Annotated in this window: 39 protein-coding genes, 10 tRNA genes, 4 rRNA genes and 8 pseudogenes (2 of these 61 cut by a window edge); 41 read left to right on the top strand and 20 right to left on the bottom strand. The window is 41.1% G+C overall.

Features of this window, described 5'->3' with window-relative positions:
• On the top strand, window positions 1-512 hold the 3' portion of the coding sequence (locus NYR89_RS09350; protein ID WP_279445596.1) for a hypothetical protein. 220 nt of this gene lie to the left of the window's left edge; only the last 512 of its 732 coding nucleotides appear in the window; its start codon lies off the left edge, out of view; its stop codon occupies window positions 510-512.
• A gap of 64 nt (window positions 513-576) precedes the next feature.
• On the opposite strand, the gene NYR89_RS09355 is transcribed toward NYR89_RS09350, so the two are convergent.
• Complete coding sequence (locus tag NYR89_RS09355; protein WP_279445597.1) at window positions 577-1188, bottom strand: ComEA family DNA-binding protein; 612 nt, start codon at window positions 1186-1188, stop codon at window positions 577-579.
• Window positions 1189-1400: 212 nt separating this feature from the next.
• Between NYR89_RS09355 and NYR89_RS09360 the strand changes: the two genes are divergently transcribed.
• The 3 genes from NYR89_RS09360 (at window position 1401) to NYR89_RS09370 (ending at window position 4333) form a co-directional block, all read left to right on the top strand.
• Window positions 1401-2696, top strand: coding sequence for an L-cysteine desulfidase family protein (locus NYR89_RS09360; protein ID WP_279445598.1), 1296 nt, complete (start codon window positions 1401-1403; stop codon window positions 2694-2696).
• A gap of 149 nt (window positions 2697-2845) precedes the next feature.
• Window positions 2846-3562, top strand: a complete 717-nt coding sequence (locus NYR89_RS09365; protein ID WP_279445599.1) for an amino acid ABC transporter permease — start codon at window positions 2846-2848, stop codon at window positions 3560-3562.
• A gap of 21 nt (window positions 3563-3583) precedes the next feature.
• Window positions 3584-4333, top strand: coding sequence for an amino acid ABC transporter ATP-binding protein (locus tag NYR89_RS09370; RefSeq protein WP_279445600.1), 750 nt, complete (start codon window positions 3584-3586; stop codon window positions 4331-4333).
• A gap of 395 nt (window positions 4334-4728) precedes the next feature.
• Here the strand turns inward: NYR89_RS09370 and hslU are convergent.
• The 4 genes and pseudogenes from hslU to gloA2 all read right to left on the bottom strand — a co-directional run bounded on the left by hslU (window position 4729) and on the right by gloA2 (window position 8211).
• Window positions 4729-6050 (bottom strand): annotated as a pseudogene (gene hslU / locus NYR89_RS09375) (HslU--HslV peptidase ATPase subunit).
• A gap of 151 nt (window positions 6051-6201) precedes the next feature.
• Window positions 6202-6720 (bottom strand): ATP-dependent protease subunit HslV, encoded by a 519-nt coding sequence (hslV, locus tag NYR89_RS09380; RefSeq protein WP_279445601.1) that lies wholly within the window; start codon window positions 6718-6720, stop codon window positions 6202-6204.
• Between the two features lie 78 nt (window positions 6721-6798).
• Window positions 6799-7512, bottom strand: coding sequence for a DNA/RNA nuclease SfsA (gene sfsA, locus NYR89_RS09385; RefSeq protein ID WP_279445602.1), 714 nt, complete (start codon window positions 7510-7512; stop codon window positions 6799-6801).
• A gap of 306 nt (window positions 7513-7818) precedes the next feature.
• Window positions 7819-8211, bottom strand: a complete 393-nt coding sequence (gloA2, locus tag NYR89_RS09390; protein WP_279445603.1) for an SMU1112c/YaeR family gloxylase I-like metalloprotein — start codon at window positions 8209-8211, stop codon at window positions 7819-7821.
• Window positions 8212-8308: 97 nt separating this feature from the next.
• Here gloA2 and mutY point away from each other — a divergent pair, with 97 nt between their 5' ends.
• From mutY to ffh, 8 genes and pseudogenes are all read left to right on the top strand, one after another.
• Window positions 8309-9454, top strand: a complete 1146-nt coding sequence (mutY, locus tag NYR89_RS09395; RefSeq protein WP_279445604.1) for an A/G-specific adenine glycosylase — start codon at window positions 8309-8311, stop codon at window positions 9452-9454.
• A gap of 3 nt (window positions 9455-9457) precedes the next feature.
• Entirely contained in the window at window positions 9458-9727 is a 270-nt protein-coding gene (locus tag NYR89_RS09400; protein ID WP_279445605.1) for an oxidative damage protection protein, read from the top strand.
• Window positions 9728-9750: 23 nt separating this feature from the next.
• The gene (gene mltC / locus NYR89_RS09405) at window positions 9751-10851 is read left to right on the top strand and encodes a membrane-bound lytic murein transglycosylase MltC (RefSeq protein WP_279445606.1); all 1101 of its coding nucleotides are present in this window, start codon (window positions 9751-9753) and stop codon (window positions 10849-10851) included.
• A 124-nt stretch (window positions 10852-10975) separates the two neighbouring features.
• A tRNA-Phe gene (locus NYR89_RS09410) sits at window positions 10976-11051 on the top strand.
• 5 nt (window positions 11052-11056) lie between these two features.
• Window positions 11057-11132 (top strand) — tRNA-Asn (locus NYR89_RS09415).
• A gap of 105 nt (window positions 11133-11237) precedes the next feature.
• Window positions 11238-11313 (top strand) — tRNA-Phe (locus NYR89_RS09420).
• A gap of 5 nt (window positions 11314-11318) precedes the next feature.
• Window positions 11319-11394: transfer RNA gene (locus NYR89_RS09425), tRNA-Asn, on the top strand.
• A gap of 412 nt (window positions 11395-11806) precedes the next feature.
• Window positions 11807-13197, top strand: a pseudogene (gene ffh / locus NYR89_RS09430) (signal recognition particle protein).
• A 73-nt stretch (window positions 13198-13270) separates the two neighbouring features.
• Here ffh and hemL read toward each other — a convergent pair.
• Window positions 13271-14552, bottom strand: a pseudogene (hemL, locus tag NYR89_RS09435) (glutamate-1-semialdehyde 2,1-aminomutase).
• Between the two features lie 429 nt (window positions 14553-14981).
• On the opposite strand from hemL, the gene wecA reads away from it, so the two are divergent.
• Genes wecA through wzxE form a run of 7 tightly spaced genes read left to right on the top strand, consistent with a single transcriptional unit; the run spans window position 14982 to window position 22421 of the window.
• Entirely contained in the window at window positions 14982-16061 is a 1080-nt protein-coding gene (wecA, locus tag NYR89_RS09440; RefSeq protein WP_279445607.1) for a UDP-N-acetylglucosamine--undecaprenyl-phosphate N-acetylglucosaminephosphotransferase, read from the top strand.
• 23 nt (window positions 16062-16084) lie between these two features.
• The gene (locus NYR89_RS09445; RefSeq protein WP_279445608.1) at window positions 16085-16960 is read left to right on the top strand and encodes a transporter; all 876 of its coding nucleotides are present in this window, start codon (window positions 16085-16087) and stop codon (window positions 16958-16960) included.
• Entirely contained in the window at window positions 16944-18083 is a 1140-nt protein-coding gene (gene wecB / locus NYR89_RS09450) for a non-hydrolyzing UDP-N-acetylglucosamine 2-epimerase (protein ID WP_279445609.1), read from the top strand. Before NYR89_RS09445 ends, wecB begins: the two co-directional genes overlap by 17 nt.
• 59 nt (window positions 18084-18142) lie before the next feature.
• The gene (wecC, locus tag NYR89_RS09455; protein ID WP_279445610.1) at window positions 18143-19411 is read left to right on the top strand and encodes a UDP-N-acetyl-D-mannosamine dehydrogenase; all 1269 of its coding nucleotides are present in this window, start codon (window positions 18143-18145) and stop codon (window positions 19409-19411) included.
• Window positions 19408-20034: a dTDP-4-amino-4,6-dideoxy-D-galactose acyltransferase gene (gene rffC / locus NYR89_RS09460; RefSeq protein ID WP_341536374.1), complete on the top strand. Its 627-nt coding sequence runs from the start codon at window positions 19408-19410 to the stop codon at window positions 20032-20034. Before wecC ends, rffC begins: the two co-directional genes overlap by 4 nt.
• Window positions 20035-20037: 3 nt before the next feature.
• Complete coding sequence (rffA, locus tag NYR89_RS09465) at window positions 20038-21174, top strand: dTDP-4-amino-4,6-dideoxygalactose transaminase (protein ID WP_279445612.1); 1137 nt, start codon at window positions 20038-20040, stop codon at window positions 21172-21174.
• Window positions 21171-22421 carry a lipid III flippase WzxE gene (wzxE, locus tag NYR89_RS09470; protein ID WP_279445613.1) on the top strand — a complete coding sequence of 417 codons (1251 nt, stop codon included), beginning with the start codon at window positions 21171-21173 and terminating at the stop codon, window positions 22419-22421. The genes rffA and wzxE overlap by 4 nt, the downstream gene beginning before the upstream one ends.
• Window positions 22422-22461: 40 nt before the next feature.
• Here wzxE and hcr read toward each other — a convergent pair whose 3' ends face one another.
• Together hcr and hcp are read right to left on the bottom strand one after the other, a co-directional pair.
• Entirely contained in the window at window positions 22462-23481 is a 1020-nt protein-coding gene (hcr, locus tag NYR89_RS09475; protein WP_279445614.1) for an NADH oxidoreductase, read from the bottom strand.
• A gap of 110 nt (window positions 23482-23591) precedes the next feature.
• A pseudogene (gene hcp / locus NYR89_RS09480) lies at window positions 23592-25258 on the bottom strand (hydroxylamine reductase).
• A 278-nt stretch (window positions 25259-25536) separates the two neighbouring features.
• On the opposite strand from hcp, the gene NYR89_RS09485 reads away from it, so the two are divergent.
• The 15 genes from NYR89_RS09485 to NYR89_RS09555 all read left to right on the top strand — a co-directional run bounded on the left by NYR89_RS09485 (window position 25537) and on the right by NYR89_RS09555 (window position 36052).
• The gene (locus tag NYR89_RS09485; RefSeq protein ID WP_279445615.1) at window positions 25537-26607 is read left to right on the top strand and encodes a TDP-N-acetylfucosamine:lipid II N-acetylfucosaminyltransferase; all 1071 of its coding nucleotides are present in this window, start codon (window positions 25537-25539) and stop codon (window positions 26605-26607) included.
• Window positions 26600-27934 (top strand): ECA oligosaccharide polymerase, encoded by a 1335-nt coding sequence (gene wzyE / locus NYR89_RS09490; protein WP_279445616.1) that lies wholly within the window; start codon window positions 26600-26602, stop codon window positions 27932-27934. The genes NYR89_RS09485 and wzyE overlap by 8 nt, the downstream gene beginning before the upstream one ends.
• Window positions 27918-28643, top strand: coding sequence for a lipopolysaccharide N-acetylmannosaminouronosyltransferase (wecG, locus tag NYR89_RS09495; RefSeq protein WP_279445617.1), 726 nt, complete (start codon window positions 27918-27920; stop codon window positions 28641-28643). Before wzyE ends, wecG begins: the two co-directional genes overlap by 17 nt.
• Before the next feature lie 159 nt (window positions 28644-28802).
• Window positions 28803-28879, top strand: a tRNA-Arg gene (locus NYR89_RS09500).
• A 30-nt stretch (window positions 28880-28909) separates the two neighbouring features.
• Window positions 28910-28985, top strand: a tRNA-His gene (locus NYR89_RS09505).
• A 28-nt stretch (window positions 28986-29013) separates the two neighbouring features.
• A tRNA-Pro gene (locus NYR89_RS09510) sits at window positions 29014-29090 on the top strand.
• 198 nt (window positions 29091-29288) lie between these two features.
• Window positions 29289-30831: ribosomal RNA gene (locus NYR89_RS09515) — 16S ribosomal RNA — on the top strand.
• A gap of 152 nt (window positions 30832-30983) precedes the next feature.
• A tRNA-Glu gene (locus NYR89_RS09520) sits at window positions 30984-31059 on the top strand.
• A 220-nt stretch (window positions 31060-31279) separates the two neighbouring features.
• A 23S ribosomal RNA gene (locus tag NYR89_RS09525) occupies window positions 31280-34180 on the top strand.
• 65 nt (window positions 34181-34245) lie between these two features.
• Window positions 34246-34361, top strand: a 5S ribosomal RNA gene (gene rrf / locus NYR89_RS09530).
• Window positions 34362-34418: 57 nt separating this feature from the next.
• A 5S ribosomal RNA gene (rrf, locus tag NYR89_RS09535) occupies window positions 34419-34534 on the top strand.
• Together the 16S, 23S and 5S rRNA genes with 6 tRNA genes alongside form the textbook arrangement of a ribosomal RNA operon.
• Before the next feature lie 12 nt (window positions 34535-34546).
• Window positions 34547-34623, top strand: a tRNA-Asp gene (locus NYR89_RS09540).
• A 50-nt stretch (window positions 34624-34673) separates the two neighbouring features.
• Window positions 34674-34749 (top strand) — tRNA-Trp (locus tag NYR89_RS09545).
• Window positions 34750-34866: 117 nt separating this feature from the next.
• The gene (gene xerD / locus NYR89_RS09550) at window positions 34867-35760 is read left to right on the top strand and encodes a site-specific tyrosine recombinase XerD (protein ID WP_279445618.1); all 894 of its coding nucleotides are present in this window, start codon (window positions 34867-34869) and stop codon (window positions 35758-35760) included.
• 1 nt (window position 35761) lies between these two features.
• Window positions 35762-36052, top strand: coding sequence for a DUF5389 family protein (locus NYR89_RS09555; protein WP_279445619.1), 291 nt, complete (start codon window positions 35762-35764; stop codon window positions 36050-36052).
• 27 nt (window positions 36053-36079) lie between these two features.
• Here NYR89_RS09555 and tilS read toward each other — a convergent pair whose 3' ends face one another.
• The 5 genes from tilS to xylF form a co-directional block, all read right to left on the bottom strand.
• A complete protein-coding gene (gene tilS, locus NYR89_RS09560) occupies window positions 36080-37354 on the bottom strand; it encodes a tRNA lysidine(34) synthetase TilS (protein ID WP_279445620.1) in 1275 nt (424 codons plus the stop codon).
• 142 nt (window positions 37355-37496) lie between these two features.
• Window positions 37497-38939, bottom strand: a complete 1443-nt coding sequence (xylE, locus tag NYR89_RS09565) for a D-xylose transporter XylE (RefSeq protein ID WP_279445621.1) — start codon at window positions 38937-38939, stop codon at window positions 37497-37499.
• Between the two features lie 264 nt (window positions 38940-39203).
• Window positions 39204-40331 carry a sugar ABC transporter permease gene (locus tag NYR89_RS09570; RefSeq protein WP_279445622.1) on the bottom strand — a complete coding sequence of 376 codons (1128 nt, stop codon included), beginning with the start codon at window positions 40329-40331 and terminating at the stop codon, window positions 39204-39206.
• 3 nt (window positions 40332-40334) lie between these two features.
• Window positions 40335-41849 carry a D-xylose ABC transporter ATP-binding protein gene (gene xylG / locus NYR89_RS09575; RefSeq protein ID WP_279445623.1) on the bottom strand — a complete coding sequence of 505 codons (1515 nt, stop codon included), beginning with the start codon at window positions 41847-41849 and terminating at the stop codon, window positions 40335-40337.
• Window positions 41850-41909: 60 nt separating this feature from the next.
• Complete coding sequence (gene xylF, locus NYR89_RS09580) at window positions 41910-42914, bottom strand: D-xylose ABC transporter substrate-binding protein (protein WP_279445624.1); 1005 nt, start codon at window positions 42912-42914, stop codon at window positions 41910-41912.
• Window positions 42915-43160: 246 nt separating this feature from the next.
• Here xylF and xylA point away from each other — a divergent pair.
• The 4 genes and pseudogenes from xylA to dnaJ all read left to right on the top strand — a co-directional run bounded on the left by xylA (window position 43161) and on the right by dnaJ (window position 49669).
• Window positions 43161-44478, top strand: a pseudogene (gene xylA, locus NYR89_RS09585) (xylose isomerase).
• A gap of 200 nt (window positions 44479-44678) precedes the next feature.
• Window positions 44679-46124: a xylulokinase gene (xylB, locus tag NYR89_RS09590; RefSeq protein ID WP_279445625.1), complete on the top strand. Its 1446-nt coding sequence runs from the start codon at window positions 44679-44681 to the stop codon at window positions 46122-46124.
• A gap of 274 nt (window positions 46125-46398) precedes the next feature.
• Entirely contained in the window at window positions 46399-48297 is a 1899-nt protein-coding gene (gene dnaK / locus NYR89_RS09595; RefSeq protein ID WP_279445626.1) for a molecular chaperone DnaK, read from the top strand.
• A gap of 230 nt (window positions 48298-48527) precedes the next feature.
• Window positions 48528-49669 (top strand): annotated as a pseudogene (gene dnaJ / locus NYR89_RS09600) (molecular chaperone DnaJ).
• A 42-nt stretch (window positions 49670-49711) separates the two neighbouring features.
• Here dnaJ and prmA read toward each other — a convergent pair.
• The 5 genes and pseudogenes from prmA to tldD form a co-directional block, all read right to left on the bottom strand.
• Window positions 49712-50593, bottom strand: coding sequence for a 50S ribosomal protein L11 methyltransferase (prmA, locus tag NYR89_RS09605; protein WP_279445627.1), 882 nt, complete (start codon window positions 50591-50593; stop codon window positions 49712-49714).
• 82 nt (window positions 50594-50675) lie between these two features.
• Complete coding sequence (locus NYR89_RS09610; RefSeq protein ID WP_279445628.1) at window positions 50676-51143, bottom strand: GNAT family N-acetyltransferase; 468 nt, start codon at window positions 51141-51143, stop codon at window positions 50676-50678.
• Window positions 51144-51145: 2 nt separating this feature from the next.
• Window positions 51146-51277 carry a type II toxin-antitoxin system TacA family antitoxin gene (locus tag NYR89_RS10980; protein ID WP_279445629.1) on the bottom strand — a complete coding sequence of 44 codons (132 nt, stop codon included), beginning with the start codon at window positions 51275-51277 and terminating at the stop codon, window positions 51146-51148.
• Window positions 51243-51407, bottom strand: a complete 165-nt coding sequence (locus NYR89_RS10985; RefSeq protein ID WP_279445630.1) for a type II toxin-antitoxin system TacA family antitoxin — start codon at window positions 51405-51407, stop codon at window positions 51243-51245. Before NYR89_RS10985 ends, NYR89_RS10980 begins: the two co-directional genes overlap by 35 nt.
• Window positions 51408-51527: 120 nt before the next feature.
• A pseudogene (gene tldD / locus NYR89_RS09625) lies at window positions 51528-52987 on the bottom strand (metalloprotease TldD).
• Between the two features lie 171 nt (window positions 52988-53158).
• On the opposite strand from tldD, the gene NYR89_RS09630 reads away from it, so the two are divergent.
• Entirely contained in the window at window positions 53159-54331 is a 1173-nt protein-coding gene (locus NYR89_RS09630; protein ID WP_279445631.1) for a XylR family transcriptional regulator, read from the top strand.
• 92 nt (window positions 54332-54423) lie between these two features.
• Here the strand turns inward: NYR89_RS09630 and murQ are convergent, their stop codons facing one another.
• The gene (gene murQ / locus NYR89_RS09635; RefSeq protein WP_279445632.1) at window positions 54424-55338 is read right to left on the bottom strand and encodes an N-acetylmuramic acid 6-phosphate etherase; all 915 of its coding nucleotides are present in this window, start codon (window positions 55336-55338) and stop codon (window positions 54424-54426) included.
• Between the two features lie 53 nt (window positions 55339-55391).
• Window positions 55392-56500: pseudogene (locus tag NYR89_RS09640) on the bottom strand (anhydro-N-acetylmuramic acid kinase).
• Window positions 56501-56594: 94 nt separating this feature from the next.
• On the opposite strand from NYR89_RS09640, the gene NYR89_RS09645 reads away from it, so the two are divergent.
• Complete coding sequence (locus NYR89_RS09645) at window positions 56595-57659, top strand: MFS transporter (protein ID WP_279445633.1); 1065 nt, start codon at window positions 56595-56597, stop codon at window positions 57657-57659.
• Window positions 57660-57661: 2 nt separating this feature from the next.
• Window positions 57662-57671, top strand: partial view of a fluoride efflux transporter FluC gene (locus NYR89_RS09650; protein ID WP_279445634.1) — the start only. The gene runs 362 nt beyond the window's last position; 10 of the gene's 372 nt are visible here — the first part of the coding sequence; its start codon is at window positions 57662-57664; its stop codon lies off the right edge, out of view.

Genomic DNA, 57671 nt, shown 5'->3' on the forward strand with positions numbered 1-57671 from the left:
TTTTATTAATTAAGGCGAAACCGTTTCTCAGTGTTTCTTGTGTAAAATTAGTTCGGGCAGGGATTTTATGTGCGATTGCTTCATTGCCGATTTTGATTATCAGCACGTTACTTACCGGTAAAATCCATCAAAACAGTATTATTGCCTATTGCTGTGTTGTGGTACTGTTTATTTTAATTTTCCGTCATTCGATTACTCGACATATCAGCAATATTAATATTCATACCGCCATTAATTTCTTCCAAAGTCATAAGAGTTACGTCTTGATGTTTACCTATGCTTATTTTGTCTTATTTGCCTTTATGGTCGGTTATTTACGACCGCACTTTAAGACACGTTTCGATATGATCGAAGTTAATAACACGATGTATTATATTTTAGCTAAATACAATAAGACTTTCATTTTATCGAAAGAACTCAAACTAGATAATGATGAATTTTATCTGTATGAGTTAAATCCGAATCAGCTTGGTCATATTCATATGATCGATATTAATCATTCACTTAATTAAATAAAAAAGCGGTCTGATCTTGCAATTTTTTTGCGAAATCAGACCGCTAATCATCTCTAAAGGATTAGAATGTTAAAAATGGTGATACTTTCTCAATCGTTGCAGCACCAATGCCGGAAATATTGGATAATTCAGCCGCATTTTTAATTTTGCCGACAGTATTGCGATAGTCGATAATTGCTTTAGCTTTCGCTTCACCGATACCGCTTAAGGTTTGTAAGGTTTTTGCGTCAGCGGTATTAATATTTACTTTTGCAGAAGCCGGTACTTTTGCCATTGATGCTTTAGCCGCAGTTACTTTTTCTGCCGTTTGTGCTTTAACGCCATTCATTTTCTCTGCCGCTTGTGCTTTTACAGCTGTCACCTTTTCTTTCGATGCGTTTTTCATATCAGTCGCTTTATCTTTTGCAGATGTTTTGACTGAATTTAAAGCATCTTTTGCCGTCATCACTTTATTCGTGGTTTGATCTTTTGCGACATTTAAGGTTTCTTTTGCCGTTTTTACTTGCGTATTTAATGCCTTTGTCGCACTTTCTTTTGTCATAGATACTTGATTTTTAGCTGTATTTTTTACTGCATCGCTCATTGTTGAAAGCGGATTATTCGTTTCTGCAAATGAAGTAGCGGATACAGCCATTGCAACAGCTAGAGTTAAAAGTGTTTTTAATGATTTCATTGTGAGATTTCCTCAGTTAATAGAAAAAATAAGATTAAAACGTGTTTCAATCAAAAGTTGCCTACTCAGACTGACAAATAAATGGTTAGTTCAAAGAATCTCATTGAATGATGAAACATTGTACAGCTTTTTAGTAGGAAATTTGTTCTAATAATTACTTAAAATCTATAACAACAAGAATCTATTCAAAATTAATAATTAAGGATTGAAAAATGCGTATAAGTCCAGAAGTCGAACAGGCAATTTTATTAACTGTACAGCAAGAAGTTGTGCCAGCATTAGGTTGTACCGAACCGGTTTCTTTAGCCTTGGCATCTGCGGTAGCTTGCCAATATTTAGGCTTATTACCGGATCGAATCGAAGCTAAGGTTTCGCCGAATTTAATGAAAAACGGTATGGGAGTTACCGTACCCGGGACAGGTACGGTCGGTTTAACAATGGCGGCAATCGGGGCGATTGGCGGCGATCCAAATGGTGGTTTAGAAGTCTTAAAACATATTACTGCCGAGCAAGTAGAACTTGCCAAACAAATGATTAACGAGCAGAAAATTGAAGTCAGTATTTCTGACACCGAGCATATTCTCTATTCCGAGGCAACACTATTTAATGCTGATCAGCAAGTCAAAGTGCGTATTGTCGCTCATCATACCAATGTGATTTATATTGAGAAGAACGGTGAATTACTGTTTTCCAAACCTTGTGTTGTGGAAAGTGAAAATGCGGAAAATGTCTTTGCAAATCTTACGGCGAAAGATATTTATGATTTTTCCTTAAATGTGGAATTAGAGAAGATTAGCTTTATTCAACAAGCGGCAATTTTAAATAGTGCGTTATCGCAAGAAGGCTTAAATCAGGATTACGGTTTACATATCGGGCGTACCTTGCAAAAACAAATTGGTAAAGGATTAATTAGCGATGATTTGCTTAATCGTATCGTGATTGAAACCACCGCGCCGAGTGACGCACGTATGGGCGGAGCAAATTTGCCAGCAATGAGTAATTCGGGCTCAGGTAATCAAGGGATTACCGCAACCATGCCGGTAGTCGTTGTTGCCCGTCATTTAGCCGCGAGTGAAGCACAACTGATTCGAGCGTTATTTCTTTCGCATTTAATGGCGATTTATATTCATAGCAAATTACCGAAACTCTCTGCGTTATGTGCGGTCACTACGGCGGCAATGGGCAGTTGTGCCGGTGTGGCGTGGTTATTAACCGGTAAATTTGAGGCGATTAGTATGGCAATCAGCAGTATGATCGGAGATATCAGCGGTATTATTTGTGACGGTGCGGCAAATAGCTGTGCGATGAAAGTTTCAACCAGTGTGAGTTCTAGTTATAAATCAATCTTAATGGCATTGGATAACACCCAAGTGACGGGTAATGAAGGGATTGTCGAACACCAAATTGACCGTTCGATCAACAATCTTTGTGCGATCGCTTCTCGCAGTATGCAATATACGGATCGCCAAGTGATTGAAATTATGGTTAGCAAACCAAAAAATCTATAATTTCTAGCCACTAAAAATAACAAGCGGTAAAATTTGCATAAATTTTAGCAAATTTTACCGCTTCTTTTCTTATTTAGCCGTCTAGACGTATACATTTCCATCTATATCACTTAGAATTTAACACTCAATAGATTAATTTAGGAAAGCCTGTGTTAGAAAATTTTTTACTGCAAATTCCATTTATGGATGAAGCACGTGTAAAGCTAGTAATAGATGCCTTCTTCCCAATGGTTGAAGCGGCAGTCTTGGTTTCTATTCCGCTAGCGATCGCTTCTTTTATTATTGGTATGGCGATTGCGGTCGGTGTCGCCTTGATCCGAGTTACACCGGTAAACGGTATATTGCACCGCATTGCACTTGCGATTGTGAAAGTGTATATCTCAATTATTCGAGGCACGCCGATGTTGGTGCAAATCTCGGTGGTGTTTTACGGTTTGCCGGCAATCGGTGTGTATATTGATCCGATTCCTGCGGCGATTATCGGTTTCTCGTTGAATATTGGTGCATACGGTTCGGAAACCGTGCGTGCGGCGATTTCTTCCGTGCCGAAAGGGCAATGGGAAGCCGGTTATACAATCGGTATGACCTATATGCAAACCTTTCGCCGTATTATTGCCCCGCAAGCGATTCGCGTGGCTGTGCCACCGTTAAGTAATACTTTTATCGGTTTGTTTAAAGATACTTCATTAGCTTCTGTGGTGACCGTAACGGAAATGTTCCGTGTCGCACAACAAATGGCGAATATGTCTTACGACTTCTTGCCGGTATATATTGAGGCGGGTTTAATTTACTGGTGTTTCTGCTGGGTGCTTTTCTTGATTCAAGCAAAACTCGAACGCCGCTTTAACCGCTTTGTGGCGAAATAATGGTTAACCACGGAAAATAAGATGATCAAAATTAGCAATATTCATAAAACTTTTGGTGATAACACGATTTTACGTGGTATTGATCTGGAAATTAAAAAAGGTCAGGTGGTGGTAATTCTTGGACCTTCTGGTTCCGGTAAAACCACATTTTTACGTTGTTTAAATGCGTTGGAAATGCCGGAGCAAGGCACTATCACGTTTGACGGTTCAGAGCCGTTAAGCGTAGATTTTTCCGCGAAAAATATCAAAAAACAGATTCTTGTCCTACGCCGTAAATCGGGTATGGTGTTCCAAAATTACAACTTATTTCCACACAAAACCGCATTGGAAAATGTGATGGAAGGTCCGGTATTTGTGCAAGGTAAAAAGCCGGAACAAGCTAAAGAGGAAGCCGAGAAATTATTGGCAAAAGTCGGTTTATCCGATAAAGCACAGCTTTACCCGTTCCAATTATCCGGCGGTCAGCAACAGCGTGTCGGCATTGCTCGTGCATTAGCGATTCAGCCGGAACTGATGTTATTTGATGAACCGACTTCGGCACTTGATCCGGAATTAGTGCAAGATGTGTTGAATACCATGAAAGAGTTGGCACTAGAAGGCTGGACAATGGTGGTGGTTACGCACGAAATCAAGTTTGCATTAGATGTGGCGGATGTAGTGGTCGTGATGGACGGTGGAGAAATTGTCGAACAAGGTTCGCCGGCACAGCTTTTCCAAAATCCACAACACGAACGTACTAAACGTTTTTTACATCAAATTCGTGTGGATTAGATTTTCTGATATGATGGATTTGATTAATCTATGGAACGAGCATTAAATGCCCGTTCCATCTCTGATATATTATCTTCCTAATTGTCTCACCGTTTTGACTAAACATTTTCATTTTCTTAGATTTATTTGTTACTTTGTGAATATGAGTCATTCATTAAATGTGTTAATTTTAACTTAATGTTGTTTATTAAATTTTGTACTTCTATTGCGGAATTATAAGTATTTTGGTGCTAATATTTCTGTTTGTCGTAAGATTTCCCCAATCTAGTGATTCTCAATAGATTATTGAAATGTCTTCAAAAGGTGTTCAACTCTAGATTCCAGAAAATTCATTAAGTATATTTTCCATATTGATACCTAATAAGAAGGGCAGGTATGTTACCTGCCCTTAAACTTTAAAGAATAAAACGACTTAAATCTTCATTCTCTACTACGTCATTTAACGCATCTTGTACGTATTTCTCATCAATTACGATTTTCTCGCCTGAGCGTTCGCTTGCGTCGAATGAGATGCCATCCATAAGGCGTTCTAATACGGTGTGTAAGCGACGAGCACCGATGTTTTCGGTTTTTTCGTTTACACGGAATGCCGATTCGGCGATTTTGCTGATACCGTCTTTAGTAAACTCGATTTCCACACCTTCGGTTTTCATTAACTCACGATATTGTAGCGTTAATGAAGCGTTCGGTTCGGTGAGGATACGTTCAAAATCTTCTTTAGTCAGTGATTTTAATTCGACGCGAATTGGTAAACGACCTTGTAATTCCGGTAATAAATCTGACGGGCGAGCCACTTGGAATGCACCTGAACAGATAAATAAAATATGATCGGTTTTTACCATACCGTGTTTGGTGTTGACCGTAGAACCTTCGATAATCGGCAGTAAATCACGTTGTACACCTTCACGAGAAACGTCGCCGCCTGAATGTTCGCCTTTTTTACAGATTTTGTCGATCTCATCAATAAATACGATACCGTGCTGTTCAACCGCTTCAATCGCTTGTTGTTTCAACTCTTCCGGATTTACCAGTTTTGCCGCTTCTTCGTCTACCATCACTTTTAACGCATCTTTGATTTTCATTTTGCGTTTTTTAGTTTTGTTCGGCGACATACCTTCAAATAACGATTGAAGCTGTGAAGTCATTTCTTCCATACCCGGTGGCGTCATAATTTCTACGCTCACTTGTGCCGCTACATCAATTTCGATCTCTTTATCATCAAGCTGACCTTCACGCAATTTTTTGCGGAACACTTGGCGAGTTGAGCTATTATCGCTTTCTTGTACGTTACCCCATTGATCTTTTGCCGGCGGTAATAACACATCTAAAATACGATCTTCCGCGCATCTTGTGCACGCATACGGTTTTTTTCGACCGCTTGTGACTTGACTAATTTCACTGCAACATCGGTTAGATCTTTGATAATCGAATCGACTTCTTTACCAACATAACCTACTTCTGTGAATTTAGTCGCTTCCACTTTAATAAAAGGTGCGTTAGCTAATTTTGCTAAACGGCGTGCGATTTCGGTTTTACCCACACCGGTCGGGCCGATCATCAGAATGTTTTTCGGAGTAACTTCTTGGCGAAGTTCTTCTGGTAATTGCATTCTTCTCCAACGGTTACGTAGTGCGATGGCCACCGCACGTTTTGCTTCGTTCTGTCCGATAATATGTGCGTCTAATTCCGACACAATTTCACGAGGGGTCATTGACATATTTTTTGTTCCTTCTAAATAACTCCCCTCCTTAGCAAGGAGGGGCAGGGGGAGATTTGGCAGAATAGCATTACGCTCATACGAAAATTTGATCCTGTTATCAAATCTCCCCTACCCCCTCTTTTCTAAAGAGGGGGACATTTTTTTAATTTTAAACTTCTTCGATTACGTGATTATGGTTGCTGTAAATATCAATATCACCGGCGATTTTTAATGCTTCCGCCACGATTTCTTTTGCAGATAAATTATTTTGCGTGCGAAGTAGTGCAAGTGCCGCTTTGGCATAGTTACCGCCGGAGCCAATGGCTAACACGTCTTGTTCCGGCTCAATTACATCGCCCGAGCCTGAAACTAATAAAAATTCGCTTTCGTTTGCCACAATCATCATCGCTTCTAATTTACGAAGTGAACGTTCGGTACGCCATTCTTTTGCCAGTTCCACCGCAGATTTGATTAAGTGACCTTGGTGTAATTCTAATTTTTTCTCGAATAAATCACGTAAGATAAACGCATCGGCAGTTGAACCTGCAAAACCGGTTACCACTTTATCTTTATACATACGGCGTACTTTGCGTACCGTGCCTTTTTCTACACAATTACCTAGCGTTGCTTGTCCGTCACCACCGATAGCGACTTTGCCATCTTTACGAACACATACGATCGTTGTCATATTAAATCCTTGTCCTTTATTTTAGGGAAAACTGCGGTATTAAATGGGGAGAAATTTGCCTTTTTCAAGGAGAAGCGGTCAGATTTCACAAGAAAATTGCAAATTCATCGCAACCGGCTTGTTGTTCGCTGATTCGATTTGAGCTTTATACGCTAACACTTTTACTCCAGCATTTTTCGCTTGTTCAAATAAGGCGGCATATTGCGGATCAATCTGTTTTGCCACGGAAAAACGTTGGATACCGGTGTGTAAAATTGCGAAAAATATGACCGCTTGTTGCCCTGATTCAGCAATCGCGACCAGTTCTCGCAAGTGTTTTTGTCCTCGTTCTGTTTTGGCATCAGGGAACATCCCCAAGCCGTTTTCGGTGAGTAAGGTGGTGGATTTTACTTCTACAAAACAGTCGGGCTGATTGTCCGCTTTTAACAGAAAATCAATCCGACTATTTTCCGCCCCGTATTTTTGTTCGGGCAAGATGGTTTGGTACTCGGCAAATTCATCTATCCAGCGATTTTCTAATGCCTCTTGCACCAGCTGATTAGCTCGTTGGGTATTTACACAAATAAAATCGCCTGCTTGAGTTTGGGTTAGTTCCCAAGTGTGAGCATATTTGCGTTTAGGATTATCAGAGGTGGAAAACCAAACGATATCGCCGGCAGTGGCACAGCCGGTCATTGCACCGGTGTTGGGACAATGTAGGGTAATTTGCTCGCCGTTAGGCGACAGAATATCGGCTAAAAAACGTTTATAACGTTTGATTAATATGCCGCAAGAAAGAGAAGGAAATTGCATAATAACCTTTGATTTATAAAGAAAAAAACCGCTTTTTGCAAAGCGGTTTTTGTGTCAAACTGAGTAACGGTTGGTCAGGTTGTTATTACCTGACTGGCGGGTCAGGTAATAACTTAATCTCGATCAGCTTGGTTTAACAATCTGATATAAGGAGAACGAGAAATGAAAGCATTTTGGCTTATCATTATCTTTTTAGTGTTATTACTTGTTTGCTCACCAGCGCAGTAATAACCTAAAACCAACTACACGGCAGGTATTCGCTTGCCGTGTTCTTACTATAAGTCGAGTTGCTTAAATTTTCAACCCTTAAATTTCATAAAACTCTAGCGGTAAACCGTCCGGATCTTTAAAGAAAGTGAAGCGTTTACCGGTCAAATCATCAATTCGAATCGGTTCACATTTCACTGCATTTTTTGCTAAAAATTCGACCGCTTGTTGCACATCTTTTACACGAAACGCTAAATGGCGCAAGCCACAGGCCTCCGGACTATTTGGGCGTTGTGGCGGATTCGGAAAACTAAATAATTCAATTTGCGAACCGTCGGCAAAACGAAGATCGAGCTTATAGCTTTCACGTGCCGCACGGTAAGTTTCTTCAATAATTTCCGCACCGAGAATTTGCGTATAAAAATGTTTGGATTTGGCATAATCACCGGCAATAATTGCGACGTGATGGAAGCCGAGAATGGGTGTTGACATAAATTTCCTTGTAAAAGTTTTGCAAAAAAACTGTTAAATATGATCGCTTAGGTTATGATGCACGGCTTGGTATTATTTCGATATGAAAAGGCTTCAAGTGAAAACAAAATTGCAGTTCCCTTTAGCACAATCTGATCCGAATCAGCCGTTTGCCAAAGCAGTGTTAACTTGGTTCGCACAGTATGGGCGTAAACATTTACCTTGGCAACAAAATAAAACCTTATATGGTGTTTGGTTGTCGGAAGTGATGTTACAACAAACGCAGGTTGTAACAGTTATTCCGTATTTCGAACGTTTTATTGAACGTTTTCCAACGGTAACGGACTTAGCGGATGCACATATTGATGAAGTTTTGCATTTATGGACCGGGTTAGGCTATTACGCACGAGCCAGAAATTTGCATAAAGCGGCACAGCAAATTCGAGATCAATTCGGTGGTGAATTTCCGACCGATTTTACTGATGTTTTGGCGCTTTCAGGTGTTGGGTGCAGTACGGCGGGTGCGATTTTATCGTCCGTGTTAAATGCACCATATCCAATTTTAGACGGTAATGTAAAACGGGTGCTTTCTCGTGCATTTGCGGTGGAAGGCTGGAGTGGCGAAAAAAGCGTAGAAAATAAATTGTGGCACTTAACTGCAAGTATCACGCCGAATCGTCAAGTTGCCGATTTTAATCAGGCGATGATGGATCTCGGTGCTATGGTCTGTATTCGTAGCAAACCGAAATGTTCGTTATGTCCGTTAGCGAATTTATGCGAAGCGAATCGGCTTGAAGCATGGGATAAATTTCCGGCAAAAAAACCGAAGAAAACTTTACCGGAACGTCAGGCGTATTTTTTGATTATCAAATCGGGCGACAAGATTTTATTGGAACAGCGTGAAGCAAAAGGGCTTTGGGGCGGATTATACGTATTTCCGCAATTTGAAGATATGGATGAGCTTAAGCAGTCGCTTGCCGAACAGAATTTGCAAATTTCTCAGCAATTAATCGCATTTCGCCACACATTCAGCCATTTTCATTTAGATATTACCCCGATTTTGGTAGATCTGGATTTGCAAAAAAATGCTAAAAATCAACCGCTTGTCGTACAAGAAAATTGCGGAAATTATCGCCTTTCAGTATCTTCAACCGCTAATTATTGGTATGATTTACAATTACCGAGCGAAATAGGTTTGGCAACGCCCGTAAAACGTATTTTGGACGAACTCAGTTTAACGCTAACTAGCACTAATAAGGAATAAAAAATGGCTCGTATTGTATTTTGTGAGTATTTAAAACAAGAAGCTGAAGGCTTAGATTTTCAATTATATCCCGGCGAATTGGGTAAGCGTATTTTTGATTCTATTAGTAAACAAGCGTGGTCGGAATGGATTAAAAAACAAACGATGCTCGTGAATGAGAAAAAATTAAATATGATGAATCCTGAGCATCGCAAATTACTTGAAACGGAAATGGTTAACTTCCTATTTGAAGGTAAAGATGTTCAGATCGAAGGTTATATTCCTGTCGAATAGAAATAATAAGGTATTGATTTATAATGAAAAAATATACTAAATATTTACCGTTGCTTTTGGTTATTCCATTTCTAGCATCCTGTGGTAGTAGCAGTTCAACCAAAAAGACGAAAAGAACCAAAACACGTGTAGATTACAATACTAAAGATACGAATGGTTTAGATATTTTAACCGGGCAATTCTCGCATAATATCGATGATATTTGGGGAAGTAATGAACTTTTAGTCGCGAGTAAAAAAGACTACGTAAAATATACGGACCAGTTCTATACACGTAGCCATATTTCATTTGAAGACGGTCAAATTACGATTGAAACTTTAGGCGATCAAAACCGCTTACGTAACAGTATTATTCATACATTATTAATGGGATCGGACCCTAAAGGGATTGATCTTTTTGCATCTGGTGATGCACCTATTAGTAGTCGCCCATTCCTTGCAGGGCAGGTAAATGACCAGTTTGGGCGTGATATTAATAATGTGGCTATTGCTAATGATTTTGCAACCTATTTAATTCAAAATAAATTACAAACGCGTCGTTTGCAAAACGGGCGAACCGTAACTTATGTCGCGATTAAAATGGTGGCAGGACATATTGAAGTACGTGCGCGTCAATATTTGCCGTTAGTACGTAAAATGGCGAAGCGTTATGGCATCGAACCAAGCTTGATTTTAGGTATTATGGAAGTCGAATCCGCATTTAACCCTTACGCGGTAAGTTATGCGAATGCGATTGGCTTAATGCAGGTTGTACCTCGCACGGCAGGACGTGATATTTTTGCTCGTAAAGGCTTTGGTGGACAGCCAGATCGGGCTTATTTATATAATCCGGAACAAAATATTGATTCTGGTACAATGTACTTAACTATTTTACGAGATGAATACTTAGATGGTATTTCAGATCCGGTATCAAAACGTTATGCGATGATTTCTGCGTATAACAGTGGTGCGGGTGCAGTATTGAAAGTATTTGATAGCGATAAGTATGAAGCGGTTGATCGCATTAATGAACTTTCGCCGGATGCGGTATATCGTATTTTAACCACGGCACACCCATCATCACAGGCACGTAATTACTTACGAAAAGTATCTACGGCACGCGAAAAATATGTAAGTATTCGTTAATTTGTTGTTTTTTAACACAAAAAGTATAAAAAAGATTCGTTTAAACAGGCTTTTTTAAATATTTAAAAAAAATGTTTGACGAGGGAGAGCAAAATCAGCATAATGCACTCCGCAACAAGACGTTGCCTCGATAGCTCAGTCGGTAGAGCAGGGGATTGAAAATCCCCGTGTCGGTGGTTCGATTCCGCCTCGAGGCACCATCTATTCCTCCTTAGTTCAGTCGGTAGAACGGTGGACTGTTAATCCATATGTCGCAGGTTCGAGTCCCGCAGGAGGAGCCATATTTAGAAGCCCTGATGAAATCATCAGGGTTTTCATTTATCCTTAATCAAAAAAGAGATTTGGTTAAGATAATTTTGTATTTTATAGATTATCAAATACAAAATGCCTCGATAGCTCAGTCGGTAGAGCAGGGGATTGAAAATCCCCGTGTCGGTGGTTCGATTCCGCCTCGAGGCACCATCTATTCCTCCTTAGTTCAGTCGGTAGAACGGTGGACTGTTAATCCATATGTCGCAGGTTCGAGTCCCGCAGGAGGAGCCATATTTAGAAGCCCTGATGATTCATTCATCGGGGCTTTGTTTTATTTGTTTCTTTTTAAAGATAAAAAATGAGCGATTTATTGACTGTTGACTGAAATTTTGTGATCTCTCTCCGATTTTTAGAAAAAAGCTGAAATATTCCTTCGCAAATTATTTATAGTAGAGGTATTATTATAGGAAATAATAAATAAAATGATTCCTCGAATATCGTCCATTTGTGCGACATTACTTTTGATAGTAGTGTCGCATTTTTTATTGTCTTTATATTTCCTGGTCACTTATACCTTTATTACTTTCTTTCTGCAAGAAAGCTAAATTTTTTGTATAATGCTAGCATTTTTCGTACTTATTTCTCCGCATTAAGCCATATTTAAGCGGTCGAGTTTCATTAAAATTTTGTAAAAGAGAACAATATGTTTGAGAATCTATCTGACAGACTATCGAAAACCTTACGTAACATTACCGGTAAAGGTCGTTTAACTGAAGATAATATTAAAGATACGGCGCGTGAAGTGCGTATGGCGTTATTGGAAGCCGATGTGGCTTTACCGGTTGTACGTGAGTTCATTAACAAAGTAAAAGAACGAGCGGTTGGTACGGAAGTAAATAAAAGTCTGACACCGGGTCAAGAATTTCTCAAGATTGTGCAGAATGAACTTGAAATCGCAATGGGTGAAGCCAATGAGGAATTAAATCTTGCGACCCAGCCGCCAGCAGTGATTTTAATGGCAGGTTTGCAAGGTGCAGGTAAAACCACCTCAGTTGGTAAATTAGCAAAATTCCTTAAAGAGCGCCACAAGAAGAAAGTATTAGTGGTTTCTGCCGACGTTTATCGTCCAGCGGCGATTAAACAGCTTCAAACCTTAGCGGAAGCATTAAAAGTCGATTTCTTCCCGACAGAGACAAGCCAAAAACCGGTTGAAATCGCGGAACTTGCTTTAAAACACGCAAAACTGAATTTCTTTGATGTTTTAATTGTGGATACCGCAGGTCGTTTACACGTTGACGGTGAGATGATGGAAGAAATCCAGCAAATCCACAGCGTATTAAATCCGATTGAAACACTTTTCACCGTAGATGCGATGACCGGTCAAGATGCGGCGAATACGGCGAAAGCTTTCAATGAAGCCTTACCGCTTACCGGTGTAATTTTAACCAAAGTAGATGGTGATGCACGTGGTGGTGCGGCGTTATCTATTCGTCAAATCACCGGCAAGCCGATTAAATTCCTCGGTGTGGGTGAGAAAACTGATGCGTTAGAACCGTTCCATCCGGATCGTGTCGCTTCACGTATTCTTGGTATGGGCGATGTGCTATCGTTAATTGAAGATTTACAGCGTTCGGTTGACCAAGAAAAAGCCGAGAAAATGGCACAGAAATTCAAGAAAGGTGATGACTTCACTCTTGAAGATTTCCGTGAACAGCTCATTGAAATGAAAAAAATGGGCGGTATGATGTCGATGCTGGATAAACTGCCCGGTGCGAAGAATTTACCTGACCACGTCAAAAATCAAGTGGATGATAAAATGTTCGTGAAAATGGAAGCGATCATTAACTCTATGACGCTGAAAGAGCGTGCGAATCCGGATATTATTAAAGGCTCTCGCCGTCGTCGTATTGCGTTAGGTTCCGGTACACAGGTGCAAGACGTAAATAAATTGCTTAAGCAGTTTGATGAAATGCGCGTATGATGAAGAAAATGCGTAAAGGCGGTATGGCTAAAATGATGCGTGGTATGAAAGGTATGATGGGCGGTGGTTTAGGCGGTCTTGGTGGCTTAGGCGGAATGTTTGGAAAACATTAATCTTTGCTGACTTTTCTGATTTACAAGCGGTCAAATTTCATAAAAAGTGTGAAATTTGACCGCTTTTTCAATATTAGAGTGCGGCAAACGCTTTATCTGCGTACCGCTAATGTCGCTTGAATATCTGCATCGCTATGAGCTAGTGACATAAAGCCTGCTTCAAATGCACTTGGTGCAAGATACACGCCCTGTTCCAACATTAAATGGAAGAAACGGTTGAATTTTGCCGCATCACATTTCATCACGTCTTGGAAGTTTGTGATTTCCTCTTGTTCGGTAAAGAATAAACCGAACATACCGCCGACATATTGAGCGGTAAACGGTACGTTATGTTTTGTCGCTAATGCTTTAAAACCTTCCGCCAATGTTTTAGTTTGTGCGGCAAGTTTCTCTTCATTGCCTGCTTTGGAGAGTTCGGTTAAACACGCTAAACCGGCCGCCATTGCAATTGGGTTACCCGAAAGCGTACCTGCCTGATATACCGGCCCTGTCGGTGCAATGTATTCCATAATTTCTTTTTTACCGCCAAATGCACCCACTGGCATACCGCCGCCGATAATTTTACCGAGTGTAGTTAAATCCGGTTTCACATCGTAATAAGCCTGTGCACCACCTAATGCAACACGGAAACCGGTCATTACTTCATCGATAATAAATACCGCACCGTATTGATCACATAACGCACGTAAACCTTTTAAAAAATCATTTTTCGGCGGAATACAGTTCATATTTCCAGCAACAGGCTCAACGATTAAACACGCAATGTCATTCGGATATTGTTCAAAAGCGGTTTTTACCGAATCTAAATCGTTATAAGTACAAGTAAGCGTGTGCTTCGCAAAATCAGCTGGGACACCCGGACCGCTTGGTTGACCGAGGGTTAATGCACCAGAACCGGCTTTTACTAATAGCGAATCGGAATGTCCGTGGTAGCGACCTTCAAATTTGATAATTTTGTCACGGCCGGTATAACCGCGAGCTAAACGAATCGCTGACATGGTTGCTTCAGTCCCTGAGCTAACCATACGAACTAATTCGATAGACGGAACTAATTTAGTCACTAATTCCGCTAAAGTGATTTCGCTTTCGGTCGGTGCACCAAAACTTAAACCGTTCGGTACCGCTTTTAATACCGCATCAATAATTGCCGGGTGATTATGGCCTAATACCATTGGCCCCCAAGAACCGACATAATCAATATATTGCTTACCGTCCGAATCGGTAATATACGCACCTTCCGCTTTTTGGATAAATACCGGTGTTCCGCCTACACCTTTAAATGCACGCACCGGTGAATTTACACCACCGGGGATAACTTTCTGAGCTTTTTCAAACAGTTGTTCTGATTTAGACATAAATGATTCCTTAAATTGAAATTCTGAATAGCGTTGATCGACAAGGTTCCGCTTTACAAAAAATAGTTTAAAAATAACCGCTATGAGTTCCCTTCTGAACTGACTGAGCGTGTTGAAATTTGTAGGAACATTTTTCTTGAGCGAAGCGAATCTAAAATGTTCCGTTAAACAAATTACAACTAAGTGAAGATAAGCAGTGAAGTAGGGTCGCCTTTCTTTTGGTTACTTTTCTTTGGCGAAGCAAAGAAAAGTAATGGAGAGAATATGTAACTGATTTTCTAAGGTTATGATTAAACCAAATAAAGCAAACTTTATATTTATCCATTTTATAAAAAAAAGCCCAAATAACCTAAAAAAATTTGAGAGTCTTTACCTTTGTGATATTCTGCACACAATTTTCGTTTATTTATTTTTGAGGGAGTCCCCCTTATGTGGCTTACTTTTATTGCTGTTTTTGTGGTGTCGTTCGCCAGTCTGATTTTTATGCGACCGGTCGCAGAAAAAATTGGTTTAGTTGATAAACCGAACTTCCGTAAACGTCACCAAGGGTTAATTCCGTTAATTGGTGGTATTGCACTGTTTTTAGGTAATCTGACCTTCTATTTTATGGAATGGCAGGATATGCGTTTACCTTGGCTATATCTTGCGGCAGTAACGATTTTATTAGTCATTGGTGTGTTGGATGACCGTTTTGATGTCAGTCCGTTTTTACGAGCAGGGATTCAAGCTGGCTTAGCCGGTTTAATGATTTATAACGGGCTTTCTTTGGACAGTTTAGGACAAGTAATTGCACCGTTTAGTATTGAGCTTGGGATTCTTGGTATTATTTTTACCGTATTTGTCACGATTGGTGTGATTAATGCGTTTAATATGGTGGACGGTATTGACGGTTTATTAGCCGGACTTTCGAGTGCTAGTTTTGCGGGTATCGGTGTGTTGATGTGGTTGGACGAGCAATATACGTTAGCTTATTGGTGTTTTGCGATTATTGTCGTGCTGATTCCGTATGCGATGTTTAACCTGAGTGTATTCGGGGCCAAATGGAAAGTGTTTATGGGGGACTCGGGCAGTACTCTGATTGGCTTTACCATTATTTGGATTCTGTTACTCAGTACCCAAGGTCAAGGGCATACGATTAGCCCGATTACCGGTTTATGGTTGATTGCCGTGCCGCTGATTGATATGGTGGCAGTGATTATTCGTCGTTTGAAAAAAGGTAAAAGTCCCTTCAGACCGGACCGCTTGCACTTACATCATTTAATGATGCGAGCCGGTTTAACTTCTCGTCAAGCCTTAGCTGTCATTACCTTTGGGGCAACAATGTGTTCGACTATTGGTGTATTAGGCGAATACTACTATTGGAATCAATGGTTGATGACAATTGGTTTTATCGGTTTATTTTTTATTTATGCTTATTCGATTACCCATGCGTGGCGTGTAACACGTTTTATTCGCCGTATGAAACGTAGAGCGAAAAGAAAGCTCAAAATTGGTAATCAAGCTAAGTAAGCTGATTATTTGAGGACTTTCTATTGTTACGCTATTTACTTACTTTAATTATTACAACAGCGATTGGCGGTGGTATTGGATTTGGACTGAGTTTTGCACAAAAATCCACTTGGACGGCAACTGCACAATTTGAACAACCGAGCGTCTCTGAATTAGGTAATTACTACACCTTATTTTCTACCTACTCTTTCCTAAATGGGGGAGATAGCGTAAGTTATCGGGTTGTGAAAGATGAAAAAGGCGCATTAGTATTAGCACCGGAAAGTGGGGCTAAAGCGGAAGAAAAAGTAAAAACCGAGAGTTATGATGTATTTAAGCGTACATTAAGATCACCGGATGTCTTAACGGCATTTTTAGCACAAACGGAAACCGTAAAACTAAAAGCACAACTTGAAAATAAACCTACAGCGATTATTGCACAAAATTTAGCACAACAGTTTGTTTTTCAAGATATTGCAAAATCACAACCGTTTGAGCAATTGAGCGTGACATCGGAAAATCCGGAAGACGCGAATAAGTTACTTTCGGATTTTATTGCTTTCGCAAGTCAGCAGGCGAAACAAACCTTAAATGCCGAACTGATTGCTAAATGGAAAGTGTTGTTTCAACAAATTAAAAATGTTGCTGAAATCAAATTAGGTGCAACGCAACAAGGTAATCAAATTGCAATGCAAGATTGGAACGGCAAATTAAATCTAATGCGTTCGGTGCAACCATTAGACGATAAATTAGTACCTTTCAAATTCGTAAAATCACCGAGCGTACCTTTGATGCCATCATCGCCTGCTCAAGCATTATGGATAATGATTGGGGCATTAGTTGGCTTATTATGCGGTATGGTAATAGTGTCAATGAGCGGTTTATTCCGTAAAAAAGTTACGAATGTCGCACAAAATTAAAGTCTTGACCGTCTTCGGCACACGTCCTGAAGCGATAAAAATGGCTCCGCTAGCAATGATGTTGGCGGAGCATACTGCTTTTGAAGCGAAAGTCTGTGTCACCGGACAACATCGTGAAATGCTGGATCAAGTGTTAGCTTTATTTGATATTCGCCCCGACTTTGATTTGGATATTATGCGAGAAGGGCAGGACTTAACGGAGATGAGCGTACGTATTCTACAATCGCTAAAATCTGTCTTTGCACAATATCGTCCTGATATCGTATTGGTTCATGGCGATACTACTACCACGTTTGCTACGGCTCTTTCTTGCTATTATCATCAGATTCCGGTCGGACATATTGAAGCCGGTTTACGTACTGGTAATCTTTACGCCCCATTTCCGGAAGAAGGCAACCGTTGTCTGACCGCAGTATTAGCAGATTATCATTTTGCTCCAACCGAACAAGCCCGTCTAAATTTGTTACAGGAACATAAAACGCCACAGCGTATTTGGGTGACCGGTAATACTGTATTTGACGCATTGCAGTGCGTTTCCAATCGAATCCGCAATAATGCCACGTTAATCAAGCAACTTGAACAACATTATGATTTTTTGGATAGCGGTAAGAAACTGATTTTGGTCACAGGGCATCGCCGTGAAAATTTTGGCGAGGGTTTCCAGCATATTTGTGAAGCCTTGGTAACGATTGCTCAACAACATTCCGATGTACAAATTGTTTATTCACTACATCGCAACCCGAATGTTTGTGAGCCGGTCACTCATTTGCTTTCCGGGGTAGAAAATATTTTTGTGATTGAGCCACAAGCATATTTATCCTTTGTTTATCTAATGGAACAGTCTTATTTAATTTTGACCGATTCGGGCGGTATTCAGGAAGAGGCTCCGTCATTGAACAAACCGGTTTTGATTATGCGAAATAGTACCGAACGCTGTGAGGCAGTACAGTCTGGCTCGGCTCGAATTGTCGGTACGGAAGTGGATAATATTGTGCAAGAAGTCAATCTGTTGTTATCGGATAAATCTGCCTATCAAGCGATGGCACAGGCACAAAATCCTTATGGAAGCGGTAATGCTTGCAGTAACATTATTGCGATTTTGCAACAAATATTTGAATCATAACAGGCTTTGTTTTCCTCAAGACAAAGCCTGTTTTTTCAAAAGAAAGAGATTGAATAACAATGAAAATGTTTGAACGCATCACGGTGGTTGGTTTGGGTTATATCGGTTTGCCGACTGCTATCGCCTTTACTCGTTCTGCGAAACGAGTATGCGGTGTAGATATTAATCCTGATGTGGTAGAAAGTGTTAATCAAGGGAAAGCCCATTTTATTGAGCCTGAACTGGATATAGCCGTTAAACAAGCGGTAGAAAATGGATTACTTTTTGCAACGCAAACGCCTGAAGTCGCCGACGCGTTTATCATTGCGGTTCCGACCCCTTTTACAGACAATCATCAGCCTGATCTTCAATATATTGAGCAAGCGGTGCAAGCGATAGCCCCTTATTTAGTCAAAGGAAATTTGATTGTATTGGAATCGACTTCCCCGGTCGGGACGACAGAAAAATTGGCTGAATGGTTGCAAAAACTGCGTCCTGATCTGCATTTCCCGACTCAAGATGAAAACAATACTGATATTTATATTGCGTATTGTCCGGAACGAGTGCTACCGGGCAGAGTGATGATTGAATTATTTGAAAATGATCGGGTTATTGGCGGTCTTACCCCGAAATCCACTCAACAAGCGGTTGATTTATATCGAATTTTTGTCAAAGGCGAGTGTATTGCTACAGATGTTCGTACAGCGGAAATGTGTAAGCTGACCGAGAACAGTTTTCGTGACGTGAATCTTGCCTTTGCCAATGAATTATCGATGATTTGCGATAAACTCAATATAAATGTGTGGGAGCTGATCCGATTGGCAAATCGTCATCCACGTGTAAATATTCTGCAACCGGGAGCAGGTGTCGGCGGACATTGTATTGCAGTTGATCCGTGGTTTATTGTGGCACAAATGCCAGAACAAGCTCGTTTAATTCGTGCCGCACGAGAAGTAAATGACAGTAAGCCGCAATGGGTAATAGAGAAAGTCAAACAGGCGTTAGCCGATTGCGTAAATCGTAAAAATTGTTTACCGAGTGAAGTGACGATTGCCTGTTTAGGTTTGGCATTTAAAGCTGATATTGATGATTTAAGAGGTAGTCCGGCATTGGAAATTACTCAATATCTTGCCGATTGGCATTTAGGGACTGTATTGGCGGTGGAACCGCATATTCAGGAATTGCCATCATCTTTGATAGGAAAAGTGGAGCTAGTTAATTTTGAGCAGGCTAATTTACGGGCAGATATTTTGGTTTTGTTGGTCGATCATTCGCTTTTTAAGAACGTATCACCCGCCCCTATTACTGTTCCGTGGGTAATTGATACAAAGGGGATATGGCTAAAATGAAGCGACAATATTTGCCGGATCCGTGGTTGTCAGATTTTTTTAGTCGTCCGATTATACAGGCGAAAGTCGTTGCTCAGGATTACGCACAAATTCAACAGTTACAAACTCAAGGTTTTCAATTTGTAGAAGGCGAAATTGAGTTTTGCTTTGATCTTGCAGAATATCAAGAAAAAACCACCGCTTGCCAAGTAGCAACGGCTGAAAATATTGCTGAATTAGAAGCCCTATTCGGACAAGCTTTCCCGACAAGTCGCTTTCGTGAGCCTTGGTTTTCAGTAGCGGAAAATCAACGTTTTTACCGTACTTGGATTGCCCGTGCGGTACGAGGAGAATTTGATCAACTTTGTTTGGTATTAAAAACGGCAAGCGGTCAAATTCAAGGTGGAATTAGCTTACGTTTATCAGAAAATCAGGCTCGAGTCGGTTTATTAGCGGTATCGCCTACCTGTCAACGCCAAGGTGTTGCGACTGTATTGTTACAAGCGGCACAAAATTGGGCGAAACAGCAAGGAGCGGACGTTTTGTTAGTCGCGACCCAAATCGGTAATTTGCCTGCGATCAATCTCTATTTAAAGCAAGGTGCGAGAATGTTAACAACGGCTTATTGGTTTTATCGGAAATAATGTATGCAGATTCCTTTTAATAAACCGCCGATTGTCGGAACGGAGCTTGGTTATATGCAACAGGCGATGGCAAGCGGCAAATTATCCGGTGATGGTATTTATAGTCAGCGTTGCGAACAATGGCTAGAAAGTCATTTTGGTTCAGCAAAAGCATTGCTTACGCCGTCTTGTACCGCCGCATTGGAAATGGTGGCGATATTAATCGATATTCAAGCCGGCGATGAAGTGATTATGCCGAGTTATACCTTTGTTTCGACCGCTAACGCATTTGTGTTGCGTGGAGCAAAGATTGTGTTTGTCGATATTCGTCCCGATACGATGAATATTGATGAAACGAAAATTGAAGCGGCGATTACGCCGAAAACCAAAGCGATTGTGCCGGTACATTACGCCGGTATCGCCTGTGAAATGGATACGATTATGGCAATAGCCGAAAAATATCGGTTGTATGTGATCGAAGATGCGGCACAAGCGGTAATGTCTTTTTATAAAGGCAAAGCATTAGGCACGATCGGGCATTTCGGCTGTTATAGTTTTCACGAAACTAAGAATTATAGTGCCGGCGGTGAAGGCGGTGCTTTATTGATTAATGATGATCGATTTATTGCTCGTGCGGAAGTGATCCGAGAAAAAGGTACAAATCGTAGTCAATTCTTTCGTGGCGAAACGGATAAATATACTTGGCGAGATCTCGGATCTAGTTTTTTAATGTCGGAATTACAAGTCGCTTATTTATATGCTCAATTGGAAGTAGCTCAACAAATTAAACAAACTCGTTTAAGCATTTGGCAACGCTATTTTGAAGTCCTGCGTCCGTTTGCTGAGCAAGGGCGGATTAGCTTACCGACTTGTCCGCCTGAATGTGAGCAAAACGGACATCTGTTTTATCTGAAATGGCGAGATATGAGTGAACGTAATGCGTTTATCGACAGGTTAAGACAGTACGGAATTTTGGCAGTCTTTCATTATGTGCCGTTACACAGCAGTCCTGCCGGTCAGCAGTTCGGTACTTTTATCGGTCAGGATCGTTTTACTACTTCAGAAAGCGAACGCTTGGTTCGCTTGCCGTTGTTCTACAATTTGCAACCACAAGCGTTAGATAGAATTATTCACGTGATATTGGAATTTCTTACGCAATGAAATCACTGAGCAAAACCGCTGTTTGGGCGACAAGTTACACCGCTTTTAAAATCGGTATTAGCCTAATACTGGTAAAATTATTTGCCTTGCAATTCGGTTTGGAAGGATTGGGACAAGCGGCAAATTTTATGACGCTAATTACCGTACTAGGCGTTTTTGCTGGTGGGGGGATTTTTAACGGCGTAACGAAATATGTAGCGGAATTGGAACATAGCCCAGAGCAATTAGATACGTTTTTAGTAACGTCAAACCGTATTGTTGTGTTGTTCTCTGCGGTGCTAGCGGTCATTTTTGTACTATTTTCTGCAAAAATCAGCGAATGGATTTTTTATTCTGAAGATTATCAGATTGTGATTGTGGTTACCGCCCTTATTCAGTTCGCTATTGCTAATAGTAATTATCTATTAGCGGTTTTAAAAGGTTATCGACAGGTTAAAGCAAATGCGATAAGCCTGATTATTGGTGCTTTTCTTAGCACGATTTTCTTTTTAGGCTTACTTTATTGTTTTGGGTATTTCGGTGGGTTAATTGGGATTGCTTGTATGTCAGCATTTAGTTTTCTGCCGGCAAGTTATTTCTTAAAACAAAGAGGCTATCGATTTAAATTTTGGCTACAAGGGCGTTTTTCTTGGCAATATGCACGTAATTTATCTAAATTTAGTGCTATGGTTTTGATTACGGCGATGACATTGCCAATAACTTATATTGTATTGCGAGATCTGTTAGCAGAGTCTCATTCATTGGAACAAGTTGGGTTATGGCAAGGCGTAAGTAAAATTTCCGATGCCTATTTGCGCCTAATCACAGCGGTATTTTCCGTTTATTTACTGCCTACTTTTGCCAAATTAACCCAAAAAGACGAAATAAAACGTGAAGTGGTGAAAGCGGTTAAATTTGTCGGGGTTTTTGTGATTGGCACAAGTCTATGCGTGTTTGTGCTAAAGCGAGAAATCATTCTGACGTTATATTCCGCGCAATTTTTGCCAATCGAATCATTGTTTATTTGGCAACTGATCGGTGATATGTTTAAAGTAGTTGCTTATGTATTCGGTTATTTGGTAGTTGCGAAGGCATCGTTAAAACTGTATATCTTAGCGGAAGTTTGTCAATTAACCTTATTGTTAATGATCGGACAATGGCTGATTCCGTTAAATGGTGCGGAAGGGGCGGTACAAACCTATTTATTAACTTATTTTTGCTATTTCTTTATCTGCTTATTAGCGTTTCATCGCTATCTAAAAAATTAAAACCTCAAAGATGCTCTTTGAGGTTTTTTTTTAATAAAACCTATAAAGAAACCGATACATTTTCTTTCACACGGCGACTACACGCTAGCACATAGCCTTGTGCAATTTCTTCTTCAGTTAAGTCGCCGGTGTGTACTACTTCATATTCACCGCCGGTGACTTTGGTTTTACATAAACCGCATAAACCGGTGCGACAGCCGGAAACTACCGGTTGTTCTTGTGCTTCTAATGCGGCTAATAGGGTCATACCAACCGGCACTTCTGCAGTGATTTGTTTTGCACCGTTGATCGTGAGAGTGGTTTTCTTATCCGAACTGATTTCACCGGCTAAGGCAGTATTAAAGAAAGCTTCGGTAAAGAATCGATCTTCGCTTACGCCTAATTCGGTTACGATATTTTTTAACGCCGCCATATAGGCTTCGGGACCGCAGGTCATCACGGTGTAATCGCTCACATTCGGCACGGCATTTTTGATAATTTCTGCCGAAATTCGACCGCTTGCAAAGCCTTCGGTTGCCCCGACCGAAGCGTTAATCACTAAGTTGAATTTTGGATATTTAGCTTTTAACTCTTCCCATTCCGCTTTGAAAATTACATCTTTTGGCGAGTGTACCGAATGGATAACGGTTAAGTTTACTTCTGGACGATTTGCTAATAACCAACGAGTCATTGACATAATCGGTGTAACACCGCTTCCTGCACCGACTAACAAGTAATTATCCGCTAACACCTGTTGGCAAGAGAACTCCCCCATTGGATTCGAGAACCATACTTGGTCGCCGACTTTCACGTCATTGTTCAACCAAGTTGAACCGACACCGCCTTCAATTTCACGCACGGTAATCGACACGAAACGGCTCTCGCCCGGGGTAGAAGAAAGTGAATAAGCACGAGTAATATGCGGCGTGTTTTTAATGCTGACTAACGCATATTGTCCCGCTTGATACGGGTAGAAATCCTGTGCGATAAAGTTAATCGTTTTTACTTTTGGCGCTTCTTGTACGATTGAATAAACCTGTAATTCATTAATACATAAAGGGTTTTTATTGGTATTTGCCATTTTAATTATTCCTTCTTGTTCTTTTCGGACGGGCACTGGACCCGCCCCTACAAGCGGTTTAAATTTGCAAAAATTTTGCGAAATTTGACCGCTCTTTTTTAATTAGCCGATTATTTATTGATGATATGACCAAAATCTTGTTCAGGGGTAGTTAAACCGCTTAAACCGAATTTTTCGTGTAATAAATTCATCACGTTGTCATTTAAGAACGCCGGTTTGCTTGGACCTGAGTAAACATTTTTCACGCCAAGCGCTAACAGCGTTAATAACACGATAATCGCTTTTTGTTCGAACCAAGAAAGCACAATCGAAAGTGGCAATTCATTTAAACCGATACCTAATTTTTGTGAAAGTGTCACCGCTAACATAATCGCCGAATAGGTGTCGTTACATTGACCTGCGTCTAATAAGCGAGGCAAGCCGCCGTCACCCATATCACTAACAGTACCGAAATCTAATTTGTTAAAACGGTATTTACCGCAACCAAGCGTAAGCACCGCAGTATCTTTCGGTAACGCATAGGCTAAATCCGTATAGTAATGGCGTTCTTCTTTATCGCCATCACAACCACCGATCACAAATACATGGCTCAATTTGCCCGCTTTGACTAAATCAATTACTGCGTCTGATGCGTCAATTAAAGTCTTGCGACCGAAGCCTACTGTGATGTAATGTTCTAATTCGGTATATGGGAAGCCTTCACATTCCAACGCTTTTTCGATAACCGGTGCAAAGTTGTGTTTTTCTAAATGCACTACGCCCGGCCAGCCTACGATGTTACAAGTGAAGATACGATCGGCATAATCACCCACATTCGGATCGATTAAACAGTTTGATGTCATCACGATCGCCCCCGGGAAGCGCGCAAATTCTTTTTGTTGATTCTGCCAGCCTGAACCGTAGTTACCGACTAAATGTTTGTATTTTTTCAGTTCCGGATAGCCGTGTGCAGGCAACATTTCACCGTGGGTATATACGTTAATGCCTTTGCCCTCGGTTTGTTCTAATAACGCTTTTAAGTCTTTTAAATCGTGACCTGAAATCAGGATACATTTGCCTTTCACCGGACGGATATTTACCGTTGCCGGCACCGGATTACCAAAGGTTTCGGTTTCGCCGGCATCTAACATTGCCATCACTTTAAAGTTCATTGCACCGATAGCGAGCGATTTCTCGAGTAATTCGTTTAAATCGCTTGGTTTTGTGCCTAACCAAGCCATAAAGCCGTGGTATTCCACATATAAATCGTTATCGAATTTGCCTAACACATAAGCGTGTTCTAAATACGCCGCGCACCTTTTAAGCCGTAAAGCGCTAATAAACGCACGCCGTGAACTTCTTCGCCGATTTCCGCACGGTCGGTATCTAACGCAAATTCTTTGGCTTGTTCGGCAAGTTGATCAATCGAAATGCCTTTGAGTTCAATGTGTGCTAACGGATGGTTAATCGTTGGGTTCGGCTCAATTTCGCTGACCGCTTTAATTAATTCGTTACGATAAATAATCGCTTGTTGCGCATAGCCAACGATACGGTTTGAATCGAAGTTTACGTTGGTTAGGGTGGCAAAGAACGCACGAGGGGCGAAGTTGTCCGCATCGTGGTTGATAATGCCGTGTTCACGCGCTTTTAACGCCCACGCAGACAGGCTGTGTAAGCAGGCGATTAATAAGTCTTGTAAATCTGAGGTTTCCGCCGTTTTACCACACATACCTTGACCGAAACTACAACCGTTTCCCACCGGGGTTACCATAGTTTGTTCACATTGAACGCAGTACATAAAATTACTCCAATTTAAATAATAAAATAAGTAACCTACTAAAATAGTAGGAATTGATGTTCGCAATCATAGCGATAACAAAAATGGAGAAAAAGCAGAAAATTTTGGAAAATGCAGGGAATTTGATCTAGTCGTAGTTATCTACTTAAAATAGGGTATAGGTTATTTTTATTGAAAATTATTCCTAATTTTATTGGTAAAGTTTTATGGTTTTTTGACCGCTTGTAACCGATTTTTCGCTTATAATCGTTAGCGTTAATCCAATTTTAGAAAATATTATGCGTCCTATTTATCATATTCTTGGCTCTGATATACCGCACCATAATCAAACGGTACTAAATTTCTTTCATGATCAGTTACTACCTCAATTATCCGAGCAACAACACTACTTTTATGTTGTGGGACAAGAGGAGTTAGGTTCGCAATACCCACAACTGAATTTACGATTTTTCTCTTCTCGTCAATCAATCGCCAAAGAAACTATAAAAACTGCCAAGCAAGCTCCAACAGCCAAGTTTGTATTACACGGTCAGTATAATATTTGGCTATGGCTTGCGATTTTGTGTGGAAATTTACCCGCTTATCGTTGTGTTTGGCATATTTGGGGAGCAGACCTCTATGAGGAGGCAAGCGGTTGGAAATTTAAATTTTTTTACCGTATTCGCCGTTTAGCACAGCAAAAGTTACCGGTTTTATGGGCAACGCACGGTGATCTTGCGTTTGCTAAACAGCACTTAAAACGAGAGAGTGCTCAAGATCAAGTTGTTTATTTCCCGACAAAAATGGATCGGCAACCTCTGATTCAAACAACGGATCAAACAAAATCCTTTACGGTTTTGCTCGGTAATTCGGGAGATCCATCCAATCGCCATTTGGCGGCATTAGTACAGTTAAGAAAAACGATGAGTGATAATATTCGTATTCTAATTCCTATGGGCTATCCTAAGAATAATCATCACTATATTGAACAAGTACAGCGGAAAGCGAAGGAATTATTTCCTCATAGTATTGTTGAGGTGATGACAGAGAAATTGAGTTTTGCACAGTATCAACAGCGATTAACGGAATGTGATCTCGGCTATTTTTATTTCCAACGCCAACAAGCGATCGGTACAATCTGTTTATTGCTTCAACAAAATATTCCACTCGTGCTAACAAAAGAGAATCCGTTTTGTATCGATATGCAAAATGAACAAATTCCGTTTTTGTATAGTGATGAATTAACAATGTCTAAAGTTCGACAAGTCAGGCAACAACTTCAAGATTATGATAAAAGTCACATTCGTTTTTTTGCACCTCATTATAATGAGCAATGGCTGACTTTATTAACGGAACTCAGTAATGATTGAATATACTTTATTAACCGGCTTTTATTTGATTTCGGTATGGCTAATATCAACGCACATTTATATTGCCTACCGACAACAGGCTTTTTCTTTTCATTTCCTATTTAGCCTAATTTATCTTGTTATCTTTTATTTAGGCTTCCCGTTATCAATGCTCATGACGTTCAGTTTTGAGAGCCAGATCGCTGATCCGAAGATATTATTTCTTACGCTTTTTACCGCCTTTGCTGGTTATCTTATCTATTGGTTTAGCTACCGCTTTTTTGCAAGAACAATCGGTACCCAAAAACAACAAGCGGTGGAAAATGTCACGAACTTTGCAAAATTAGAAGCAAAAGTAACCGCTTATTTATTATGTATCGTGGCGTTGGGGAGTATCGCTTGGTTCGTGTCGGTTAACGGCTTATTACTTTTTGAATTAGAAAAATACAGCCAAATTTTCTCAGCAAGGCTTCAGCATTTATGGCTGAAACGTTTCTTTTATTTTTTTCTGCCGGCGTTATTAATTCTCTTTTTCCTATACCAAAATAAAAGAATATGGGGAATCTTTCTGATATTGGGGATAATGATTGGTAGCTTGAACTATATTGCGGTTGGTGGCACTCGGGCGAATTTGGCGATGGCGGTATTATTATTTTTTCTGTTAGGGCTTTATAAAAATTATATCTCGTTCAAAACATTACTGATTGCTGGTATCGGTATGATCGGTACAATGTTTTTATTAGCATTAGCTCGTTATGGATTAAAAGTAAGTGGTTCGGAAGCATTGTTTACCTTTTTGTATCTGACGAGAGATACGTTTTCACCATGGGAAGATCTCACTAAGATATTGAGTTATCCGATTGAATACCAAGAACTCATGCCGATTATTCGAGATTTTTACGTCTATATCCCAGATGAACTATGGCAAGCAAAACCTACTTATATCGTGAATACGGCAAATTATTTCACTAAAGAGATTTTAGCAAATTTCTCAGGGTTAGCGATGTCCCCGACTTTATTGGGATCTTTCTATATTATGGGCGGATTTCCGATGATAATCGTGGGTATGATATTTGTTGGTTGGATAGTTCAGTGTTTTGATCGTTTATTTACTTACGGAAAATATCATCAAATGACAAGTATCTCTGCCATCATTCAAACCTATTGTATAGCGAACATATTTAACTTAATCGTTTTAGCGAGAGAAGGTATGGATGCCTTTATTTCCCGTTGGCTATTTTTTAGTATCGTTTTTTTAGCGTGTTGGAGTTTCGCAAAACTTATCACAATTAGCTTAGAACCTATATTGCTGACAAACAAGGCAAATAATCATGATAGAAACAGTTGAAATTCGCGGACTTAAAATTCTCACCGCAAGAAATAAAGCCGAACTTGTCGATTTTCTGATGAATGAACAGCAGATAAAAACCGGTAAATTAATTGCAATGAATGCTGAAAAGCTTGTGATGAGTGAAAAAAGGCCTGAAATTCGTCAACTACTCAAACAAGCAGAGTATAAATATGCAGATGGCATCAGTATGGTTCGCTCGGTAAAACGAAAATATCCGCATATTAAACAAATGGAACGGATTGCCGGTGTGGATTTATGGGAAGCATTAATGCAAAAAGCCGGAGAATTAGGTATACCGGTATTTTTGATCGGCAGTACAGCGGACACACTTGCAAAAGTTCAGCAAAAATTGACCGCTTGGAATGTCAATATTGTTGGATTACAAGACGGATATTTTGATAATAAAGAACAACAATTCATTATCGAGCGTATAAAACAAAGCGGAGCAAAATTGGTAACGGTTGCAATGGGGTCACCGAAACAGGAACAGTTTATCGTACATATTGAACGGGAGTATCCCGATTGCTTATATATGGGCGTAGGCGGAACTTATGATGTTTTTACCGGCAAAGTCAAACGGGCTCCGAAAATTTGGCAAGATCTCGGTTTAGAATGGCTATATCGTTTATTAAGCCAACCAACACGTTGGCGACGACAACTTAACTTGTTACGTTTTATGTATTACTACTGCACAAAACAGCTTTAAAAATCATCAACTATGATAATTATTATTCATTTTGAATAAATTAAAAACAAACAAATGATTTTTTTAAACTTTTTTGAAAAAAGTGCTAGACAACAAAAAGGGAAATCTATAATATACGCCTCCGTTGCGACGCACTAAACAAAACGATGAAAATCGTAAGCGTTCGTAGCTCAGTTGGATAGAGCGTTGGCCTCCGGAGCCAAAGGTCGCAAGTTCGAATCTTGTCGAGCGCACCAGTGGTCAAAAGCAATATTCAATCGGCAATGGTGGCTATAGCTCAGTTGGTAGAGCCCCGGATTGTGATTCCGGTTGTCGTGAGTTCGAGTCTCATTAGCCACCCCATTTAAAATATACTCTTGTGAGTAACTGACGGCGAGTAGCGCGACTTGGTAGCGCAACTGGTTTGGGACCAGTGGGTCGTAGGTTCAAATCCTATCTCGCCGACCAATTTATTTTTTGTTCTTTAACAATATATCAGACAATCTGTGTGGGCACTTGTTGATTGACTTGATTTTAAAAATATTATTTAAAACTTGAAGTCTTAATAGGTGCTTAAACTAGAAATTCATATTTATCTTTTACTTAACTTGGTTAGGTAAGAGAAGTGAACTTAGCTAAGCAGTTTATTGAGCGATTAAACTTTTTGAATTGAAGAGTTTGATCATGGCTCAGATTGAACGCTGGCGGCAGGCTTAACACATGCAAGTCGAACGGTAACAGGGATTAGCTTGCTAATTTGCTGACGAGTGGCGGACGGGTGAGTAATGCTTGGGAATCTGGCTCATGGAGGGGGATAACTACGGGAAACTGTAGCTAATACCGCGTAATATCTTCGGATTAAAGTGTGGGACCGCAAGGCCACATGCCATGAGATGAGCCCAAGTGGGATTAGGTAGTTGGTGGGGTAAAGGCCTACCAAGCCGACGATCTCTAGCTGGTCTGAGAGGATGACCAGCCACACTGGAACTGAGACACGGTCCAGACTCCTACGGGAGGCGACAGTGGGGAATATTGCACAATGGGGGGAACCCTGATGCGGCCATGCCGCGTGAATGAAGAAGGCCTTCGGGTTGTAAAGTTCTTTCGGTAGCGAGGAAGGTATCAAATTTAATAGATTTGGTAATTGACGTTAACTACAGAAGAAGCACCGGCTAACTCCGTGCCAGCGTACCGCGGTAATACGGAGGGTGCGAGCGTTAATCGGAATAACTGGGCGTAAAGGGCACGCAGGCGGTTGATTAAGTGAGATGTGAAAGCCCCGGGCTTAACCTGGGAATTGCATTTCATACTGGTCAACTAGAGTACTTTAGGGAGGGGTAGAATTCCACGTGTAGCGGTGAAATGCGTAGAGATGTGGAGGAATACCGAAGGCGAAGGCGACCCCTTGGGAATGTACTGACGCTCATGTGCGAAAGCGTGGGGAGCAAACAGGATTAGATACCCTGGTAGTCCACGCTGTAAACGCTGTCGATTTGGGGATTGGACTTTAAGTTTGGTGCCCGAAGCTAACGTGATAAATCGACCGCCTGGGGAGTACGGCCGCAAGGTTAAAACTCAAATGAATTGACGGGGGCCCGCACAAGCGGTGGAGCATGTGGTTTAATTCGATGCAACGCGAAGAACCTTACCTACTCTTGACATCCAAAGAAGAACTCAGAGATGAGTTTGTGCCTTCGGGAACTTTGAGACAGGTGCTTTGCATGGCTGTCGTCAGCTCGTGTTGTGAAATGTTGGGTTAAGTCCCGCAACGAGCGCAACCCTTATCCTTTGTTGCCAGCGGTTCGGCCGGGAACTCAAAGGAGACTGCCAGTGATAAACTGGAGGAAGGTGGGGATGACGTCAAGTCATCATGGCCCTTACGAGTAGGGCTACACACGTGCTACAATGGCGTATACAGAGGGAAGCAATATGGCGACATGGAGCGAATCTCACAAAGTACGTCTAAGTCCGGATTGGAGTCTGCAACTCGACTCCATGAAGTCGGAATCGCTAGTAATCGCAAATCAGAATGTTGCGGTGAATACGTTCCCGGGCCTTGTACACACCGCCCGTCACACCATGGGAGTGGGTTGTACCAGAAGTAGATAGCTTAACCGCAAGGGGGGCGTTTACCACGGTATGATTCATGACTGGGGTGAAGTCGTAACAAGGTAACCGTAGGGGAACCTGCGGTTGGATCACCTCCTTACCAAGAATTGAGCGACTGCAAGTGTTCACACAGATTGTTTGATGAATGAGTGAGCGTTTATGTTAAGTGATTTAAAAAGTTATTGAAAAATAACGGTATTTAACGTAGAATAATGTGCTCAAATGGCAAAGTGGAGAGCATCTTTAAATGTTGTCCCCATCGTCTAGAGGCCTAGGACATCGCCCTTTCACGGCGGTAACCGGGGTTCGAATCCCCGTGGGGACGCCATTTAAAGATGACTTTTGTTGTCTAAATTGTTCTTTAAAAAATTGGAAACAAGCTGAAAAACTGAGAGATTTTTCAAGTTCGTTAAAGCGAAAGTGATAATGAATACATTGAAAGTCTGAGTAGTTAAAAAATCTTGACTGAACAAAAGCAGTCAAGTGTTTAGTTTAAAAACTAACGTCAAATGTGAAGTTTGAAAGAATAAGAACATTTGAGGTTGTATAGTTAAGTGACTAAGCGTACACGGTGGATGCCTTGGCAATCAGAGGCGAAGAAGGACGTGCTAATCTGCGAAAAGCTTGGATGAGTTGATAAGAAGCGTTTAATCCAAGATATCCGAATGGGGAAACCCACTAGATGAAGAATCTAGTATCACTATCTGAATACATAGGATAGTGAGGCAAACCGGGAGAACTGAAACATCTAAGTACCCCGAGGAAAAGAAATCAACCGAGATTCTGTAAGTAGCGGCGAGCGAAAGCGGAGGAGCCTTCAAACGATAGCATTCGATTTAGGAGAATGAGCTGGGAAGCTCAACGACACAGGGTGATAGTCCCGTATTCGAAAAATTGATAGTGGTACTAAGTTTGAGACAAGTAGGGCGGGACACGAGAAATCCTGTTTGAAGAAGGGGGGACCATCCTCCAAGGCTAAATACTCCTGATTGACCGATAGTGAACCAGTACTGTGAAGGAAAGGCGAAAAGAACCCCAGTGAGGGGAGTGAAATAGAACCTGAAACCGTGTACGTACAAGCAGTGGGAGCCTCTTTGTGGGGTGACTGCGTACCTTTTGTATAATGGGTCAGCGACTTATATTTTGTAGCGAGGTTAACTGAATAAGGGAGCCGAAGGGAAACCGAGTCTTAACTGGGCGATTGAGTTGCAAGGTATAGACCCGAAACCCGGTGATCTAGCCATGGGCAGGTTGAAGATTGGGTAACACTAATTGGAGGACCGAACCGACTAATGTTGAAAAATTAGCGGATGACTTGTGGCTGGGGGTGAAAGGCCAATCAAACCGGGAGATAGCTGGTTCTCCCCGAAATCTATTTAGGTAGAGCCTTGAGCGGACACCTTCGGGGGTAGAGCACTGTTTCGGCTAGGGGGTCCATCCCGGATTACCAACCCGATGCAAACTGCGAATACCGAAGAGTGATACTCAGGAGACACACGGTGGGTGCTAACGTCCATCGTGGAGAGGGAAACAACCCAGACCGCCAGCTAAGGTCCCAAAGTACTAGTTAAGTGGGAAACGAAGTGGGAAGGCTTAGACAGCTAGGATGTTGGCTTAGAAGCGACCACCATTTAAAGAAAGCGTAATAGCTCACTAGTCGAGTCGGCCTGCGCGGAAGATGTAACGGGGCTAAAACTAGTCACCGAAGTCTGCGGCATCAATGGAAACATTGTTGGGTAGGGGAGCGTTCTGTAAGCGGATGAAGCTGAATTGAGAAGTTTGGTGGACGTATCAGAAGTGCGAATGCTGACATAAGTAACGACAAAACGAGTGAAAAACTCGTTCGCCGGAAGACCAAGGGTTCCTGTCCAACGTTAATCGGGGCAGGGTGAGTCGGCCCCTAAGGCGAGGCTGAAAAGCGTAGTCGATGGGAAACGGGTTAATATTCCCGTACTTGGTATAACTGCGATGTGGGGACGGAGAAGGTTAGGTTATCAGACTGTTGGATGTCTGTTTAAGCCGGTAGGTGGGAATTTTAGGCAAATCCGGAATTCCGTTAACACCGAGAAGTGATGACGAGTCTCTACGGAGATGAAGTAACCGATACCACGCTTCCAGGAAAAGCCACTAAGCTTCAGGTTATACTAAACCGTACTATAAACCGACACAGGTGGTCAGGTAGAGAATACTCAGGCGCTTGAGAGAACTCGGGTGAAGGAACTAGGCAAAATAGCACCGTAACTTCGGGAGAAGGTGCGCCGGCGTAGATTGTAAGCGTTTACCGCTGAAGGTTGAACCGGTCGAAGATACCAGCTGGTCGCAACTGTTTATTAAAAACACAGCACTCTGCAAACACGAAAGTGGACGTATAGGGTGTGATGCCTGCCCGGTGCTGGAAGGTTAATTGATGGTGTTATCGAAAGAGAAGCTCCTGATCGAAGCCCCAGTAAACGGCGGCCGTAACTATAACGGTCCTAAGGTAGCGAAATTCCTTGTCGGGTAAGTTCCGACCTGCACGAATGGCATAATGATGGCCAGGCTGTCTCCACCCGAGACTCAGTGAAATTGAAATCGCCGTGAAGATGCGGTGTACCCGCGCTAGACGGAAAGACCCCGTGAACCTTTACTATAGCTTGACACTGAACATTGAATTTTGATGTGTAGGATAGGTGGGAGCCTTTGAAGCAGTCACGCCAGTGATTGTGGAGGCGTCCTTGAAATACCACCCTTTAACGTTTGATGTTCTAACGAAGATTGCGGAACGCGGTCTCGGACAGTGTCTGGTGGGTAGTTTGACTGGGGCGGTCTCCTCCCAAAGAGTAACGGAGGAGCACGAAGGTTTGCTAATCACGGTCGGACATCGTGAGGTTAGTGCAATGGTATAAGCAAGCTTAACTGCGAGACAGACAAGTCGAGCAGGTGCGAAAGCAGGTCATAGTGATCCGGTGGTTCTGAATGGAAGGGCCATCGCTCAACGGATAAAAGGTACTCCGGGGATAACAGGCTGATACCGCCCAAGAGTTCATATCGACGGCGGTGTTTGGCACCTCGATGTCGGCTCATCACATCCTGGGGCTGAAGTAGGTCCCAAGGGTATGGCTGTTCGCCATTTAAAGTGGTACGCGAGCTGGGTTTAGAACGTCGTGAGACAGTTCGGTCCCTATCTGCCGTGGGCGTTGGAGAATTGAGAGGGGTCGCTCCTAGTACGAGAGGACCGGAGTGGACGCATCACTGGTGTTCCAGTTGTCTCGCCAGAGGCACTGCTGGGTAGCTACATGCGGAAGAGATAAGTGCTGAAAGCATCTAAGCACGAAACTTGCCTTAAGATGAGTTCTCCCCGACTATAAGTCGGTAAGGGTTGTTGGAGACTACGACGTAGATAGGTGTGGTGTGTAAGCGTAGTGATACGTTGAGCTAACACATACTAATTGCCCGAGAGGCTTAACTATACAACGCTCAAGTGTTTTTGGGCACTACACTCAGTAACAGCTTGTTTCGAATTTAAACCGAATTTCCCGACGACAATAGTGCGGTTGTCCCACCTGACTCCATTCCGAACTCAGAAGTGAAAAGCCGTTACGTCGATGGTAGTGTGGGGCTTCCCCATGTGAGAGTAGAGCATCGTCGGGTTTTTATTACCTTAGCTTATTTTAACTAAGTGAGTTAAGTTAATAAGTACAGAATTTGATTAACAGCCATAGTGCCGTGGCTCTACCTGAATCCATTCCGAACTCAGAAGTAAAACGCGGTAACGCCGATGGTAGTGTGGGGTTTCCCCATGTGAGAGTAGGGCACTGTTAATCTACTAAATTTGCGGAGCGGTAGTTCAGCTGGTTAGAATACCTGCCTGTCACGCAGGGGGTCGCGGGTTCGAGTCCCGTCCGTTCCGCCACTTATCTAAAAGCGAGTTGGTTACTCGCTTTATCTATATATAATACCAATAGGGGCGTAGTTCAATTGGTAGAGCACCGGTCTCCAAAACCGGGTGTTGGGAGTTCGAGCCTCTCCGCCCCTGCCATATTTAAGAAGCCGATTAGTTTACACTAATCGGCTTTTTGTATATTTAGGTTTTCTTTAAATTTAAACCAATGCTTTCTGTTAAAATAAGAAAATATTTTTATATGCTAGTCGTCCTATGAAAAAGTTAGATCCCATTATTGAACAGTTTTTAGATAGTTTATGGCAAGAACATGGATTATCTGAAAATACATCGGTTTCATATCGTTTAGATTTAGAACGTTTCTCTGAATGGTTGCCTACGCCTGAAGCATTTTTGACTCTAGATCATTTTGATTTACAAGCATTTCTTGGAGAAAGATTAGAACAAGGTTATAAAGCAACAAGTTCAGCGCGTATGTTAAGTTGTTTGCGTAAATTTTTCCGCTTTTTATATACAGAGAATTATCGTCAAGATGATCCTACAGTCACTTTAACTTCTCCTCGTAAGCCAGCACATTTACCTAAATCTTTAAGTGAAGAACAAGTAATGGACTTATTGGATTGTCCGAATACCTTAGACCCTATTGAATTACGCGATAAGGCTATGTTGGAATTGTTATATGCAACAGGCTTGCGAGTGACAGAACTTGTTTCTCTCAGTATAGATAACTTGAGCCTACGTCAAGGTGTTGTTCGTATTGTGGGGAAAGGGGATAAAGAGCGACTAGTACCAATAGGTGAAGAAGCGAGTTATTGGATTCAAGAGTTTTTTCAGCATGGGCGAGCAATATTACTGAATAACCTGCAATCGGATATCGTCTTTCCGAGTCGTAGAGGGCGACAAATGACACGCCAAACATTTTGGCATAGAATAAAGCATTACGCTGTATTAGCTGGAATTGATAGTAAAAAACTTTCGCCACACGTTTTACGTCATGCATTTGCTACGCATTTAGTGAATCACGGTGCGGATTTAAGAGTCGTACAGATGTTGTTAGGACATAGTGATCTCTCTACCACACAAATTTATACTCATGTTGCTAAAGCACGTTTAAAATCATTACATCAACAATTTCATCCTCGAGGATAATATGCAGAAATCATCATCTAAATTCAATTGGGCATTAGCCTTCTTTTGCTTACCTTCTGCCTTATGGCCGCTTGCATTGCTGATTTCACCAAAATTTTCCAGTTTAGCGTTAACTCCTACACAGATTAATTGGTTTTCGACCGCTTTTTGGATTTATCCATTCGTATTATTTGTGATAGCGTTAGTTTTATATAAATTACACCAATCAAAAAAAGCGTTAGCTCGAGGTTTATTGCTACTTTCGCTGATCATATTTTATGCTTTACTTGGCTATATTATTCAAACGTTATAATCTAAAAACCTGCGAGAGCAGGTTTTTTTAATTGCATAGAAAAACTAACTGATCGCCCCAAAAGATAAGAGGTGTTTGTTTTCGTAACCAAACGGGTACTTGTGCTTGTTGGTAGAGCTTTTTCATTTCTTCTCGCATTGGTTTGCCATACGGTTGCACTTTTCCCTGATGTGCTAACTTTACTTGAAACGAGGAATTAACCAATTCCTTTGGTAGTAACAAGCGATCTAGTTTGTCTGATTTTTTGTAAATAATTTGGTTTCCTAAATGTTGTAACTCGCCAATTTCATACGGTAGTTTCAACGTTTGATGTGTTAATAATGGCTGACAGAAATCATCTAATGCCAATAATTCGCCGGTTAAATACAGGTGATTTTGATAACGGCGTAACCAATAATTTGCTAGTTTAATTTGTGGATTTTTATCTGCATTTGCAAATATCATTTGATTAATCACTTGATCCAACTGTGCGGAACTTGGCATCTGCACGCCACATTTGTCTAGCCATAAACGAATCAGTTGTTGTTGTTTTGCCAAAGAAAATTGTGGGAAATCTGCAATATTTAACCATTTTTGTAGAAAGTTTGCATAACGGTTCAATTCTTGAGAAAGTAATTCTTCTAATAAGGCTTGCTGTTCTGCACAATGCTGTGCGGAACGTGCCACCATTTGATTGAAATGTTGCCAACGTTGGTTCAGCACAGGCAGTACTTCGTTGCGTAAAAAGTTACGATCATAATGATTATCCTGATTACTTTCATCTTCAATCCAAGTTAATTTTTGTTGATCCGCATATTGCTTAATTTGCGTCTTATCTACGCAGAGAAGCGGTCTGAAAATAGTAAAATTTTGCCAAAATCCGACCGCTTGCATAGCGGATAACCCTTTGATTCCGCTACCGCGTTTTAAGGCAAGTAAAAATGTTTCAGCTTGATCATCAAGATGATGAGCGGTTACAAAGATCTCATCAGCTCGAATAATTTCGCTGATTGCCTGATAACGAGCAATTCTTGCACCGGCTTCGATACCTTCGCTACTGTCTACCGAAACTTTTTGCAAAATAAACGGAATTTTTAACTGCTTGCAAAATTGTTCACAGAAAGCGACCCAACTGTCGGCATTCGGACTCAGTCCGTGATGAATATGTACTGCTCTGATATTTATGCCCAATTTTTCTGAAATGTGCATCACAGAATGTAATAACACTACCGAATCAATGCCACCACTTAATCCAATTAAAAAATGAGATTGGTTCGGAACATAGATATTAAATTGGTGAGTAAGTAAATCAATAGAATACATAAAATGATGTAGATTAGACTGAACATAAAAAGATTCTACGCTTTTTGGGTCAAGAAACCAAATAGGAAGTTTGTGATACTAGGTAAGATAAAAGGCGGTTAATTCAAGTAAGATTTAACCGCCACTCTATCGATTTAAGGAACTAATTTTTCTTCCAAAGTAATTCTAATTCTTCTAAAGTTTTTCCTTTTGTTTCTGGCACAAATTTCCACATAAATAATGCTGCTAGCACACTCATTACACCATAGACCCAATAAGCAAAGCCATGATTAAAATGTTCGACTAAGTAAGAACTTTTATCCATCATTGGGAAGGTCCAAGAAACGATGTAATTGGCAATCCATTGTGTTGCAACGGCAATTGCAAGTGCTTGGCTACGAATCGCATTTGGGAAAATTTCAGCAAGGAGTACCCAACATACCGGTCCCCATGATACCGCAAAAGAAGCGACATAAAATAGCATACCGGTCAATGCAACTCCGCCTGAAAGGTTAGCATAGAAGGCTGTGCCAAGTACAAGCATACCCATTGCCATACCTAATGCACCGATAATTTGTAATGGTTTACGACCATATTTATCTACGGTAAAAATTGCAATTAAAGTACAGGAAAGATTGATAGCACCCATTAAAATGGTTTGTAGTAAAGCATTATCCGTGCTTGAACCAAGCGATTTAAAAATTTCTGGAGCATAGTAAAGCGCGACATTAATACCTACGAATTGCTGGAATACAGAGAGTAAAATACCAATCACTATTACACCGATACCGAATGAAAGTAGTGGTGTGCTTTGAACAACTCTATGTTCTAAAGAGGCTAGAATATTTTGTAATTCTTTTTTGCCGGATTGTTCTCCCAATAATTTTAATAATGTAATCTCAGCTTGTGAGAATTTGTTTTGTAACACTAGCCAGCGGGGGCTTTCCGGTACAAAGAAGAGAAGAATTAAAAATAACCCTGCCGGTACAACTTCAGAGAGGAACATATAACGCCAGCCAACCGTATCCAACCAAGCATGATCTCCACTTAATGCAATAAAATAATTCACGAAATAGACGACCAATTGTCCTGCGATAATCGCAAATTGGTTAAATGACACCATTTTTCCTCGTATATGAGCCGGTGCAATCTCAGCGATATACATAGGAGAAACCATTGATGCAATACCTACACCGATACCACCAATAATGCGATAGATAACAAATTCAGTGAGGAAATTACTTAAATAAGTTGGTATGTCTGTTTCATCAATATCTCGTAAGCCAAATTCCGGATATGCGGATCCTAACGCTGAGATTAAAAAGAGAATAGCGACAATAAGTAATGCTTTTTTACGACCGAATTTACTACTCAAATAACCACCGCAAGCACCGCCGATGATACAACCGATTAATGCACTGGCAACGCAGAAGCCTAAGAGTGAATTTGCTGAAATTTCAGGTAGACCTTTTGGCTGAATAAATACGGTATCTAATGACGCCACTGTGCCTGAAATAACGGCGGTATCATAACCAAATAATAAGCCGCCTAAAGTTGCTATTAATGTAATCCCTATCACATACATATTGGTTTTTGGTGTGGACATTGTGAATCTCCTTAAATAGATTATGTCGCTATATGTTTATCTATTTTTCACATTCTTTATTCTTATCTCAATTTCTAAAAATGTTTTTAGTATTACGTTTTTTCATTTTTGTGATCTGGATTGCAAAATGCTAAATAATAAGAAAATCAATAGGATATAAAAAAGCATATCTTGTTTAAAAGATATGCTTTTGAAAAGTGTTGATAAACAGCGGTCATATTTCTGCAAATTTTTGCACAAAATTGACCGCTTACGTTTACTTAATTAAGCTTTTTTCTTACTCATACTATCCGCCCAGACTGCAAGCAATAAGATGGCACCTTTTACAATGTATTGCCAGAAAGTTGGAACGTCTAACATACTCATACCGTTGTCGAGTAAGGCGATAATGAACGCACCGATCACCACACCATAGATAGAGCCGATACCACCGGCTAAACTTGCTCCACCGATAACACAAGCGGCAATCGCATCAAGTTCAGCATTTTGTCCGGCTGAAGGTGCACCAGCGCCTAAGCGAGAACTTAAAATTAAACCGGCGATACCGACTAATAAACCGTTGATTGCAAAGATCAGTAATTTCACTTTTTCTACCGCAATCCCTGATAAACGAGCGGCATCAATATTGCCACCAATGGCATAGATATGACGGCCGAATGCGGTTTTACGTGCGATAAATGTACCGGCAATCGTGAGTAAAGCGAGTAATAAAACTGGGAATGGTACGCCACGGTAGTCGTTAAGTAAATAAATCGCACCAAGTACCACGATTGCTACCAAACCGTATTTCATGGTTTCTTTACTCATAGTCGGCACATTGAGATTTAAGTTTTGGCGTGCTTTACGTTGGTAACTGCCCCAAGCAATGAATAACAACATACCGAGTGTGCCTAAAACCATTCCCACTGTATCAGAAAGATAACCTTGACCAATAACAGTCATATCTTGGCTGATAGGTGAAACGGTTGTTCCGTTAGTTAAGCCGATGAGTACACCACGGAAAGCAAGCATACCGGCGAGCGTGACAATGAAAGACGGTACTTTTTGATAAGCCACCCACCAACCGTTCCAAGCACCTAATAATAAACCGAGTGAAAGGGTAACAATGATAGTGACAGAAAGTGGCCAACCCCACCACACATTCGTGATAGCCGCAAAACCACCGAGTAAGCCCATCATCGAACCGACTGATAAATCAATTTCTGCCGAGATAATCACAAACACCATACCGATAGCAAGAATCCCAGTAATGGATGTTTGGCGGAGTAAGTTAGAGATATTTCTCGCACTGACATAAGCCCCGTCGGTAGCAATGGAAAAGAATGCCATAATCACAATAATGGCAATCAACATAATATACACTTGTAAATTAATTGATTTTAATTTGTTCATAGGTTACTCCTTAAGGGCGGCTTCCATCACTTGTTCTTGGGTTAAATTATGATTAATTAAATCTGCTTTGATTTTGCCTTGGTGCATAACAAGCACACGATCACTTATACCTAGCACTTCTGGTAATTCTGATGAGATAACAATTACAGCCATTCCTTGTTGAGCAAGTTGGTTAATTAATTTATAAATCTCATATTTTGCACCAACATCAATGCCTCGGGTCGGTTCATCTAAAATCAGAATTTTAGGATTGAGCAGTAGGCATTTCGCTAAAATTGCTTTTTGTTGATTACCGCCGCTTAAACGTCCGATAGCAAGATCCGGTGAAGAGGTTTTTACCGTAAGTTTAGCGATAGATTGGTTAATAATGGTTTCTTCTAACGGTTCATTAATCACTTTTTTGCCGAAACAAAATTGCGGTAATGCGGCTAATGTAATATTTTTACCGACACCCATAATCGGTACAATGCCGTGTTTTTTACGATCTTCCGGCACCATTACAATATTTTTCTCAATCGCTTGAGCACAATTTCTAATTTGGACTTTTTGTCCTTCTACATAAATATCGCCTTGATATTTTCCTAAATAAGAACCGAAAATACATTGTGCCATTTCAGTGCGACCTGAGCCGACCAGACCTGCCACACCAAGGATTTCACCTCGTTTTAGCGAAAAACTGGCATTATCTACCCGTTTGATATGCGTATTGGTTGGATGCCAAGCGGTGATATTTTCCACTCGTAAAATTTCTTCACCAATGTCGTGTGGTTCGTGTGGATAAAGTGAAGTAATTTCACGACCGACCATCATAGTGATAATGTCATCTTCACTCATTCCTTTTGCTGGGCGAGTGCCGATATATTCGCCATCACGAATCACACAGATATTGTCTGAAATCGCTTTGACTTCATTCAGCTTGTGCGAAATATAGACGCACGCAATATTATGTGCTTGTAAGTCCTTGATAAGATTGAGCAGAATTGCTGTTTCGGTTTCAGTCAAAGATGCAGTTGGTTCGTCTAAAATTAATAAACGTACTTGTTTATTTAACGCTTTAGCAATTTCGACTAATTGTTGTTGACCTAAGCCTAATTCGGAAACTTTAGTATTCGGGTCGATATTTAGCTGTACTTGTTCCAATAAGGTTTTACAGCGTAGGTACATTTCATTATCGTTTGTTATGCCATAGTTTTTCATCTCGTTGCCTAAAAACATATTTTCAAGCACGGTCATATTTTTCACGAGAGTTAATTCTTGGTGGATAATGGAAATGCCTTTTTCTTCGGTATCTTTGATGTTTTTAGCGGTGAGTTTTTCGCCTGAGAAATAAATCTCACCTTCATAATCACCATATGGATAAATGCCACATAACACTTTCATCAGGGTCGATTTGCCTGAACCGTTTTCACCACAGAGAGAAAGTACCTCGCCGGATTCTAATGAGATAGAAATATTGTTAAGGGCAACGACATCACCAAACCGCTTGGTAATATTTTTCATTTCTAATAATTGAGCCATAATCCTTTCCTCTAGTTAAAAAATGTGCGGTATGACTACCGCACAGGATTTTAGAGCTAATTATTTACCATATACTGCTTCTTTAGTGTGGAAGCCATCTTTAATCACAGTGGTATCAATATTCTCCTTGGTTACCACAACAGGCTCTAATAAGTAAGCCGGTACATCTTTTACGCCATTATTTAGGGTTGAATTTGATTCCACCTTCTCGTCTTTACCTAAAGCAACGGAAAGTTCTGCGGCTTTATCAGCAAGGTTTGTAATCGGTTTATATACGGTCATTGTTTGTGAACCGTCAATAATACGCTTGATCCCTGCGATGTCTGCATCTTGACCGGAAATCGCTACTTTACCAGCCAGACCTTGCGCGCTAAGTGCTTGGATTGCACCACCAGCGGTTGCATCGTTGGAAGCAACCACTGCATCAATGTTGTTTTTGTTAGCAGTTAAAGCATTTTCCATAATTTGTAAGGCTTTTTCCGCAAGCCATGAATCTACCCATTGGTCTCCCACTACTTTGATTTTGCCACTATCAATATGCGGTTGTAGAACTTTCATTTGACCTTTACGGAACAATTTCGCATTGTTATCTACCGGGGAGCCACCCATTAAGAAATAATTACCTTCCGGTTTTTTCTCAATAATACTTTTTGCCTGTAATTCGCCTACTTTTTCATTATCGAAGGATACATAGAAATCAATATCCGCATTATTAATTAAGCGGTCATAAGCTAATACTTTTACACCTTCTTTTTTCGCTTCGGAAATCACGTTAGAAAGCACTTCACCGTTAAATGGAATAATCACTAATACATCAATATCTTTATTTAACATATTCTCAATTTGAGAAATTTGTGCGGTTGCATCACCATTGGCGGATTGCACAAACACTTTTGCACCTAATGATTCCGCTTTTTTTACGAAGATATCGCGGTCTTTTTGCCAACGCTCTAAACGAAGATCGTCAATAGACATACCGATTTTTAGATCTTTGGCAATGGCGGTTTGACCTAAAGCTAATAAGGTTGTTGCGGCTACTGCTAATAACTTAGATTTAAGTTTCATAGAACACCTCTGATTGGTTTGTGAGTAAAAAATAAGCGGTATTGCTTTGTGTGCAGTTTGCGTAGATTTTACATAAGGTGCAATTATCAGATTTAGTAATAGCATTACGTTTTTTCGCTTTTGTGATCACGACCACAATAACCAATTATCAAAATGAAAAAACAAAATAACGTAATTGAACCACTTTTTAATTTTTATCATTATGCTCTCGTTTTCAAAATCCATTGATTCACAGGAGAATTAATTATGTCTAACTATTTCGATAAAATTGAGAAAGTAAAATATGAAGGTGCTAACTCAACCAATCCTTTTGCTTTTAAACATTACAATCCGAACGAAGTGATTTTAGGCAAAACCATGGCAGAACATTTACGTTTAGCAGTGTGTTATTGGCATACTTTCTGCTGGACAGGAAATGATATGTTCGGCGTAGGTTCTTTAGATCGTAGTTGGCAAAAAACAGGTGATTTACTCGAAGGTGCAAAACAAAAAGCGGAAATTGCCTTTGAATTCTTCCAAAAATTAGGTGTTCCTTACTACTGCTTCCACGATGTGGACATTGCACCGGAAGGCAATTCATATAAAGAATATGTACATAATTTCCACACTATAGTGGATATTCTTGAGAAAAAACAAGCGGAAACCGGTGTGAAATTATTATGGGGTACAGCAAACTGCTTTACCAACCCACGTTATATGTCCGGTGCGTCAACCAATCCAAATCCTGAAGTGTTCTCTTGGGCAACATCGCAAGTATTTAACGCAATGAATGCAACCAAACGTTTAGGCGGTGAAAACTATGTGTTATGGGGTGGTCGTGAAGGTTATGAAACTTTATTAAATACCGATTTAAAACGTGAACGTGAACAAATCGGTCGCTTTATGCAAATGGTGGTGGAACATAAACATAAAATCGGCTTTAACGGTACGTTATTAATCGAACCGAAACCGCAAGAACCGACTAAACACCAATATGACTATGACGTGGCAACCGTTTATGGCTTCTTAAAACAATTCGGTTTAGAAAAAGAAATCAAAGTAAACATTGAAGCAAACCACGCAACCTTAGCCGGTCATACTTTCCAACACGAAATCGCAACCGCGCGGCATTAGATATTTTCGGTTCGATTGATGCTAACCGTGGTGATCCGCAATTAGGTTGGGATACCGACCAATTCCCGAACAGCGTGGAAGAAAATACGCTTGTAATGTATGAAATCTTAAAAGCAGGCGGTTTTACTACTGGTGGTTTCAACTTCGATGCGAAAATTCGCCGTCAAAGTACAGACCCGTATGATTTATTCCACGGTCATATCGGTGCGATTGATGTGCTTGCACTTTCATTAAAACGTGCGCGAAAATGATTGAAGACCAAACTTTACAAGGTATTGTGGATCAACGTTACGCAGGCTGGAACGGCGATTTAGGTCAGCAAATTCTTGCGGGTAAAGCAAGCCTTGAAGATTTAGCGAAAATCGTTGAAAGTAAAGCGCTTGATCCGAAACAGGTTTCAGGTCAGCAAGAATACTTAGAAAATTTAGTGAATAATTATATTTATCGTTAATTATTATTTATTGTAGGGGGACAAGATCCCCCTCTTTAGTAAAGAGGGGTTAGGGAGATTTGTTTAAAAGGTTAATTTACATTGTTTAAGTAAGTCTTTTTGCAATATGGTGTATTTTATTTCATTGATTATGCTTATATCGCAATCAAACCTCCCCCAGCCCCTCTTTTCTAAAGAGGGGAGTTCTCTTAGGAGGCTTTATGTATATCGGAATTGATTTAGGTACCTCAGGCGTTAAAGTCGTTTTACTCAATGAATCTCAAGAAATCATCGCAACCACCCATCAATCTTTACCTATTTCTCGTCCTCATCCGCTTTGGTCGGAACAAAATCCGGAAGACTGGTGGCATGCAACCAATTTAGCCATGCTCGCTTTGGCACAACAGCAAGATTTAACCGCAGTTAAAGCGATTGGCTTGACCGGTCAAATGCACGGTGCGACTTTATTGGATAAACATGATCAAGTATTGAGTCCGGCAATTTTATGGAATGACGGACGTAGTTTTGCAGAATGTGCTGAATTGGAGTCATTAGTGCCGAATAGCCGTGAAATTACCGGTAATTTGATGATGCCGGGCTTTACCGCACCGAAATTAAAATGGGTGGATAAACATCAGCCGCAAATCGCCGAACAAGTAGATAAAGTCTTATTGCCGAAAGATTATTTACGTTTACGTATGACCGGTGAATATGCTTCCGATATGTCGGATGCCTCCGGCACAATGTGGCTGGATGTCGGTAAAAGAGAGTGGAACCAGGCATTATTGAATGCGTGCGGGCTTGATGTGAATAATATGCCTAAACTGTTTGAAGGCAACCAAATTACCGGTTATTTACGCCCTGAATTGGCAAAAAACTGGAAGTTAAATACCGTTCCGGTAATTGCCGGGGGCGGCGATAATGCCGCCGGAGCTATCGGTATCGGGCTTTACCAAGCCGGACAAGCGATGTTATCGCTCGGTACGTCAGGGGTATATTTTGTTGTAACCGATAAATTTAGTGCCAATCCGCAAAAAGCGGTACACAGTTTCTGCCATGCGTTACCGGATCGTTGGCATTTGATGTCGGTCATGCTCAGCGCCGCATCAGCGGTCGATTTTGCCCAAAAAGTTACCGGTATTAGTGATATTAAAACGCTATTCCAACAAGTTGAAAATTGTAACCAAGCGAGTGATGCGATTTTCTTACCTTATCTATCAGGCGAACGCACACCGCATAATGACCCTTATGCAAAAGGTGTATTCTGGGGCTTAACCCATAACGATAACCCGATTACCATGGCAAGATCGGCAGTAGAAGGGGTAAGTTTTGCGTTAGCAGATGGCATTGACGTGTTACACGAAACCGGTGTGAAGGCGGATAATATCGCTCTGATCGGTGGCGGAGCAAAAAGTGCTTATTGGCGCCAATTATTGGCGGATATTACCGGCAGAACCTTTGAATATCGTACTGGTGGTGATGTCGGTCCAGCTCTGGGAGCGACGAAATTAGCACAGATTGCCTTAAATCCGAATGAAGATATTGCTAATTTCTGTCAGCCGTTACCGCTTGAAGCGGTTTACCAACCGAATCGCGACAAGTTTGCCGAATACCAAGACAAGCGGTCAAAATTTGCTGAAATTTATCAAAGATTAAAAGGTCTTTAATGCTCGGAAAGCTAGCCCGTTCAGTATGGACGGGCTTTTTTATCCATTTTATTCAAAAATCTTACAAAAATTTATTTTACGCCCTTGATCATTTCATTTTCATCCCTATTTATTGTTTCGTCTGAACGGGAACGTTGAACGTCCCGTTTCTTTTTTCAAAAATACTTGCAAGAAAATTTCAAATTTAGCCTTGAAAAGTTGTGAAAGAACACCATCTTGTGGGTAACGTTACGAAAACGTAATCAAACAAATTTATATTCAGAGGAATTTTAAAATGGGTAAAATCATTGGTATTGACTTAGGTACAACAAACTCTTGTGTAGCGGTAATGGACGGTGACAAAGCACGTGTAATCGAGAATGCGGAAGGCGCACGTACAACTCCGTCAATCATTGCTTATACGGATAACGAAACTTTAGTTGGTCAACCGGCAAAACGTCAGGCGATTACAAACCCGAAAAATACATTATTTGCAATTAAACGTTTAATCGGTCGTCGTTTTGAAAGTGAAGAAGTACAACGTGATATTAAAATTATGCCTTTCGAAATCACTCGTGCTGACAACGGCGATGCGTGGGTAAACGTAAAAGGCGACAAATTAGCACCACCGCAAATTTCAGCAGAAGTGTTGAAAAAAATGAAAAAAACAGCGGAAGATTTCCTTGGTGAAGCGGTAACTGAAGCGGTTATCACTGTACCGGCATACTTTAACGATGCGCAACGTCAAGCGACAATTGATGCAGGTCGTATCGCAGGTTTAGATGTTAAACGTATCATCAACGAACCGACAGCGGCGGCGTTAGCGTTCGGTTTAGGTTCAACTAAAGAAAACCAAGTGATCGCAGTTTACGACTTAGGTGGTGGTACATTCGATATCTCAATCATCGAAATCGATAACTTCGACGGCGAACAAACATTCGAAGTATTAGCAACCGGCGGTAACACTCACTTAGGTGGTGAAGACTTCGATAACCGTGTAATTGACTACATCATTGACGAGTTCAAAAAAGAACAAGGCGTTGATTTACGCAACGACCCAATGGCATTACAACGTGTGAAAGAAGCGGCGGAAAAAGCGAAAATCGAACTTTCTTCAGCACAATCTACTGAAGTAAATCTTCCGTATATCACAGCAGATGCAACAGGTCCTAAACACTTAGCGATCAACGTAACCCGTGCGAAATTAGAAGCGTTAGTAGAAGATTTAGTCGCAAGCTCAATTGAGTCACTTAAAACCGTATTAAAAGACGCAGGTAAATCAGTGAATGAAATCAACGACATTATCCTCGTTGGTGGTCAAACACGTATGCCGTTAGTACAACAAAAAGTGGCTGAATTCTTCGGTAAAGAAGCACGTAAAGACGTGAACCCGGATGAAGCGGTAGCAATCGGTGTTGCGGTTCAAGGCGGTGTATTAAAAGGTGATGTAAAAGACGTTCTTTTATTAGACGTTACGCCATTATCTTTAGGTATTGAAACCATGGGCGGCGTGATGACCGTGTTAATCGAGAAAAACACTACGATTCCAACTAAGAAATCACAAGTGTTCTCAACAGCGGAAGACAACCAATCAGCGGTAACCATCCACGTATTACAAGGTGAACGTAAACAAGCGTCTGCAAACAAATCTTTAGGTCAATTCAACCTTGAAGGTATTAACCCGGCACCACGTGGTATGCCGCAAATCGAAGTTACTTTCGATATCGATGCGAACGGTGTAATCAACGTATCTGCGAAAGATAAAAACACAGGTAAAGAACAACAAATTCGTATCCAAGCGTCTTCAGGTTTATCTGATGAAGAAATCGAACAAATGGTTCGTGATGCGGAAGCAAACGCAGAAGCGGATAAAAAATTCGAAGAGTTAGTTCAAGCACGTAACCAAGCAGACGGTATCGCACACGCAACTCGCAAACAAATCGAAGAAGCGGGTTCGGCGTTAAATGCAGACGATAAAGCGAAAATCGAAGTGGCTATCGCTGACTTAGAAAAAGCGGCGAAAGGCGATGATAAAGCGGAAATCGATGCGAAAACTGAAGCGTTAATTAAAGCATCTGAACCTTTAATGCAAGCGGCTCAAGCTAAAGCGCAAGCAGGTGAACAACCGCAACAATCTGCAAAAGATGACGGCGTAGTGGATGCTGAGTTTGAAGAAGTGAAAGATAATAAATAATCTTTTACGCTCAAATCGTAAAATCAAAGGGCGTGGCGACACGCCCTTTTGGTGTATATGACAAGTTCCCCCTCTTTAGAAAAGAGGGGTTAGGGGAGATTTGATAATGATGTCAAATTCTCTAATGAGTTAAAGTTGTCTCTGCCAAATCTCCCCCTGCCCCTCTTTGCTAAAGAGGGGAGTTTATGACTAGCGGTCAAATTTCCGTAAAATTTTACAAACGAAACACTATGGCAAAAAAAGATTACTACGAAGTCCTTGGCTTACAGAAAGGGGCGAGTGAGAACGATATTAAACGTGCTTATAAACGTTTAGCATCAAAACACCACCCGGATAAAAATCAAGGCAGTAAAGAAGCAGAAGAAAAATTTAAAGAAATCAACGAAGCCTATGAAGTGTTAGGCGATGCTGAAAAACGTGCCGCATACGATCAATATGGCCACGCGCTTTTGAACAAGGCGGTGGTGCCGGCGGATTTGGCGGTGGCTTCGGCGGAGGCGGTTTCGGTGGCTTTGAAGACATCTTTAGCGAAATGTTCGGTGGCGGATTTGGCGGCGGTGGTCGCCGTAATCGTGTTGTACGTGGCGATGATTTACGTTACGACATTGAAATTTCACTGGAAGAAGCGGTTAAAGGCTGTAAAAAAGATATTCGCATTTCAACATTAGCTGAATGTGATACTTGCCACGGCTCAGGTGCGGAAAAAGGTTCGAAAGTAGAAACCTGTTCACATTGTCACGGTTCAGGCAGAATCCGCCGTCAGCAAGGTTTCTTTGTGACGGAAGCGGTTTGTCCGAGCTGTCACGGAAGCGGTAAGAAAATTGAAAAACCTTGCAAATCTTGCCACGGTGACGGACGTGTTCAGAAAGCGAAAAACTTATCGGTCACTATTCCGGCTGGAGTAGACACAGGTAACCAACTTCGTTTATCCGGAGAAGGTGCGGCAGGCGAGAACGGTGCGCCGGCAGGTGATTTATACGTAGTGATTCACGTTCGTGAACACGATATTTTTGAGCGTGACGGTTCAAATCTTTACTGCGAAGTGCCAATCAGCTTCACGATGGCGGCATTAGGCGGTGAGATTGAAGTGCCAACGCTTGATGGCAAATTAAAACTGAAAATTCCGGCGGAAACTCAAACCGGCAAATTATTCCGTGTGAGAGGTAAGGGTGTAACAAGCCCACGTGGCGGTTATGCCGGCGATTTGATTTGCAAAGTAGTGGTGGAAACGCCGATTGCATTAAATGACGAGCAAAAAGACTTATTACGTAAGCTGGAAGAAAGTTTAGAAGGTAAAAGTAAGCATCGTCCACAACAAGAAGGCTTTTTAGATAGCGTAAAAAACTTCTTTTCAAATCTAGGTAAACACTAAAATTTAAGGGCTGTTCATTATCTGAATCAGCCCTTGTTTTTTTTATTTCTTAATGCCGGTAATACGGCACCACTCTTCTTTTTCTACCACCGGATCAAGATTGAAGTCCGGTGCATAGGCTTCGCAAACCGATTCCGCTTGCGTTGCTAAAATACCGGATAAACCTAAATCACCTTGTGGTTTCACCAACGTAATAATATTTGGTGCAAGCTCTTTCAGCGGGCCGGCAAGAATATTCGCCACCACCACATCGGCTTGTAAATCTTGCGGTTGATCTTTCGCTAAGAATAACTGTAAACGATCCGCCACACCGTTTGCTTCGGCGTTATTGGTTGAAGCTAAAATCGCCTGCGGGTCGATATCAATCCCGATCGCTTGTTTTGCACCGAGTTTAAGTGCTGCAATCGCCAAAATACCGGAACCGCAACCAAAATCGATCACCGTTTTACCTGCTAAATCTAAGCTATCTAACCATTGTAAACAAAGTGCGGTAGTCGGGTGTGTACCGGTACCAAACGCAAGACCCGGATCAAGCATTACATTCACCGCATTTGGATCCGGCACTTCACGCCAACTTGGGCAAATCCATAAACGTTTACCGAATTGCATCGGGTGGAAGTTATCCATCCACTCACGTTCCCAGTCTTTATCTTCGATTTGCTCAATCTTATGTGCAAAATCCGCTTCAACTAAACGGCTGGCAATTAATGCTTCCACGATTGCTTTCATATCGGTTTCCGCATCAAATAAACCCACTACGTCCGTATTGCCCCATAAACGGGTTTCACCCGGTAACGGCTCAAAAATCGGCGTATCTTGACTGTCCATAAAGGTTACCGACACCGCCCCGATTTCTTCTAAAAAATCACTGATTTGTTCAGCCTGTTTATCCGTACTATTTAAACGAATTTGTACCCATGCCATATTATTTTTTCCTTATTTTTATCTGCTTTCCTTAAACGAAAACCGATAATTTGTAAAATATCAGTCAAAAATGACCGCTTGTTTAGAGTTTTAACATTAAAACCATCTCATCAATGGGTGAACATGAAAAACCATACTTTAAATAAAATTGTTTTGCTTGCGGGTTTAACGCATGAACAAGCAATGCTTTTACCCCGATTTGGTTCGCTACCGTCTTCGATTTTAAGACCGCATCTTTTAACATTGATACGCCTAACTGCTTACCTTGTGCCGAACAATCGACAGCTAATCTACCTAAAATAATCACAGGAATCGGATCGGGCATATTACGTCTTAATGCACCTGCAACAAACTGACGACTCACCGAACCGGCAGATAAACAATAAAATCCCATCACCTGTTTATTATCATCACACACAACAAAGGTTTTACTGGCATTATTTTGCTGATTTTTCAATGCAGTACGTTGTAGCCATTGGTCTAGCACGACCTCACCGCATTGAAAATGTCGCACAATATGTTGCTCGGAAAGCGACTCCGGTGCATGCATTTTTACTCCCACACCGCTTTGGTATTTAACAGTTTATCTAACCCCGGATTATCCGTTGTCGGTTGCTCTAACAATCGGTTAAATTGCTCGAAAGTCTGCTCATTTAATTGGAAAACAGTACGATCTAAAATCACATTTTGGGCAAACTTGGCATGCGGTTTCTAACATAAAGTCAGAACGAGTTTTACCTAAAATACTTGCCGCATAATCAATTAAATCACGTTGATCAGGCATCGCTCGTAAATTAATTGGTGCAGTTCTCATGCTTCCTCCACTTCCAAAGATACACAACAGATATACATCTTAAAAGATTTAACGAAATAAGGCAATAACCATCGCTTTAGTATAAAAAACAGCAAGATCGTTGAATCTTGTCGCCTTTATTTACCCTCGTCCGCCAACCGTAATCTTATCTAATTTCACTGTCGGTTGACCTACACCGACCGGTACGGATTGCCCTTCTTTACCGCAAGTGCCGATACCTGGGTCGAGTTCCATTTTCTTACCGACCATTGAAACCTGCCGCATAGCGTCAATACCGCGCCGATTAAGGTTGCGCCGGTAACTGGTTTGGTGATTTTACCTTTTTCGATTAAGTAGGCTTCTGCGGTTGAGAATACGAATTTACCCGACGTAATATCCACCTGACCGCCGCTGAAATGTGGTGCGTAAATACCATAATCGACCGATTCAATCATTTCTTCAAATTCGTGATTGCCTTCTGTTAAATAGGTATTGGTCATACGAGGCATTGGTAGATGTGCATAAGACTCACGGCGACCATTACCGGTCGGTGCAACTCCCATTAAACGGGCGTTAAGTTTATCTTGAATATAACCTTTCAAAATACCGTTTTCGATCAATATGTTACGTTGCGAAGGCACACCCTCATCATCCACCGTAATCGAACCTCGCATATCCGCTACTGTGCCGTCATCAACGATAGTGCAAAGCGGCGAAGTCACTAGTTCGCCAATTTTGCCGGTAAATAGTGATGATTCTTTACGGTTAAAGTCGCCCTCTAAACCGTGTCCGACTGCTTCATGAAGTAAAATGCCCGGCCAACCCGCACCTAATACAATCGGCATCGTGCCAGCCGGTGCAGGCATTGCGCCTAAATTAACTAATGCCATACGCACCGCTTCTTTCGCTAAATAAACCGCTCGAGTATCACCGGTCATTTCACCGTTAACCACCTGCGGTTCAAAGAACCAATTTAAGCCGAAACGTCCACCGGCACCGGCAGAACCACGCTCACGTTTACCATTTTCTTCTACCAATACCGAAACTGATAAACGCACTAATGGGCGAATATCCGCCGCAAGCGTGCCGTCTGTTGCCGCCACTAACATCTCTTCATAAACCGCTGAAAGCCCTGCATTAACTTGAATCACTCGAGGATCTTCCGCACGTGCAACTTTATCGACTAAATGCGGCAGTTCTACTTTTTGCTCACGGCTTAACGTATCTAACGGATTGACCGACGCATAACGTTTGATCGCATTCGTTTGTTTGAAACTTTTTACCGATAATTGACCGCTTGCATTAGTAATCGAGCGAGTCGCGGTGGCACATTGTTCAAGCTGGCTCAAGCCGATTTGGTCTGCATACGCAAAACCGGTTTTCTCGCCCGATGCCGCACGTACACCGAAACCACGGTCAATATAAAAACCGCCCTCTTTGATTATCGAATCTTCTAACGACCAGCTCTCGTCTTGACTGAGTTGAAAATAGAGATCTGCATAATCGATTTGTCGATTCTCAAAATGATCAAGCACTTTACTCAAGTGCGATAATTCAAGTCCGCTTGGTAAAAGCAAACTTTCTGAAACTTGATTTAACATTGTTTTTCTCATATAGCAAAAATTCTTACCATTTTATACTAAACGGACGATTTTCCCAAAATAACAAGCGGTTAACTTTTCTGAAAATGTGGTAAAAATGGCGATTGCTTTTTTATAACACACATAAAATATGATATTGTAGAGCTATGAATCATCTGGATTAATCGTATTATGGAAAAAAATTCTTTTCGTATCGCCTTATGTTTTAATGCAAATAAAGTTTACGATCGCCAAGTGATTGAGGGGATTGGGCAATATATTCAAGCCTCTCAATGTACCTGGAATATTTTTATGCAAGATGATTTCACTTACCATAAAAACGATATGGAAGGGTTATTAATTGACGGTATTATTGCTGATTTTGATGATCCTGAAACTGCGATATTATTAACTGAGTTAAATATTCCCGTCATTGCTGTGGGTGGTTCCTATAAAAATCCGGATTACTATCCACAAATTCCGTATGTGGCAACTGATAATTATGCTTTAGTAGAAATGGCATTGTTACATCTCAAACAAAAAGGGATTAATCAATTTGCCTTTTATGGTATTCCGAGTGAAGCGGAAAAACATTGGTCGGTTGAGCGAAAAAATGCCTTTATCGATTTAATGGAAAAGTATGAGCATCAAACGAATATCTATTTAGGGCATCAAGTTGATGCGCAACATTGGCTGGAAGCTCAATCTGCATTAAGTGAGTGGCTATCGTCACTACCGGCACAAACCGGCATTATTGCAGTAACCGATGCGAGAGCCAGACATTTATTACAAGCCTGTGAATATTTAGAGATTGCTGTACCAGAACAGCTTTCGGTGATTGGTATTGATAATGAAGAATTAATTCAGCATCTGTCACGTGTTTCATTATCTTCTGTGGTACAAGGGACGAAACAAATCGGTTATCAGGCGACAAAAATGTTACACCACCTATTTGAAGGCAAAAAATTAAGCCATTCGCCGGTATTGATTCCGCCTTTACGAGTTGAGCAACGTCGTTCTACTGATTTCCACGCATTTCAAGATCCTTTCGTGATTCAAGCTATGCACTATATTCATCATCACGCCAGTAAAGGCATTAAAACCGAGCAAGTGCTTGATCATTTAAGGATTTCTCGTTCAAATTTAGAACAACGCTTTAAACTAGAGTTAAACAAAACCATTCATCAGGTTATTCACGAAGAAAAACTGAATCGAGCTAAGTATATGTTGCAATTTACCGATATCTCTATTCAGGAAATTTCAGAAGTTTGCGGTTATCCTTCATTACCTTATTTTTATGCGGTCTTTAAGAAAGAATATGATTGCACGCCTAAGAGTTTTAGGGATATGAAAAATAATTTGTAGATAAGTGAATAAGAAAGGAAACTTGCTCGACCAATGAAAAATTTCCCAAGCAAGTTTGTTAAATGACAGCAAAATTTAACCGCTTTTCGTTGCTATTTTGCTAGTGCCTGACGCAATTTCCCTTGATGCTCGGATAGTAATTGTTCGGCAGTTGCTTTATCTGAATCACTTAAGATCATCATAATCGCTAATTTTGCATTATTTTCAGCGATGTTTAGCGCATTTTCGGCAACGGTTCGATCACATTCAGTCGCTTCCATCACAATTTTAATTGCTCGAGCTTTGAGCTTTTCATTGCTTGCCTGCACATCAACCATTAAATTGGAATAGCATTTGCCGATCATTACCATTGATGCGGTAGTCAGCATATTCAACACCAGCTTTTGTGCCGTACCAGATTTCATACGGCTTGAGCCGGTCAGCACTTCCGCTCCTACCACCGTATCAATTGCAATCTCTGCAATTTGTGCCATTGCCGAATTCGGGTTGCTGGCAATCGAAACCGTGATTGCGCCTAAAGATTTGGCATATTCCAACGCACCGATAACATAAGGCGTGCGTCCGCTTGCCGCAATGCCGACCAATACATCTTTTGGTGAAAAATTGACCGCTTGTAAATCGACTTTACCTCGTTCAGTATTATCTTCCGCGCCTTCAATCGGGTGACGTAATGCACGTTCGCCCCCGGCAATAATGCCGACCACCATTTCCGGTGAAACGCCGTAAGTCGGTGGACATTCCGAAGCGTCTAATACGCCTAAGCGCCCGCTAGTGCCGGCACCGATATAGACTAAACGCCCACCATTTTGGAACGCTTGCACGATTTTTTCGACCGCTTGAGCGATTTTCGGTAAACATTTTTCTACAGCAAGCGGGACTTGTTTATCCTCATGATTAATCACTTTCACTAGCTCAAGTGCAGAGAGTTGATCGATATTCATTGAGTTAGGATTGCGTTGTTCGGTAAGCATTTTTGACAACGCAGTTAATAAATTTTTTTCTGACATTTTTATCTCCAACCACCTTTTACTTTTGGTGTTTTATACAAGTGAGGAAGTGATTACTTAGGATAAATTACCCCTAAACTCACCGACTGTTTTGCTCCGGTTACACTTGGTAAGTTGCTCGTTAAATTATGCATTCGTTGATAAGCCAGCCAGGCAAAAGCGATGCTTCGACATAATCAATATCCAATCCATATTCGCTAGTGGTTGTTACTGTCCATTTCGGTAGTAATTCATTAAAACGCCGCATTAACAATGGGTTACGTGCACCACCTCCACATACAAGTAATAAGCATTGCTTTTCACTTTCTAAAGTTTTTAACTCATTAACCACACTTTGTGCGGTAAATTCGGCTAGTGTACGTTGTACATCTTCAGGACGATAAGCGGTTAAATTAGCCGATTTTTTTGCAAGCCATTCGAGATTAAATAATTCTCGCCCAGTGCTTTTCGGGGCAGGTAATTTGAAAAAAGGCTCGTCAAGTAAACTGTCTAGCAATGCCGGAATCAAAGTGCCGGTTTTTGCCCATTCGGCATTTTTGTCATAGCGTTTAGCTTGGTGCGACTCTATCCACGAATCCATTAAGGCATTGCCGACACTGACATCATAGCCAATGGTAGGTTGCTGTGGTGCAAGTACCGAAATATTGGAAATACCGCCAATATTTAGCACTACAGTTAAGCGTTCCGGAGAGGCAAAAATCCCTTCATGAAAAGCGGGAACCAGCGGTGCGCCTTGTCCGCCAACTGCCATATCTTTACGGCGAAAATCCGCAATAGTAGTAATGCCGGTATGGGTGGCAACCAAATTCATATCACCGATTTGCATGGTAAACGGGAATTTGCCGTTTGGAGAATGCCATACGGTTTGTCCATGACAACCGACCGCTTGAATATCACTGGCGCTTAATTGATGTTCGGCTAAAAAGCGGTTGATACTTTCGGCATACAGTAAGCCTAAACGGTGATCGATTTCACCTAGTTTTTGCAAGGAAGTTTCACCACTTTTGAGTAAGTGCGATAAATCGGCACGTAAATCTTCCGGCATCGGAGTAAAGTCGCAAGCGGTCAACTTTGGTGGATTTTCTGCAAAATCCATAATGCACAAGTCTACGCCGTCAAGACTCGTGCCGGACATTACGCCAAGATAGAGGTTTTTAGTCATAAAAGTGAGATGAAAGGAAAATTTATTGAATTATATCGAATATCCGGCATAAAAGCGGTAAGATCTCGGCTGATTTTTACAAATTTATCACTTTATGAACCTTCAAAAACTTTTACTGATTCGACGATTTTTCTCCACCCTTGCATTTTTCTCAATGCAAACCGTATTTTTTATCTATTTACAGAAAAAAGGCTTAAGCAATAGCGAAATCGCTTTTTCATTGTCTTTATTGTTCTTTTGTAATCAAGCGTTGGCAATTTTAGCCGGCATTTGGGGTGACCGTTACGGCTTGGCAAAAATGATGCTACTCGGCTGTTTGCTGGATGTATTGGCTTATATTTTCTTCCTATCAGCGGATAATTACGGATTATTATTGTTAGCGACTACTTGCTTCGGGCTAGGGAGTTGTTTGTTTGGGACTAATGCGAAGGCGTGTTTATTAGCTTTGGCAGGCGATGAATATAGTGAGAAAACTCGTTTACAAGGCAAATATCTGAAAGTGACCAGTATGTCTTCAATGTTTGCACCGTTATTAGTGATTCCATTTATTAAACTTGAACAAATCGAGTTATTAATTTGGGTTTGTTTTGCGATGGAAGCGATGCTATTTGCGTTGATGATTAAGCCGTTTTATCAGATTCAAACCTTACAAACTTTGGTCAAATTCCGCTTCGAACAGATTCGAGAAATTATTACTAAAGAGTTTTTATTTGTGCATTTGATGCTGTTTATTCCGCTATCGATTGCCACTTCGTTTTTTGTGATTTTCCCGTTTTTATTTGATAACAAATTATCTGCACCGGAACATAGCCCAATAGCATTGTTTGTGAATGGTTTAATGACAGTATCGTTACAAAGCTATTTCTCGCGTAAAATTAATCTTACTGCGAAGCAAACCGTTTGGGTCGCACCGCTGTTAGCGATGGGTATTATTGTGCCGTGGTTTATTACCTTGCATTACATTTCGCTGTGTAGTGCTTATGTCTATTTGGTTATTTTTACCGTGATTGAGGTGTATGCGCTGACAGCAATGGCGAATTTGTTAGTGAAATTTGATAACGGTACCAATCGAGGCTTCATTTTCGGTGCATCACGTCTGTTACTTTCGATTGCGACGGTAGTGGTAATGAATTTAATTCCTCATTTGTTTTTGGTGTAGTTATGACTATTC

The organism is Actinobacillus arthritidis (assembly GCF_029774155.1).
Lineage (GTDB): Bacteria > Pseudomonadota > Gammaproteobacteria > Enterobacterales > Pasteurellaceae > Actinobacillus > Actinobacillus arthritidis.

Excerpts from the sequence above, each read along its gene's own strand:
- wecC (WP_279445610.1), top strand. The coding sequence starts at position 18,143 with ATGAAAATGTTTGAACGCATCACGGTGGTTGGTTTGGGTTATATCGGT.
- NYR89_RS09570 (WP_279445622.1), bottom strand. The coding sequence starts at position 40,331 with ATGAACAAATTAAAATCAATTAATTTACAAGTGTATATTATGTTGATT.
- mltC (WP_279445606.1), top strand. The coding sequence starts at position 9,751 with ATGAAAAAATATACTAAATATTTACCGTTGCTTTTGGTTATTCCATTT.
- NYR89_RS09355 (WP_279445597.1), bottom strand. The coding sequence starts at position 1,188 with ATGAAATCATTAAAAACACTTTTAACTCTAGCTGTTGCAATGGCTGTA.
- wzxE (WP_279445613.1), top strand. The coding sequence starts at position 21,171 with ATGAAATCACTGAGCAAAACCGCTGTTTGGGCGACAAGTTACACCGCT.
- dnaK (WP_279445626.1), top strand. The coding sequence starts at position 46,399 with ATGGGTAAAATCATTGGTATTGACTTAGGTACAACAAACTCTTGTGTA.
- NYR89_RS09610 (WP_279445628.1), bottom strand. The coding sequence starts at position 51,143 with ATGCATGCACCGGAGTCGCTTTCCGAGCAACATATTGTGCGACATTTT.
- hslV (WP_279445601.1), bottom strand. The coding sequence starts at position 6,720 with ATGACAACGATCGTATGTGTTCGTAAAGATGGCAAAGTCGCTATCGGT.
- NYR89_RS09630 (WP_279445631.1), top strand. The coding sequence starts at position 53,159 with ATGGAAAAAAATTCTTTTCGTATCGCCTTATGTTTTAATGCAAATAAA.
- rffA (WP_279445612.1), top strand. The coding sequence starts at position 20,038 with ATGCAGATTCCTTTTAATAAACCGCCGATTGTCGGAACGGAGCTTGGT.
- tilS (WP_279445620.1), bottom strand. The coding sequence starts at position 37,354 with ATGTATTCTATTGATTTACTTACTCACCAATTTAATATCTATGTTCCG.
- NYR89_RS09400 (WP_279445605.1), top strand. The coding sequence starts at position 9,458 with ATGGCTCGTATTGTATTTTGTGAGTATTTAAAACAAGAAGCTGAAGGC.
- NYR89_RS09645 (WP_279445633.1), top strand. The coding sequence starts at position 56,595 with ATGAACCTTCAAAAACTTTTACTGATTCGACGATTTTTCTCCACCCTT.
- xerD (WP_279445618.1), top strand. The coding sequence starts at position 34,867 with ATGAAAAAGTTAGATCCCATTATTGAACAGTTTTTAGATAGTTTATGG.
- xylF (WP_279445624.1), bottom strand. The coding sequence starts at position 42,914 with ATGAAACTTAAATCTAAGTTATTAGCAGTAGCCGCAACAACCTTATTA.
- NYR89_RS09370 (WP_279445600.1), top strand. The coding sequence starts at position 3,584 with ATGATCAAAATTAGCAATATTCATAAAACTTTTGGTGATAACACGATT.
- wecG (WP_279445617.1), top strand. The coding sequence starts at position 27,918 with ATGATAGAAACAGTTGAAATTCGCGGACTTAAAATTCTCACCGCAAGA.
- prmA (WP_279445627.1), bottom strand. The coding sequence starts at position 50,593 with ATGGCATGGGTACAAATTCGTTTAAATAGTACGGATAAACAGGCTGAA.
- hcr (WP_279445614.1), bottom strand. The coding sequence starts at position 23,481 with ATGGCAAATACCAATAAAAACCCTTTATGTATTAATGAATTACAGGTT.
- rffC (WP_341536374.1), top strand. The coding sequence starts at position 19,408 with ATGAAGCGACAATATTTGCCGGATCCGTGGTTGTCAGATTTTTTTAGT.
- xylB (WP_279445625.1), top strand. The coding sequence starts at position 44,679 with ATGTATATCGGAATTGATTTAGGTACCTCAGGCGTTAAAGTCGTTTTA.
- murQ (WP_279445632.1), bottom strand. The coding sequence starts at position 55,338 with ATGTCAGAAAAAAATTTATTAACTGCGTTGTCAAAAATGCTTACCGAA.
- xylE (WP_279445621.1), bottom strand. The coding sequence starts at position 38,939 with ATGTCCACACCAAAAACCAATATGTATGTGATAGGGATTACATTAATA.
- NYR89_RS09360 (WP_279445598.1), top strand. The coding sequence starts at position 1,401 with ATGCGTATAAGTCCAGAAGTCGAACAGGCAATTTTATTAACTGTACAG.
- sfsA (WP_279445602.1), bottom strand. The coding sequence starts at position 7,512 with ATGCAATTTCCTTCTCTTTCTTGCGGCATATTAATCAAACGTTATAAA.
- wecA (WP_279445607.1), top strand. The coding sequence starts at position 14,982 with ATGTGGCTTACTTTTATTGCTGTTTTTGTGGTGTCGTTCGCCAGTCTG.
- NYR89_RS10985 (WP_279445630.1), bottom strand. The coding sequence starts at position 51,407 with ATGAGAACTGCACCAATTAATTTACGAGCGATGCCTGATCAACGTGAT.
- wzyE (WP_279445616.1), top strand. The coding sequence starts at position 26,600 with ATGATTGAATATACTTTATTAACCGGCTTTTATTTGATTTCGGTATGG.
- NYR89_RS09555 (WP_279445619.1), top strand. The coding sequence starts at position 35,762 with ATGCAGAAATCATCATCTAAATTCAATTGGGCATTAGCCTTCTTTTGC.
- gloA2 (WP_279445603.1), bottom strand. The coding sequence starts at position 8,211 with ATGTCAACACCCATTCTCGGCTTCCATCACGTCGCAATTATTGCCGGT.
- wecB (WP_279445609.1), top strand. The coding sequence starts at position 16,944 with ATGTCGCACAAAATTAAAGTCTTGACCGTCTTCGGCACACGTCCTGAA.
- NYR89_RS09485 (WP_279445615.1), top strand. The coding sequence starts at position 25,537 with ATGCGTCCTATTTATCATATTCTTGGCTCTGATATACCGCACCATAAT.
- xylG (WP_279445623.1), bottom strand. The coding sequence starts at position 41,849 with ATGGCTCAATTATTAGAAATGAAAAATATTACCAAGCGGTTTGGTGAT.